At 46.8% G+C, this 57,671-nt stretch carries 53 protein-coding genes (2 of these 53 only partly in view); 45 read left to right on the top strand and 8 right to left on the bottom strand.

The window, feature by feature from the left end; genetic code table 11:
• On the top strand, positions 1-849 hold the 3' portion of the coding sequence (locus MKX74_RS27815) for an IS30 family transposase (protein ID WP_028591466.1). It extends 108 nt beyond the left edge of the window; only the last 849 of its 957 coding nucleotides appear in the window; its start codon lies beyond the left edge, outside the window; the stop codon is at positions 847-849.
• Positions 850-1,093: 244 nt separating this feature from the next.
• Here MKX74_RS27815 and MKX74_RS27810 read toward each other — a convergent pair whose 3' ends face one another.
• Together MKX74_RS27810 and MKX74_RS27805 are read right to left on the bottom strand one after the other, a co-directional pair.
• Positions 1,094-1,411 carry a hypothetical protein gene (locus MKX74_RS27810; RefSeq protein WP_018883684.1) on the bottom strand — a complete coding sequence of 106 codons (318 nt, stop codon included), beginning with the start codon at positions 1,409-1,411 and terminating at the stop codon, positions 1,094-1,096.
• A gap of 380 nt (positions 1,412-1,791) precedes the next feature.
• The gene (locus MKX74_RS27805) at positions 1,792-1,986 is read right to left on the bottom strand and encodes a YjzC family protein (protein WP_341180488.1); all 195 of its coding nucleotides are present in this window, start codon (positions 1,984-1,986) and stop codon (positions 1,792-1,794) included.
• Between the two features lie 380 nt (positions 1,987-2,366).
• Here MKX74_RS27805 and rpsF point away from each other — a divergent pair, with 380 nt between their 5' ends.
• From rpsF to MKX74_RS27710, 19 genes are all read left to right on the top strand, one after another.
• Positions 2,367-2,654: a 30S ribosomal protein S6 gene (gene rpsF / locus MKX74_RS27800; RefSeq protein WP_018883686.1), complete on the top strand. Its 288-nt coding sequence runs from the start codon at positions 2,367-2,369 to the stop codon at positions 2,652-2,654.
• A gap of 50 nt (positions 2,655-2,704) precedes the next feature.
• Entirely contained in the window at positions 2,705-3,184 is a 480-nt protein-coding gene (gene ssb / locus MKX74_RS27795; RefSeq protein ID WP_018883687.1) for a single-stranded DNA-binding protein, read from the top strand.
• A gap of 21 nt (positions 3,185-3,205) precedes the next feature.
• Positions 3,206-3,475, top strand: a complete 270-nt coding sequence (rpsR, locus tag MKX74_RS27790) for a 30S ribosomal protein S18 (protein ID WP_018883688.1) — start codon at positions 3,206-3,208, stop codon at positions 3,473-3,475.
• Positions 3,476-4,117: 642 nt separating this feature from the next.
• Positions 4,118-5,857 (top strand): ABC transporter substrate-binding protein, encoded by a 1,740-nt coding sequence (locus tag MKX74_RS27785; RefSeq protein WP_341180487.1) that lies wholly within the window; start codon positions 4,118-4,120, stop codon positions 5,855-5,857.
• 68 nt (positions 5,858-5,925) lie between these two features.
• Positions 5,926-6,888 (top strand): ABC transporter permease, encoded by a 963-nt coding sequence (locus tag MKX74_RS27780; protein WP_028591491.1) that lies wholly within the window; start codon positions 5,926-5,928, stop codon positions 6,886-6,888.
• Positions 6,889-6,932: 44 nt separating this feature from the next.
• Entirely contained in the window at positions 6,933-7,859 is a 927-nt protein-coding gene (gene opp4C / locus MKX74_RS27775; protein WP_341180486.1) for an oligopeptide ABC transporter permease, read from the top strand.
• Positions 7,860-7,873: 14 nt separating this feature from the next.
• Positions 7,874-8,857, top strand: a complete 984-nt coding sequence (locus tag MKX74_RS27770; protein ID WP_341180485.1) for an ABC transporter ATP-binding protein — start codon at positions 7,874-7,876, stop codon at positions 8,855-8,857.
• A complete protein-coding gene (locus tag MKX74_RS27765; protein WP_018883693.1) occupies positions 8,854-9,822 on the top strand; it encodes an ABC transporter ATP-binding protein in 969 nt (322 codons plus the stop codon). The genes MKX74_RS27770 and MKX74_RS27765 overlap by 4 nt, the downstream gene beginning before the upstream one ends.
• 259 nt (positions 9,823-10,081) lie before the next feature.
• Positions 10,082-11,044, top strand: a complete 963-nt coding sequence (locus MKX74_RS27760; protein ID WP_018883694.1) for a D-alanyl-D-alanine carboxypeptidase family protein — start codon at positions 10,082-10,084, stop codon at positions 11,042-11,044.
• Positions 11,045-11,364: 320 nt separating this feature from the next.
• Complete coding sequence (locus tag MKX74_RS27755) at positions 11,365-12,447, top strand: LCP family protein (protein ID WP_025681300.1); 1,083 nt, start codon at positions 11,365-11,367, stop codon at positions 12,445-12,447.
• Between the two features lie 118 nt (positions 12,448-12,565).
• Positions 12,566-12,991: a CBS domain-containing protein gene (locus MKX74_RS27750; RefSeq protein ID WP_018883696.1), complete on the top strand. Its 426-nt coding sequence runs from the start codon at positions 12,566-12,568 to the stop codon at positions 12,989-12,991.
• Positions 12,992-13,216: 225 nt separating this feature from the next.
• The gene (locus tag MKX74_RS27745; RefSeq protein ID WP_018883697.1) at positions 13,217-13,519 is read left to right on the top strand and encodes a MazG-like family protein; all 303 of its coding nucleotides are present in this window, start codon (positions 13,217-13,219) and stop codon (positions 13,517-13,519) included.
• A gap of 6 nt (positions 13,520-13,525) precedes the next feature.
• Entirely contained in the window at positions 13,526-14,440 is a 915-nt protein-coding gene (locus MKX74_RS27740; RefSeq protein WP_341180484.1) for a DUF2232 domain-containing protein, read from the top strand.
• Positions 14,441-14,451: 11 nt separating this feature from the next.
• Entirely contained in the window at positions 14,452-16,443 is a 1,992-nt protein-coding gene (locus MKX74_RS27735) for a DHH family phosphoesterase (RefSeq protein ID WP_341180483.1), read from the top strand.
• Positions 16,440-16,883, top strand: a complete 444-nt coding sequence (rplI, locus tag MKX74_RS27730) for a 50S ribosomal protein L9 (protein ID WP_341180482.1) — start codon at positions 16,440-16,442, stop codon at positions 16,881-16,883. The genes MKX74_RS27735 and rplI overlap by 4 nt, the downstream gene beginning before the upstream one ends.
• Complete coding sequence (gene dnaB / locus MKX74_RS27725; protein ID WP_341180481.1) at positions 16,884-18,242, top strand: replicative DNA helicase; 1,359 nt, start codon at positions 16,884-16,886, stop codon at positions 18,240-18,242.
• Between the two features lie 599 nt (positions 18,243-18,841).
• Positions 18,842-20,128, top strand: a complete 1,287-nt coding sequence (locus tag MKX74_RS27720; protein WP_018883702.1) for an adenylosuccinate synthase — start codon at positions 18,842-18,844, stop codon at positions 20,126-20,128.
• Positions 20,129-20,642: 514 nt separating this feature from the next.
• Positions 20,643-21,422 carry a hypothetical protein gene (locus MKX74_RS27715; protein WP_341180480.1) on the top strand — a complete coding sequence of 260 codons (780 nt, stop codon included), beginning with the start codon at positions 20,643-20,645 and terminating at the stop codon, positions 21,420-21,422.
• 544 nt (positions 21,423-21,966) lie between these two features.
• Positions 21,967-23,517, top strand: coding sequence for a M23 family metallopeptidase (locus MKX74_RS27710; protein WP_341180479.1), 1,551 nt, complete (start codon positions 21,967-21,969; stop codon positions 23,515-23,517).
• Positions 23,518-23,819: 302 nt separating this feature from the next.
• On the opposite strand, the gene MKX74_RS27705 is transcribed toward MKX74_RS27710, so the two are convergent.
• A complete protein-coding gene (locus tag MKX74_RS27705) occupies positions 23,820-24,248 on the bottom strand; it encodes an organic hydroperoxide resistance protein (RefSeq protein ID WP_018883706.1) in 429 nt (142 codons plus the stop codon).
• Positions 24,249-24,666: 418 nt separating this feature from the next.
• Here MKX74_RS27705 and yycF point away from each other — a divergent pair, with 418 nt between their 5' ends.
• The 5 genes from yycF (at position 24,667) to MKX74_RS27680 (ending at position 30,189) form a co-directional block, all read left to right on the top strand.
• The gene (gene yycF, locus MKX74_RS27700) at positions 24,667-25,398 is read left to right on the top strand and encodes a response regulator YycF (RefSeq protein WP_018883707.1); all 732 of its coding nucleotides are present in this window, start codon (positions 24,667-24,669) and stop codon (positions 25,396-25,398) included.
• Positions 25,395-27,221, top strand: a complete 1,827-nt coding sequence (gene walK / locus MKX74_RS27695) for a cell wall metabolism sensor histidine kinase WalK (RefSeq protein ID WP_341180478.1) — start codon at positions 25,395-25,397, stop codon at positions 27,219-27,221. Before yycF ends, walK begins: the two co-directional genes overlap by 4 nt.
• Positions 27,218-28,555 carry a YycH family regulatory protein gene (locus MKX74_RS27690; protein WP_341180477.1) on the top strand — a complete coding sequence of 446 codons (1,338 nt, stop codon included), beginning with the start codon at positions 27,218-27,220 and terminating at the stop codon, positions 28,553-28,555. The genes walK and MKX74_RS27690 overlap by 4 nt, the downstream gene beginning before the upstream one ends.
• Before the next feature lie 70 nt (positions 28,556-28,625).
• The gene (gene yycI, locus MKX74_RS27685) at positions 28,626-29,378 is read left to right on the top strand and encodes a two-component system regulatory protein YycI (RefSeq protein WP_018883710.1); all 753 of its coding nucleotides are present in this window, start codon (positions 28,626-28,628) and stop codon (positions 29,376-29,378) included.
• 4 nt (positions 29,379-29,382) lie between these two features.
• Positions 29,383-30,189, top strand: a complete 807-nt coding sequence (locus tag MKX74_RS27680; protein WP_018883711.1) for an MBL fold metallo-hydrolase — start codon at positions 29,383-29,385, stop codon at positions 30,187-30,189.
• On the opposite strand, the gene MKX74_RS27675 is transcribed toward MKX74_RS27680, so the two are convergent.
• Complete coding sequence (locus MKX74_RS27675) at positions 30,158-30,364, bottom strand: hypothetical protein (RefSeq protein ID WP_028591475.1); 207 nt, start codon at positions 30,362-30,364, stop codon at positions 30,158-30,160. The genes MKX74_RS27680 and MKX74_RS27675 overlap by 32 nt on opposite strands.
• Before the next feature lie 510 nt (positions 30,365-30,874).
• Here MKX74_RS27675 and MKX74_RS27670 point away from each other — a divergent pair.
• Both MKX74_RS27670 and MKX74_RS27665 read left to right on the top strand, forming a co-directional pair.
• A complete protein-coding gene (locus tag MKX74_RS27670) occupies positions 30,875-31,984 on the top strand; it encodes a hypothetical protein (protein WP_341180476.1) in 1,110 nt (369 codons plus the stop codon).
• A gap of 494 nt (positions 31,985-32,478) precedes the next feature.
• Positions 32,479-33,717: a S1C family serine protease gene (locus MKX74_RS27665; protein WP_341180475.1), complete on the top strand. Its 1,239-nt coding sequence runs from the start codon at positions 32,479-32,481 to the stop codon at positions 33,715-33,717.
• Positions 33,718-33,818: 101 nt separating this feature from the next.
• Here the strand turns inward: MKX74_RS27665 and MKX74_RS27660 are convergent, their stop codons facing one another.
• Positions 33,819-34,661: a DegV family protein gene (locus MKX74_RS27660; RefSeq protein WP_341180474.1), complete on the bottom strand. Its 843-nt coding sequence runs from the start codon at positions 34,659-34,661 to the stop codon at positions 33,819-33,821.
• 632 nt (positions 34,662-35,293) lie between these two features.
• On the opposite strand from MKX74_RS27660, the gene MKX74_RS27655 reads away from it, so the two are divergent.
• From MKX74_RS27655 to MKX74_RS27625, 7 genes are all read left to right on the top strand, one after another.
• Positions 35,294-36,160, top strand: a complete 867-nt coding sequence (locus tag MKX74_RS27655) for a hypothetical protein (protein WP_341180473.1) — start codon at positions 35,294-35,296, stop codon at positions 36,158-36,160.
• Positions 36,161-36,324: 164 nt separating this feature from the next.
• Entirely contained in the window at positions 36,325-36,492 is a 168-nt protein-coding gene (locus MKX74_RS27650; RefSeq protein WP_081750228.1) for a CxxH/CxxC protein, read from the top strand.
• Positions 36,493-36,815: 323 nt separating this feature from the next.
• The gene (locus tag MKX74_RS27645) at positions 36,816-37,442 is read left to right on the top strand and encodes a GNAT family N-acetyltransferase (protein ID WP_341180472.1); all 627 of its coding nucleotides are present in this window, start codon (positions 36,816-36,818) and stop codon (positions 37,440-37,442) included.
• Positions 37,443-37,798: 356 nt separating this feature from the next.
• Entirely contained in the window at positions 37,799-38,821 is a 1,023-nt protein-coding gene (locus MKX74_RS27640) for an AraC family transcriptional regulator (protein WP_341180471.1), read from the top strand.
• Positions 38,822-38,884: 63 nt separating this feature from the next.
• On the top strand, positions 38,885-39,373 hold the full coding sequence (locus MKX74_RS27635) for a DinB family protein (protein ID WP_341180470.1): 489 nt from the start codon (positions 38,885-38,887) through the stop codon (positions 39,371-39,373).
• A gap of 372 nt (positions 39,374-39,745) precedes the next feature.
• Positions 39,746-40,225, top strand: a complete 480-nt coding sequence (gene rlmH, locus MKX74_RS27630) for a 23S rRNA (pseudouridine(1915)-N(3))-methyltransferase RlmH (RefSeq protein ID WP_018883721.1) — start codon at positions 39,746-39,748, stop codon at positions 40,223-40,225.
• A 571-nt stretch (positions 40,226-40,796) separates the two neighbouring features.
• Entirely contained in the window at positions 40,797-41,171 is a 375-nt protein-coding gene (locus MKX74_RS27625; protein ID WP_025679396.1) for a hypothetical protein, read from the top strand.
• Positions 41,172-41,481: 310 nt separating this feature from the next.
• Here MKX74_RS27625 and MKX74_RS27620 read toward each other — a convergent pair whose 3' ends face one another.
• On the bottom strand, positions 41,482-42,438 hold the full coding sequence (locus MKX74_RS27620; protein ID WP_341180469.1) for a YndJ family transporter: 957 nt from the start codon (positions 42,436-42,438) through the stop codon (positions 41,482-41,484).
• A gap of 271 nt (positions 42,439-42,709) precedes the next feature.
• Between MKX74_RS27620 and MKX74_RS27615 the strand changes: the two genes are divergently transcribed.
• The 3 genes from MKX74_RS27615 to MKX74_RS27605 all read left to right on the top strand — a co-directional run bounded on the left by MKX74_RS27615 (position 42,710) and on the right by MKX74_RS27605 (position 46,860).
• Positions 42,710-43,375: a DNA alkylation repair protein gene (locus MKX74_RS27615; protein WP_341180468.1), complete on the top strand. Its 666-nt coding sequence runs from the start codon at positions 42,710-42,712 to the stop codon at positions 43,373-43,375.
• A 65-nt stretch (positions 43,376-43,440) separates the two neighbouring features.
• Positions 43,441-44,997: an SAM-dependent methyltransferase gene (locus MKX74_RS27610; protein WP_341180467.1), complete on the top strand. Its 1,557-nt coding sequence runs from the start codon at positions 43,441-43,443 to the stop codon at positions 44,995-44,997.
• Between the two features lie 123 nt (positions 44,998-45,120).
• Positions 45,121-46,860, top strand: a complete 1,740-nt coding sequence (locus tag MKX74_RS27605; RefSeq protein WP_341180466.1) for an ABC-F family ATP-binding cassette domain-containing protein — start codon at positions 45,121-45,123, stop codon at positions 46,858-46,860.
• Between the two features lie 212 nt (positions 46,861-47,072).
• Here MKX74_RS27605 and infC read toward each other — a convergent pair whose 3' ends face one another.
• Positions 47,073-47,591, bottom strand: a complete 519-nt coding sequence (gene infC, locus MKX74_RS27600; RefSeq protein WP_341180465.1) for a translation initiation factor IF-3 — start codon at positions 47,589-47,591, stop codon at positions 47,073-47,075.
• Positions 47,592-48,170: 579 nt separating this feature from the next.
• On the opposite strand from infC, the gene MKX74_RS27595 reads away from it, so the two are divergent.
• The 8 genes from MKX74_RS27595 to MKX74_RS27560 all read left to right on the top strand — a co-directional run bounded on the left by MKX74_RS27595 (position 48,171) and on the right by MKX74_RS27560 (position 57,458).
• On the top strand, positions 48,171-48,797 hold the full coding sequence (locus MKX74_RS27595; protein ID WP_341180464.1) for a hypothetical protein: 627 nt from the start codon (positions 48,171-48,173) through the stop codon (positions 48,795-48,797).
• A 350-nt stretch (positions 48,798-49,147) separates the two neighbouring features.
• Complete coding sequence (locus MKX74_RS27590; protein WP_341180463.1) at positions 49,148-49,831, top strand: response regulator transcription factor; 684 nt, start codon at positions 49,148-49,150, stop codon at positions 49,829-49,831.
• Complete coding sequence (locus tag MKX74_RS27585; RefSeq protein ID WP_341180462.1) at positions 49,832-50,833, top strand: sensor histidine kinase; 1,002 nt, start codon at positions 49,832-49,834, stop codon at positions 50,831-50,833.
• Between the two features lie 101 nt (positions 50,834-50,934).
• Entirely contained in the window at positions 50,935-51,873 is a 939-nt protein-coding gene (locus tag MKX74_RS27580; protein ID WP_341180461.1) for a VanZ family protein, read from the top strand.
• Positions 51,874-51,962: 89 nt separating this feature from the next.
• Positions 51,963-52,646, top strand: coding sequence for an ABC transporter ATP-binding protein (locus tag MKX74_RS27575; RefSeq protein ID WP_341180460.1), 684 nt, complete (start codon positions 51,963-51,965; stop codon positions 52,644-52,646).
• On the top strand, positions 52,643-55,234 hold the full coding sequence (locus tag MKX74_RS27570; RefSeq protein WP_341180459.1) for an ABC transporter permease: 2,592 nt from the start codon (positions 52,643-52,645) through the stop codon (positions 55,232-55,234). The genes MKX74_RS27575 and MKX74_RS27570 overlap by 4 nt, the downstream gene beginning before the upstream one ends.
• A gap of 185 nt (positions 55,235-55,419) precedes the next feature.
• Positions 55,420-57,201: an ABC transporter ATP-binding protein gene (locus tag MKX74_RS27565; protein WP_341180458.1), complete on the top strand. Its 1,782-nt coding sequence runs from the start codon at positions 55,420-55,422 to the stop codon at positions 57,199-57,201.
• A gap of 59 nt (positions 57,202-57,260) precedes the next feature.
• Entirely contained in the window at positions 57,261-57,458 is a 198-nt protein-coding gene (locus MKX74_RS27560) for a hypothetical protein (protein ID WP_341180457.1), read from the top strand.
• Positions 57,459-57,576: 118 nt separating this feature from the next.
• Here MKX74_RS27560 and MKX74_RS27555 read toward each other — a convergent pair whose 3' ends face one another.
• Positions 57,577-57,671, bottom strand: partial view of a DMT family transporter gene (locus MKX74_RS27555; RefSeq protein WP_445667296.1) — the 3' portion only. The gene runs 805 nt beyond the window's last position; 95 of the gene's 900 nt are visible here — the last part of the coding sequence; its start codon lies off the right edge, out of view; its stop codon occupies positions 57,577-57,579.

The raw sequence follows: 57,671 nt of genomic DNA, 5'->3' as shown, positions 1-57,671 counted from the left end.
ACCATTGGCCGTGAACTCCGCCGAAATGCAGCAGAACACCCGTACTGCGCGGAGAACTCGCAAGAGGGCTATGTCCAGCGCCGTAAGGCGTCAGTTTCCGGAGGTAAGTGGAATCTAGAACTGGCGAGTCGCATCGAAGAAAAGCTTCAGGCGACCTGGTCTCCGGAGCAAACCGTAGAGCGATTGCGTCAGGAGGGTCAAGCGATGGTATGTTTTAAAACGATCTATCGCTGGCTGTATACAGGCCGTTTGGTAAAAGGCGTGCTTACGGTTTTACGGCACAAAGGTAAACGGCAGAGACCTGCAGAGACACGCGGCAAGTTCGCTGTGGGTAAGGCCATCTCTCAGCGTCCGAAAGTGGTTCGTTCCCGGGAGACCTTCGGCCATTGGGAGCTCGATACAGTCGTCTCAGGCCGTGGGAAAAGCAAGGGCTGCTTGGCCACGTTTATCGAACGCAAAACCCGCTTGTACACCGCCATTCGGATGCCAGACCGTACCGCGTTGTCCATGGAGATTGCCTTTGGTGTAGCGGCCTCACAGTATCCTACCCATGCATTTCAAACCGCTACCGCAGACCGTGGCAAGGAGTTTGCCTGTTACGCCAGCTTGGAAGCTACTCATGGCGTACAGGTGTATTTCGCAGATCCGTATTCCTCCTGGCAACGCGGCTCGAATGAGAATGCCAACGGCCTCTTGCGAGAGTTTTTCCCCAAGGGGACCGATTTCGCGCAAATCACGGATGAAGCTCTGGAAAACGCTCTGCACTTGATCAACCAAAGACCACGTAAATGTCTGGACTGGAGGACCGCTCACGAATCCTTTTCAGAGGAACTGTCGCACTTGGCTTGACAATCCGTCATATATATTCATTGTTTTAGTCTTACGTGCAGCAAGTAGATATAGAAGCAAATTATACAAGGTGGCCGCATATATAAGTAATGAGATCCTGTCGGAATCTCGGCAACTAAAAACCCCTTGCTCGGCTTTGAGGCTGAACAAGGGGTTTTGGTATTTATCTATGAATACATAAATGAAAGGATCTCTTCAGGTGAGATAAGGCTCTCTAAGCTACGTAAAAGACCACTCTACCTATTTAGAATGGGTTAGGTGGGTAAGAGTAGCGCTCCGTTCGCTTAGCCCCGGTAATCATGCACAGAATGGCTGTAATAAGGTGCAATAGCCAGCCGAGAACAGGAATCCATGCGATTGCAGAGGTAATTATACCGAATACAGAGCCATAGATGGGCTCCTGGTTGCGAAGTGAGAGAATGACTGTAATCAGATGAAGGACGAACATGAAGCCGAGAGCCGAGTAAGAAGTACCAATTACAATGGACCCGCCAATGATGGGGATGGCAAGAATCAGCTCCAGAACGCCTGAGATCCATTTTAATACTCGGGACACGCTCATAGCATTTACCTCCAATGGAATAGGATCATTAGTTCAACAGGTATAGTCTATCAGAACTAACCAGAACAATCCAGATAACTGGTGTGAGGGAAAAAAAGAAAAAGGAGAAACCCTAAGGCTTCTCCTCTTCGGCAGTGCATTAATGGATTGATCTTTCCTTATCATCACGAACCCAGTGTATTGCTAGGCAATACTTGCGCTTACAGAACCAATGTCCTCGGCACAATCTGTTGCTCTCTAATGTCCGGGGCTGATCTCCCAACAGTCTGTCCGGCTACGTCATCCAACGGAACCACACCTCTCTGCTGCACTGCCTAATAATAATATGCACGCGCTTGCGATGTTTTATACATTACTCTAAAAAAATGTTTTGAGTGGACTTAGTGAACACGTGCCTTGGTCTGCTTTTTCCATTTTCGATTATGGTTAGTGGTCTCAGGGAAGGTATCTCCCTTGAGAAGATGCACATGTTGTGGGTTCTGAATCTCGGTATGGAAGCTCTTCTCACCAACCTCCATATAATATCCGTCATTTGGTGCTTTGTCGCCAGGCTCAAACTCGGTTTTTTCACCCATGGTTGCAATCCTCCTTCGTCAAATAGGCTTCTTGCTGGACAGATAATGTCCGAGCGAATATATTGTGTGCTACTGTCCCGGGAAACATGTGCCTGCGTCTACAGGAGAGTCAGTATGGGGAAAAGAGGGGAGCCGACGTAAGCAAGTGCAGCAATCATCTAAAGATGAAAGCATCAAATTAGAAAATAAGTAAAAGAAATTAGAAAGTAAGGACAAGAAATTAGAAGGCAAGCATAAGGAAATAAAGCAGAGACAAGGAAATTAGGAGTTTTCCTTGCAATAGCAGTATCCTTTTGATATAATATTTCAGTGCGAGTTTGTGCTCGTTCCTTGCTCTCAACTGAGATTGAGGGCCTTAAGTCCATAAGGAGGTGTAAAGAATGCGCAAATACGAAGTGATGTACATTATTCGCCCTGACATTGAACAAGAAGCTGTTCAAGCGGCAGTCGAAAAATTCCAAGGCATCATCTCCAACGGCGGTGGCGAAATTACCAAGCATGATGTGATCGGTAAGCGCCGTCTTGCGTATGAGATCAAGAAGTTTCGTGATGGTTCCTTTGTTCTTGTTAACTTCACAGCTGAACCAGCTGTAGTTACTGAGATGGAGCGTCAAATGAAAATTTCTGACGATGTAATTCGTTATCTCATTACGAACGACGTAGCTTAATTCACATTCTGTGATGTAATTATGCACAACGTACAAAGGAGGGGATTGGATTGTTGAATCGTGTTATTCTGATCGGTCGGTTAACCAAAGATCCAGAGCTGAGATATACACCGGCAGGTGTCGCTGTTACTCAATTCACTTTGGCTGTAGACCGTCCGTTTACAAGTCAAGGCGGGGAACGGGAAGCGGATTTTATTCCGGTTGTCACCTGGCGCCAGCTTGCGGAGACCTGCGCTAACTATCTTCGTAAAGGTCGACTAACGGCTGTTGAAGGCCGAATTCAGGTAAGAAATTATGAGAATAATGAAGGTAAACGTGTATACGTGACTGAAATTATTGCTGATAATGTTCGCTTCCTGGAGTCGAACCGTGACGGTGGAAATGGTGAAGGCGGTCGTCAAGAGTCCTCATCTTCATATGGGGGCGGCGGCAACCAACGTGGGAACTATAACAACGCTCGCAGCAATCAGGATCCTTTTTCCGATGACGGAAAGCCGATTGATATATCGGACGATGATCTGCCATTTTAAAACGGAAAGGACTGACAAAGAATGGGCTTCAGACAAAGAGAAGGCGGAGACGACAACAAAAGACCAGCTCGTCGCGGTCGCAACAAACGTCGTAAAGTATGTTTCTTCACTGTGAACAAAATTACTCACATTGACTATAAAGATACAGATCTGCTCAAAAAATTCATCAGCGAGCGCGGCAAAATTTTGCCACGTCGTGTGACTGGAACTAGCGCGAAATATCAGCGTATGCTGACAATCGCTGTTAAGCGTTCCCGTCAAATCGCTCTGCTTCCTTACACTACTGAGTAGTAATTAGGGGCTACAGAAAAGGGACATTCTCTTCGGAGAGTGTCCTTTTTTTGTTAGGTAAATACTTTGGAAAAAATAACAGTCTAAAGGAAAAGCTTGACAACTCTAGCATTGCGATGTAACGTGTTACTAACACATTTTTATTCCATTACTATCCAACTTCTCTGTATCATCCAGAAATAGCTTTGTTATTCAATTTTTTTTGTTGATGAAATTCAAAGCCTTCAAATGTGATTCCCCACAACATGATGCAATTCCTACAGTAGCAGATCCAATATTATCAGACCATATACCTGATCAAGTATAGCATCCATTTACCAGATCACAATGATACGTCAATAGCATGTTATAATAGTTGACTTTACATAGCTATATTGTGGCATTTATTTGTTGCTGAGTATGCTTTTTCGTTACTAACTCTTGATAAACAAATGAAAACATAACATTAATATTTCATTATAATGAATTAAAGTTAATTAATGAGAGAAATAAAATATATTGACGTAATGTTAAGTGACATTGTAATATGGTTGATAATTCATTGGAATAATTTGTGAGCGAGAATAACAATTTATTGACCAATGGTTTATTTCTAAGACATTACTATCAAGTCCAAAGCTAGGTAAAGAGGGGGATGAATCTGTGGTAAAAGTAAAGAGCTGGTATGGAACATGCATATTGATTCTGGTGTTAGGTCTGGTATTAGGTGCTTGTGGGGGAGGAAGCGGAACAGATACGACTGATCCAGCTGCGGAATCACCGCCTGCCGAGACGCAGACGTCTACAGAGGAAGCTAGTGAAGGGATATTTGAAGCTGAAGATATGTCATTGAACCCAGCTGCCGCACAACAGCGTACAGATACAATTATTGTTGGAATGACGGCTCCTAAGGGAGTGTTCAACTGGTTATTCTATCAGACCTCCTATGATAACTATGTGAACCGTCTCATCTTCGATACGCTTCTGGAAGTAGATGTAGATGGTACGTTCAAGGAAAGCCTGGCTGAGAAGGTAGATGTATCTGAGGATGGGCTCAAGTATACATTCCACCTCAAGCCAGGTGTGAAGTATAGCGACGGTACGCCCGTGACGATGAATGACTATCTTTTCGTCATGAAGGTTTTGCATGACCCTGCATATGATGGAGAGCATGACATGCTGTCGATTAATATTGCAGGTGGTAAAGAATACTTCGAGGGGAATGCACAGGATATCTCAGGCATCAAGATTATTGATGAACTGACGGCTGAGGTGACTGTAACCGAGCCAAATGCGGCTACACGCGATGTATTGGGTGATGTAGTACTCATCCCTGAATCCTACTACGGCAAGGACTACAAGAAAGGAAGTCTTGATAGCATCAAAGCACTAAGTGACAAGCCAATTGGCTCTGGTCAATATATTCTTAAGCAATATGTGCCTGGACAACAGGTTGTGTTGGAAGCGAATCCGGATTACTTCAGGGGAGCTCCAAAAACAAAGAATGTCATCTATAAGACAACTACAGACGGAACAAATCTGTCCATGCTTCAGACGGGTGAGACAGATATGGATAATGTCACGGTGACCGAGGACAATGTAGAAGAACTGAAGAGTTTTGGTTTCTTGAATGTGCATATCATGCCGACGAACGGCTATGGATATATAGCTTTTAACCACAAGGATGAGAAATTCCAGGATTTGAAGGTACGCCAAGCACTGACAATTGGCCTGAATCGGGAGGAGATCGTGCAAGGCGTATACGGGCCTTATGCAAATGTCATTAACATTCCTCAATCCACCGAATCTTGGGCTTATACAACTGAGGGTATTGAAAAGTATGAGTTCGACATGGAGAAGGCTAAGCAACTACTGGATGAGGCTGGCTGGACGGTCGGAGCTGACGGTATCCGTGAGAAGGGTGGCAAGAAGTTCAAGATCAACTTCTCTGCAACAGCGGATAATCCAGTAGTAGATTCGCTGCTACCGATCATGACGAACAATTACAAGGAACTGGGCATTGATCTGGTCGCAGAAACGTTAGACTTCAATGCCATTATGGATAAAAAGGACACGGGGAACTTCGAAATGTTCTTCGCAGCATGGAGCTTGGAGCCCGATCCGGATGCAACCGTCTATATTACGAATGGGGCGCAAAATGATATTGGATATTCCAATGCAAAGGTTGATGAGCTGACGCTGGCAGCGAAGAAGGAACTGGATCATGAGAAGCGCAAGGCTCTGTATGCTGAGCTGTACCAAGAGATTAACAAGGATGTACCAGTAATCTTCATGTACCAGCGCCGGGATATGTGGCCAATCAACGGCAGATTGTCTGGTTTCGAGCTGTCGCCGTTCAAGGATTTTATGTACAGCATGTATAGCGTATCGACTGCACAATAAGTGACGTTCATATATGCTCAGCTCTATTCAGGGCTGGGCATATCATTTATCTTCCAGGAGGAATCCGCATGAAGCAGTATATCGCTCGAAGGCTGCTGCAAATGATCCCCACGCTCCTTGGCATATCCATTATCATTTTTGCTATCTCAGCCCTGGTACCTGGTGACTACATCACAGGAAAAGGCAACCCGAACATGACCGCTGAGAAAGAAGCGCAGCTTCGTCATATTTACGGGCTGGATAAGCCTGACTATCAGCGCTATTTCATCTGGGCTGGCAATATGCTGAAGGGGAACTTCGGGGAATCCATGCAGCATAAGCAGCCGGTCACCAAGGTCATTAACAATTATGTCTGGAACTCCTTCCTGATCGCCTTCTTCAGTCTGATCTTCAGTTGGATTATTGCGGTCTTCATAGGTGTGTTCTCAGCCAAGTTCCAGTACTCCTTATTTGATAAACTGGCTACACTCTTTATCTTCTTATGTATGTCTCTTCCCTCCTTCTTTATTGGACTATTATTTATCAAAATATTCGCGCTGGATCTAGGAATGTTCCCGGTAGGCGGGATGACGACGGCGGGAATCACCAACAATACATGGGAGCATATCGTCGATATTATGAATCATATGTTCCTGCCTGTACTCATTTTGACGATGCTCAGCACAGGAAGCCTTACCCGCTACTTCCGTACAGGAATGCTAGAGGTCATTCGCCAGGACTACATCCGAACTGCTCGTGCGAAGGGGCTGAAGGAACGGACGGTCATCTTCAAGCATGCGCTTCGTAATGCACTGATTCCGGCAATCACCTTGCTCGGCTTCGAGCTGCCGGCTCTATTCAGCGGTGCGATTATATTGGAAAAGGTATTCGTATGGCCCGGGATTGGTCAGGTCTACCTCGAATCCATCAATATGAGGGACTACCCCTTTATGCTCGGATTCACCGTCTTCTTGGCTGTGCTAACACTGCTGGGGAATCTGTTGTCGGACGTATTATATGGGGTTGCAGATCCACGCATTCGTCTGAAATAGAGGACGACGTATACCTAATCATGAATTAGCAGGAGGGATTCATTTTGTCAGTTGAGACGGTTACCTCAGAAATGAATCAGCAGGTCCCTGTGCGTCGTTCAGAGCTCTCGCCTTGGCGCATCGCATGGAGTCGATTTGCTCGTAATAAACTGGCTGTCATCGGCGCTATTGTTATTATGCTGATGGCTGGAATAAGTATCTTTGGACCCATGATCTCCCCCTATACGGTGAATGACTATGATCTATCGCAGAAAAATCTGTCTCCTAACTCAAAATATTGGCTGGGAACCGATAAGCTAGGCCGTGATATTCTGCTGCGTACAATGCTTGCAGGGCGAATCTCGTTAATGGTCGGACTTGTAGCCACCGTCATTTCGGTAGTTATTGGCTCAACCTTGGGCGCTTTGGCAGGCTTTTATCGCAAGAACGTCGATACGATCATCATGCGGATTGCCGATATCTTCATGTCCTTACCGACGCTACCACTCCTCATTATCCTAGGAGCCGTGCTTTCTGACCTCAAAATTGACCCATCCAAACGCATTTATTTCTTAATGTTTATTATAGGCGCTCTAAGTTGGACTACGCTTTCTAGGTTGGTAAGAGGGCAAATACTTACACTTCGAGAGCAGGAATTCATGCAAGCGACAGAGGCACTTGGTCTTCGAGATCGGCGTAAAATTTTTCGTCATCTGCTACCGAACACGATTCCTACCATTATCGTTACGGCGACACTAGGCGTAGCAGGAGCAATTATTACCGAATCAGCCCTAAGCTTCTTGGGGCTTGGCGTTGTTCAGCCGACACCCTCGTGGGGCAACATGATCTCGGCTGCGAATAATCTGATTGATTTCCGCAAGCGTCCGTGGCTCTGGATTCCTCCGGGCATGTGCATTCTCATCACGGTAGTTGCTATTAATCTGATGGGGGACGGACTTCGGGATGCCCTTGACCCCAAAATGAAGAGATAGACCGGGAGGCCATTATGGAAAATACACTAGTCGAATTTCGAAATCTCAAAACCCACTTTCATACCTCGAGCGGTACGGTCAAAGCCGTGAATGATGTTAGCTTCAAGATCAGAGAGGGGGAGACACTATGTGTGGTCGGGGAGTCCGGCTGTGGTAAAAGCGTAACCGCGATGAGCATGATGAGGCTTATTGATTCCCCCCATGTATCGGAGGGCGAGATCTGGTTCGAGGGACGTGAGCTCCTTTCTCTTCATAAGCGGGACATGCAACGGATTCGCGGGAATGATATCTCAATGATCTTCCAGGAGCCGATGTCTTCTCTGAATCCAGTGCTGACGATCGGCGAGCAGATTATGGAGCCATTGCTCATGCATACACTTATGAGCAATAAGGAGGCCAAGGTACGTGCGATTGAGCTGATCAAGCTGGTTGGTATCTCAAGGCCTGACGAAATCTTCCGTTCCTACCCACACGAACTGAGTGGTGGTATGCGTCAGCGCATCATGATTGCGATTGCTCTCTGCTGCAATCCTAAGCTACTCATTGCGGATGAGCCTACCACGGCGCTGGATGTTACGATACAAGCGCAGATTCTTGACCTGATGCGTAATCTGAAGCAGGAGATTAAGACCTCCATTATGCTGATCACGCATGATCTGGGCGTAGTCGCTGAAATGGCAGATTATGTAGTGGTCATGTATGCAGGAAGAGTTATCGAGGAGGCCTCCGTGTATGAGCTGTTCAAAAACCCCAAGCACCCGTATACCCAAGGGCTACTAAAAGCCAAGCCTGTCATCAATCAGAGGAAGGAACGGCTGTATTCTATTCCCGGACAGGTACCGAATCCGATTGATCTGCTGGATAATTGCCATTTTCATGAACGATGTGAGGCTTGCATGCAAATATGCAGGGAAACGACCCCGCCGCTGCGTACGAAGGAACAGGGACATAAGGTAGCCTGCTGGCTGTACGAGGAGGAAGGGGGAAGCAGACCATGAGTGCAGAAGTCTTGGTTGAAGTGAATCGCCTCAAAAAGTATTTCCCGATTACAGGTGGTGTGTTCCAACGTAAGGTCGGGGATGTGAAGGCTGTAGATGATGTGTCCTTTCAGATATATAAAGGTGAATCCTTTGGACTTGTTGGTGAGTCGGGCTGTGGCAAGAGCACCATCGGACGAACGATATTACGTCTGCTCGACAAGACGGGGGGTGAGGTGCGCTTCAATGGGACAGATATTCATACCTTGCCCAGTGATCAGATTCGCAAGCTGCGCCCACGTATGCAGATTGTATTTCAGGACCCGTTCAGCTCGCTAAATCCACGAATCAAGATTGGTGAAGCTATCGGAGAAGCGCTGCTGGATCATGGATTAATTGACCGCAAGGAGCTGAAGGACAGAGTTATCGAGACGCTCAAAATATGCGGCCTGGCCGAGTATCATTACGACCGTTACCCGCATGAATTCTCAGGTGGTCAGCGTCAGCGGATTGGTATTGCTCGCGCTCTGATCCTGAATCCCGACTTCATCGTAGCCGACGAGCCAGTATCGGCTCTGGATGTGTCGATTCAGGCCCAAATCATTAACTTGCTTAGTGATTTACAGGAGAAGCGCCAGCTGACGTATCTATTTATTTCTCATGATCTGAGTGTGGTAGAGCATCTATGCTCAAGGATAGGAGTCATGTATCTCGGCTCCATGGTGGAAATGGCTACGACAGATGAGTTGTTCAGCAATCCGTTACATCCGTATACGAAAGCACTACTGTCAGCGGTTCCGATCCCTGATCCTACAATTAAAAGGGAACGGATCGTGCTGCAGGGAGACATCCCAAGCCCGGCGAATCCTCCAACCGGCTGCAAATTTCACACCCGCTGTCCGTTGGCGGCCGACAAGTGCAGGCAGGTTGTGCCCGATTACAGGGATATGGGTGGCCAGCATTACGTAGCCTGCCATTTCGCATAATCATGTGCCGGGCAGATGCCCCTCTACAGCATCTACAGTAATTTATAGCATTCTCGACATCCGCCAGAACGGCGGATGTTTTTGCTTTTGGAAGGACACGGCTCAAGCGAGTTTCTATAAATATTTCGTTATTGTCACCAGATTATGACCGATTTTCAAGGAAAAATTCCCTTGTCCGAAAAAAAAATTAAATTTTTTTTACAAAATTGCAGACCAAAACCCTCTTTAGTTCGTCTAATATATATATGGGGGTTGTGCGATGATGAATAAACGATGGTTCCGCTGGGCTCTGGTGCCCACGCTTATTATATGTGTGTGTATAATCGCTTCACCAGTCATGCTGGTTGGCAAGCCTGATGTAAACGCAAATGCAGCTGTAGTCATGGATATGGAATCCGGCAATATTCTGGTGGATGTGAATGGAGGACAAGCCCTGCCTTCTGCCAGTATGTCCAAGCTTATGACGGAGCTATTGGTGCTGGATGACATCGCTGCAGGCAAATTGAATTGGAATGATGAGGTTCGAATCAGCCGATATGCAAGTACAGTTGGGGGCGTTAACCTGTCATTGCGTTATGGTGAGTATATGACGGTAAGCGAGCTCTTCCAGAGCATGGTAGTCTACTCTGCCAATGATGCTGCTGTTGCGATCGCTGAGCATATTGCTGGTTCGGAGGCATCATTCGTACAACGTATGAACGAGCGTGCTAAGGAGATCGGACTGAGTTCACACACCTTATTTGTGAATTCTTCAGGAGCAAGCGCACAGGAGCTCGGAGTGAATCATCCGGTAGATATTCATGGCGAGACGCTGATGACAGCCGCAGATACGGCGAGATTGGCCTCCTATCTGATTCAGACACATCCCGAAATTCTGACGACCTCAAGTCGCACACAGCTGGAGTTGAAAGGCAAAGGCTTGTATCTTAGCAATACGAATTGGCTGCTCGCTGCACTTGGGGGGCCCTATTCCTACCAAGGTGCAGATGGACTGAAAGCAGGCTACACGGCAGATGCCGGGTATTGTATTACGGGGACGGCGGAGAAGCATGGCAAACGTCTTGTAGTCGTCATTCTGGGTGCTGCAACCCGGGAGGAGCGATTCGAGGAGACGCGCAAGCTGTTCAATTATGGGTTTGGAGAGAAGGTCTCATTGAAGGATCGATTCCAGAATTGGGCTCACCTAGCCCCGAACTGGCTGGTTGACCTGCAAAGATCGTGAAGAGCAATGATCTGAGCTGAGTATAGATCGTCAGTGGGCCAATATGGCAAATGAATAAAAGTAGCCAAGAAGGCTCTGTCATCGACAGAGTCTTTTATTTTTGAACGATTCATCTGAATGGAGAAGACAACGGTGAATAAGCTATAATACAGGAGGTTGTTTGCGAGTTTTGACAAGTGACCATTTCAACTCTTATGCTGAGGTAGACAAGTGGCGCTTCATCCTGTGGTTAGTGCGGTTAAATGAAGATAGTAGCCGTAGTCATGCGCTATTAGGCAATTATTGTTATTGAAAACTAACGGTAAAGAAGGAATCATGATATGGATAAAAAGCCTGCCGAATCCGGCAAGACAAAGGTGAAGACAACTGCTAAGAAAAAGAAGGGAAAGAAAAGCGCGAGGCGAACATTCGGAATCGTGCTCATTGTGGTGCTGCTGATGGCTGGCGCCGGCTTCCTCTTCCGGAAGCCGTTGACGGCACTGGCCTTTGATTTGTTCGTTGCTCCGACGCTCGAGAATAAGCTGCAGGAGTCCTATCAGCCTCGAGGTGGCGGCGAGGACAACATGAAGCCTACAAGGGTCCAGAATGAGCCATTCTCGGTCCTGCTGCTGGGGTCAGACCGCAGATCGTATGAGAAGACGCGTGGACGTTCAGACACGGTTATGTTCGCAGCGGTAAGACCCAAGGAGTCCCGAGTTCTGCTGGTGTCGGTACCACGTGATACCTATGTGCAGATTGTAGGTCGGGATGCCAATAAGGATGGTCAGTATGATTTTGACAAGCTGGCACATGCATATGCTTTTGGTGGAGAGCAGATGTCGATAGACACCGTAGAGCAGCTGTTGAGTCATACGATTGACTATTACGCCACGATTAATTTTCAAGGAATACAGGATGTCGTGAATGCAGTGGGCGGCGTGTCATTGCCCATTACAGAGGATATAGAGAATAAGAATCCCAATCACGTAAAATTCAAAATTGAAGCTGGCAAACCCGTGTATAATGGGGAAGAGGCTATGTATTATGTACGCTATCGGGAGGACAGCGACTTCAATCGCACCAAGCGGCAGCAAATTTTCCTGAAAGCCTTGTCTGATAAAGTTCTGAATCTGAGCGGAATTACCAAGGTTCCGGAGCTGTTGGATATTATGGGAGATAATTTCCAGACAGATATGCCACCCGGCTCGATCACAGATCTGGGCAAGCAGGTATTGATGCAGGATACAAGTCCACAGATCTCCAGCTTCACCATTATGGGTACAGGACAGAAGGTGAATGGCATCTATTATGATCAGGCTAATGAAGAGGATCTAGAGTATGCCAAGTCACTGATCCAGAACTGGATGGACCCCAGTACAACACCAGCTACCTTGAAGCTACCAGATCGACAGGATCTGGATTAATGGAGTGAAAGACACAGTCAGATTATTAGCATCAGCAGTCGGAAGGTTCCGTCTGCTGATTTTGTTCCCTGTATAGAACAGGGTACAAACCTACAATATAGGAGGATACACAGTTCTCATGAATATTGCATTTTTCTTGTTGCCTAAGCAGGAGGTTGCTTGTGTGACGTCTGATTCAACCTTAAGACAGACCCTGGAGCGGATGGAATATCATCGCTTCACCGCTGTTCCAATTCTCGATAAGGATGGCAAGTATATTGGAACCGTTACCGAGGGAGATCTACTGTGGCATATGAAGGACTCGGGCGGGAAGATAACCTTCGAGAATTCTTCAAAATTTCTACTGAAGGATGTTCCTCTGCGAGTGCACAACAAGCCCGTGTCTATTGAGGCCAAGATGGAAGACCTTATCAATCTGGCTAAGGTTCAGAATTTCGTACCTGTCGTGGATGATATGGACCGCTTCATTGGTATTGTGCGGCGTAGTCAGATTATTGAGTATTGTATGCAGCTGGTGTCGAAGGAATCGCTGAATTCCGGATAATCCAGCTGTCTGGCCTGCATGAGTGCAGGCTTTTTTCAAGAATTATCTTAGGACATTCTATATCTGCTTGTTGTTGCACCTCTAGATTAGGCTGGGAGTGAAAGCAGTGTCATTATGCCTTGGCAGAGTGGCTATGTATAAGGTGGTAAGTCATCTTCGTATTCATGCAGGGTTATGCTATAATGGAGAATAAAGCTTTTTCAGAAGGGGTGGCTCTTCAGAATTATGGCTAAGGAACTGGATGTGGCCAAGCGGGCCAAGGTCATTGAATGGCTAAAAACAGAGGTACTGGATCAGGTGTCTCGCCTGTTCAAGGCCATATGGGAAGGAAGTACAGCGCGAATAGGAGATTGCCTGGCAAGTCTCATTATGAGCGGATACATCTTGGGACGACGCCTGGGAATATCGTATCGTGAGTTGGATGACCAATTGCTTGACAAGCTAAAGAAGCACAGACAGGAAGGCCATCAACTGGAAGATTGGTATCAGGATATTTCCGCTCTGGAAGAACATATGCGTAAGAGGTGAATACATTTGAAATCCCGTATGACTTCAGCGGTGTGGGTCGTTATATACGTACTACTGCTGTTGTCCTTGCTTACACCGTTGAGATTGATAACCTCCTTTTTCTTGATTGTACCAGCTGCGGTTCTATACGCATTGCTGCCTATTAGACAATTTCTGCTGTATATTGTGGGTGTGGCAGTTGTAGCTTTGATCGCTTCACCAGTGCTGTTGCTGTCGATGTTATATTTCCTGATTCCAGGATTGTTGATGGGGATGGCCTACAAGAAGAAGGCACCAGCACTGCAGGCCTTGATGACCGGAACGGGTGTCATGGTAGCGATGCTACTGTTGCTCTTGTTAATTAGCACGACACTGTTCCAGTTCGATCTGTCCGGGTATATCCGGGAGATAGTCAATCAAATGGTTGCTCCGCTTCAGGATATGACGAATAACAATCCGTTAACCAGCATTAACTGGACGGATCAGGATACGAAGGAAGTGGCGGATGCTACAGTTGCGATGGTACCGTATGCGCTAATCCTGACTTCTTTCTTGATGGCGTTAATTACGCACGTGGTTACAAGACCGCTCCTGACAGCTGCTGGTATGGATGTTCCCAAAATGAAGCCTGCTCGGGAGTGGCGTATGCCACGAGCATTAATCTGGTATTATCTGCTGGCTGTACTCATTGAATGGATTGCGTACGGCTCCAGCGGGGGCTGGGCTACGATTATCGCTGCGAATCTGATTCCACTGATTAACATTTGTTTTGTGATTCAAACGATCGGGTTCTTCTTTTTCCTGACACATGTCCGACGTTGGAATCCGGCGATCTCATTCCTGTTATCCGCCTTGGTGCTGCTCATTCATCCACTTCGGATTATAGGAATCATTGATCTGGCCTTCCCGCTTCGTGAAGCTATTACGAAATCCAAACGATAGGGAGAACAGTCATGCCTAAATTCCTACAGAAACGCTGGCACGGCTATTACACCGTCTGGGCGTTTCTACTGTTGCTATTGCTGGTCATTGCTATTAGCTGGTACAACTGGGCGCTTGGTGTTATTGGTCTGGTCATCTCCTTTGCTCTAAGCGGAATGCTTTTGCGCGCTGAAATGAATTTTCGGGAAGGGTTGTCCGAGTATATAAGTGGACTGTCCTTCCGCATCAAGCGTGTTGAAGCGGAGACGGTGAATAAGCTTCCTTTTGGAATTATTCTCTACAGCGAGGATCGCACTGTGGAGTGGAACAACCGTTATGTAGCGGGAATGTTCGAGGATGAGCATAACCTGATTGGCGCTTCGCTTCAACAGGTATTCCCGCAGCTAACGGCGTTGCTGCAGAACAAGAAAGAACTTAAAGAGACGGCTAAGGTTCATCAGTTGGAGATTCAACATGACAGTCGCTACTACCGAATGACAGTCATTCTGGACGAACGTCTCATCTATTTACATGAGGTTACTGAGCTTGCCGTGTTGCGTGAGCAATATGAGAATGAGCGTCTAGCGATCGGAATCGTGCTGCTCGACAATCTGGATGAAGCTTCACAGGGCATGGATGATCAGCAGCGCACAGCCTTGATTGCCAAGGTGTCCAGCGAGATTACCGCTTGGGCGAAGCAGTTCAATGTATACCTGCGGAGACTCTCCTCCGAGCGCTACCTGATGATGCTTAACCAAAAGTCTCTACAGGAGCTAGAGCAGAGCCGATTCGTTATTCTGGATACCGTACGGGAAATGACAGCTGATCTGAAGGTGCCACTCACGCTGAGCATTGGCCTGTCCTTCGGCGCAGGCACGATTAGTGAGCTGGGCGAGCTGGCACAATCCAGTCTGGATATGGCGCTTGGTCGTGGTGGAGATCAGGCTGCAGTCAAGGCAGGGCAGCGCTTGTCCTTCTATGGCGGCAAGACGAATGCCGTCGAGAAGCGGACACGAGTGCGTGCGAGAGTCATCGCCCATGCGCTTCGTGATCTGATGCAGGAGAGCGACCGTGTGATCATCCTCGGCCATCGGGCGCCGGATATGGATGCGATTGGAGCAGCCATCGGCGTGCGGAAGGCGGCGTCGCTCTTCAAGGTCGAATCGAGCATTGTCCTGGATAAGCCGAACCCGTCGATTGATCGACTGCTTGAGCAGGTAGCCAAGGATGATCAGCTGACATCAGCGTTCGTTACACCAGAGCAAGCCATGCAGATGATGACGGAGCATACATTGCTCGTCGTGGTAGATACGCACAAGGCTTCCATGACGATGGAGCCCAAGCTGGTACAGGCGGCCCGGCGCGTGGTTGTAGTAGATCATCACCGTCGGGGTGAGGAGTTCATTAACGATGCCGTGCTGATCTATCTGGAGCCTTACGCCTCCTCTGCGTGCGAGCTGGTTACGGAGCTGTTGCAATATATCCATGATCGAGTGCAGTTCACGCCACTGGAGGCAACGGCGCTGCTATCTGGAATTACGGTAGATACGAAGCACTTCTCCCTGCATACAGGCTCGCGGACCTTTGAGGCCGCAGGGTTCCTGAGACGCAGTGGAGCGGACACAGTCATGATCCAGCGTCTACTGAAAGAAGATCTTGATGAATATATTGCTAAGGCAGAAATCATTAAGCATGCTAAAATGATGTATGGGCATATCGCGCTTGCGGTCACTGAGCCAGGGAATAAAATTCCTCAGCTATTGATCGCGCAAGCGGCCGATACACTCTTGAATATGACGGATGTGATTGCATCATTCGTCATAAGTGAACGCCCGGATGGTCTGCTGGGCATCAGCGCCCGTTCATTCGGACGCATGAATGTACAAGTCGTGATGGAGCGGCTGGGCGGCGGGGGACATCTAACGAATGCGGCCGTGCAGCTGGAATGTACGCTGGCCGAGGCAGAGCAACGCTTGCTCGCCGTGCTGGCTGAAATAGAAGAGGAAGAGGGGTTGTTTGAATGAAGGTCATTTTTTTGCAAGACGTAAAAGGGCAAGGTAAGAAGGGGCAAGTGAAGGAAGTATCCGACGGTTATGCAACGAACTTTTTGCTGCCGAAAGGCCTGGTTCGCCCAGCAACCGATGGCAATATGAAGGTGCTGGAAAATCAGGCGGCTGCAGAAGACAGACGTAAGCAAGAGGAGAAGGAAGAAGCCCAAGCTCTCGCTAAGAAGCTTGAGGCGACTGCCATCGAACTGAAAGCCAAAGCCGGTGAGGGTGGCCGACTGTTTGGAGCCATCACCTCCAAACAGATCGCAGAGGTGCTGTCCAAGCAAGGACTGAAGATTGATAAGCGTAAAATTGAGCTGGATGAGCCGATTCGTCACCTGGGTGTGACTCAAATGACAGTTAAGCTGCATCCGGAAGTGAAGGCGACCCTGAAGGTTCAGGTGACCGAAGAGTAAATGGGCGGCGAATTCTTTGACCGGATTCCTCCGCAGAATCTTGAAGCGGAGCAGGCTGTAATTGGCTCAATTCTGCTTCAGGCAGAAGCTCTGATTACCGCAATGGAGCGGGTTCAGAGTGAGGATTTCTATGATAAAGCGCACCAGATGATCTACGAATCTATGATTGAGCTGGGGGAGCAAGGCCAGCCTATCGATCTCGTAACATTGACTGCGAAGCTGCAGGATAAAGGCCAACTGGAGGAGATCGGTGGTGTCAGCTATCTATCGAAGCTGGCTCACGGTGTACCTACAGCAGCCAACGTAGACTACTATGCCCAGATTATCGAAGAGAAGTCGATGCTTCGTCGTCTGATTCGGGCAGCCACCCAGATTGTAAGCGAGGGCTATACGGGCGGGGAAGATGTACCTGCCATGCTCAGTGATGCTGAGCGGCGGATTCTGGAGATATCCAACAGCCGCTCCGGTAGCGGATTTATAGCGATCCGTGATGTCGTCATGGAGGTCTTCGACCGTGTGGAGGGGCTGTACCAGAATCGGGGCAATACGACGGGAATCCCATCCGGCTTCGTCGATCTGGATAAGATGACCGCGGGCTTCCAGCGTAACGATCTGATTATCGTAGCAGCGCGTCCTTCCGTGGGTAAGACAGCCTTTGCACTGAATATCGCCCAGAATGTAGCGGTACGGGCCAAAGAGACTGTAGCCATCTTCAGTCTGGAGATGTCCGCGGCGCAGCTCGTACAACGTATGATCTGTGCCGAGGCCAATCTGGATGCGAACGTTATGCGTACAGGTGAATTCAAGGGTGATGACGATTGGGCCAAGCTGACGATGGGGATCGCAGCTCTGGCTGAGGCAGAGATCTACATTGATGATACCCCTGGTGTGACGGTAGCGGATATTCGTGCCAAGTGTCGTCGCTTGAAGACCGAGAAGGGGCTAGGAATGATCGTTATCGATTACCTCCAGCTCATTCATGGTCGCGGTAAAGCAGGCGAGAACCGGCAGCAGGAGGTATCGGAAATCTCACGTACGCTCAAGCAGATTGCCCGTGAGCTGGAAGTGCCCGTCATTGCTCTGTCTCAGCTTAGCCGTGGGGTTGAGCAGCGGCAGGACAAGCGTCCAATGATGAGTGACCTTCGGGAATCCGGCTCCATCGAGCAGGACGCTGACATCGTCGCGTTCCTGTACCGGGATGATTATTACAATCAGGAGACGGAGAAAAAGAACATCATTGAGATCATTATTGCCAAGCAGCGTAATGGTCCGGTAGGCACGGTAGAGCTTGTATTTCTCAAGAATTATAATAAGTTCGCCAATTACGAACGTGCTCATACCGACGCATTTGCCGGATAGCGGCTGGATGGCGCATTTCATCCAAATGTACTCATGTTAAACTATGAAATAGTCGTCTTCGCTTGAGGTATCAAGCGAGGACGGCTTTATTTTCGTAAAATGCTCATAATATGAATAGATATCAGGTTCGAACCGTGCCATTTTGTTACGTTACTTGGGAATGCTATAATATAACTGTAATTTACATTCGCGTACGGTCATACATATTTTAGCGATAAACCATCATCCTAGAAGGAATGCTGGGCATACAGAATTTCCGTGTCATCGGAACTATAAGGTCTTAGGCTGTATCGCTTATAGGTAAGCTTGTCATTTGCAGGCTTGGTTAATTCACGAACATTTATAATTTTGTACAACTAATTGTTCGCTTTTAATTTGACTTTAAAATTTGAGGCTGGTACACTTAAAGTGCTGCGTTAAAGCAGTGGGCTGCTTATGCGCCCGGGGATTTCCGCGCCCGCGGAAGAGCATCTCCGGACGTTTTTTCCTGCTGCTTGTCATTCCGTTGTCCTGTCACTGGTGTTATTGGACGGGATGCAGTGAACGGAAGCTCAGCTCAAAATCAGAGTGTCTGCGAGCACTCCACGGAGGAATGAAACATGTCAACTGTAGTCGTTGTGGGAACACAATGGGGAGACGAGGGTAAGGGTAAAATTACGGATTTTCTGGCCGAGAAGGCAGATGTCGTAGCCCGGTACCAAGGCGGCAACAATGCAGGCCATACCATTCTGATTGAAGGAAAGAAATATAAGCTTAGCTTGATTCCATCCGGTATCTTTTATGAAGATAAGACATGCGTCATCGGGAATGGTATGGTAGTGAACCCGACCGCATTGATTGAAGAAATTAATTACATTCATGATAATGGATTTAAGACCGATAATCTGGTCATTAGCGATCGTGCACACGTGATTATGCCTTATCATATGACGTTAGATGCGTTGGAAGAAGATCGTAAGGGTCCGAACAAAATCGGCACGACCCGTAAGGGAATTGGTCCGGCATATATGGATAAGGCTGCACGGAACGGTATCCGTATCGCGGACCTGATGGACGCGGAGGAGTTCGAGCTGAAGCTGCGTCACCTGATGAAGGAGAAGAATCAGATCATTACGCAGATGTATGGGGCAGAGCCGCTGGATGTGGAAGAAATTCTGAAGCAGTATCTGGAGTATGCAGAAATCCTGCGTCCGTATGTTACCGATACCTCTGTTGTATTGAATGACGCTATTGATACGGAGCGCAAGGTGCTGTTCGAGGGCGCTCAAGGAGTCATGCTGGATATCGATCAGGGTACTTATCCATTTGTAACGTCCTCTAACCCGTCAGCGGGGGGAGTATGTATCGGTTCTGGCGTAGGACCTTCCAAGATCAAGGAGGTCATCGGTGTAGCGAAGGCATACACTACGCGTGTCGGTGATGGTCCGTTCCCTACGGAGCTGAACAATGAGGTCGGTGATTTCATCCGTGAGAAAGGCCATGAGTACGGTACTGTAACTGGTCGCCCACGTCGTGTAGGCTGGTTCGATAGCGTAGTCGTTCGTCATGCACGTCGCGTGAGTGGAATTACAGGGCTGTCCCTGAATTCTCTGGACGTTATGACAGGTCTGGATACGGTCAAGATCTGCACAGGCTACAAATACCGTGGTGAGATTATCACCCATTACCCGGCAAGCCTGAAAATGCTGGCTGAGTGTGAAGCGGTCTACGAAGAGCTGCCAGGCTGGCATGAGGACATCACTGGCGTGAAGACGCTGGAGGAGCTGCCAGAGAATACTCGCCGTTATGTACAGCGTGTATCTGAACTGACAGGTATTCCGATCGCGATCTTCTCTGTAGGACGCAATCGTGAGCAGACGAATCAGGTACTTCCGATCTACGTTTAATCCCTTTCGGAAATGAGAGCAAGCCACCACCCGACGTTCGTGTAACGGAGGTAGGGCTGCTGCGGAGATAAATAAGGGCTATAAGTGCCGTAAGTGTTATAAGGAAGCATAAGTAAGCAATATATAAGCAATATATAAGCAATATATAAGCAGTATATAAGCGCTACGAATAAGCGTGCCCATCCGATGCTATTGGCTGTCGGAGGGTACGCTTTTTTTGTTGGGGTGGGAGAGTGCACTAGGTATATCTTGTCGAGATGATTTAGATGCAGCTTGTGAAGAGGAGGAGACTCATAGTGGCTGTGGGCTAATTTCGGTGCTGGCAAGGTTAACTCTACTTTCTTTGGTCAATAATGGGAACAGACGGACTTACCGTTAACTTGGCGTCATTCGAGGATGAATGTCAGTGAGGAGCTTTGGACGGTTCTTGTCAAATTCGAAGCCTTCATAACGAGGTCCCCCATTCAGATAGCGTTATTCCTGGATGGCTGAAGCGGAAGAAGGAGGTACACCGATGAAGTGGATTAGCTGGATGGTACGCAAGACCTTATCTATCGTGATGATTGTAGCACTGACACTACTGACGACTGGATATGTCGTGAATGCTTATGTGCAGTCTCTGTTAGGCATGTTCAATATTAAGCTGGAGGGAACCTCTGTGCTGGGCCTGAACATTGGGCAGGGCCTCTTTGGGTCCAAGCAGCCCTCTACGGGTGAAGGTGGAGTGGGGACGAATGGCACATCGAACAGCACACTGAACGGCACTGTGGGCGGCACACAAGGCGAACGCAAGCCAACAGATAGCTCGCGTGAAGGATTGCCTAACGGGAGTGCGGCTTCCTCAAGCACAAGCAATTCCCCAGCACATGGACAGGAATCAGAGGGAGGCATCCCGGGAAGCGTGACTGGCAACCCGACGTCTGAGGAGGAGTCTACACCCGAGGGAGCATTACCTGTGATGGGGACAGCAGACGATGAGGACACCCCGACAGCAGCATCCCCTGGATCTGCTACACCACCAGTAGTAGAGGAGCGATCTCTGGAGGAAGAGGAACTGGTAATGACCCCAGGAGACCTGGTAGACCGGAAGGATGAGCTGAATACACAGCAGAAACAAGAGATTCTCAGCATGCTGATGAACAAGCTTCCAGCCGAGGACATGCAGATGATCTCAACAGCTATGGAAGGCGGATTGACGGAGAAGGAGCTGCAGGATATACAACAGGTCATTGCCAAGCGACTTACGAATGAGGAGTATACGAAGCTAATGGACATGCTAAAGGTAAGCAGATAAGTATTCTCTCTATGTAAAATTACCAATAAATATATGTTATACAATATTAGTGGAATAGATATCCATTAACTGTATAATCCTCCCCGAAGCCGCGTCCAGTGCGGCTTTTTGCTGTGGAGCGATGAAGTTGAAATTCATCCAGCAGCTATGATAAAGTAAACAAGTGTTTATAAAAGGTTAAATTTTTGACACCTTTTATAGCAATTTTAAATAAAACTAGTATAATTATTGGTTCTTCAGCTTGTCTTAAGGATTATCGTGTAAAGTAGTGGCTATGACTTTCCTGTGGATAGGAAGCTTATGCCAGCAGAATGGATTTTGTATTCTATGGAACGTCACATAAAAGAAGGCCTAAGGCATGATCATCGAGCATCTTGAGGCTATCATTTTGAACACTGAACATGCCCATGCCCACTCTACTAACAAATGTACTATTCAACGCACTACACAGCCATGGATGCGTCCAGGCGATATGAAGCCCTGGTGACGAAGGTATGTCCATACTTAAGGAGTACAAAGGAGTACAGATGAAAGGAAGAGAAGTATGAAAGGTTTCAAAGGGAAGCGCCCGAACGGGAAGCAGCTAAAGACGAAGACGTCCAAGGCGCCACAGAGCAGTAAACTCCCTGTCGAGCGTGTGAATGAGCTCTCTGCCAGAATGCTGGATTGGAGTCGTCAGCACATTTGGACGGGACAGCGACGCTGGCTGACATTGGCCGCGAGTGGAATTATTTTGGCCGGAGGATTGGGATTCGTTAGTAATCAGTATGTTGCAGCCAACACGGTTCCTTATTACAAGGTATATGTAAAGGGGCAGGAGGTTGGAGCCATCCAAAGCGAGGATCAGCTAGCTGCGCTGTATGAGAACAAGAGCAAGGCTTATACGGAGAAGTATCCCGACGCGGAAATGGTATTGAATACCGAAGCCATCACTACGAAGATTGAGAAGGCGTATAAGGCCGATGTGGATAGCAAGGCTACCTTGACGAAGCTGGACGGAATGCTGACAGCATACGCAAAGGGTGTCAAGGTGATGGTGGATGGTGAAGAGGTCGGTGTAGTCAAGGACGAGGACACAGCTAAGGCTGCGATCAAGGCGTTGCAGAAAGAGTACATACCGGAAGGACAAGGACAGCCTGCCGGATGGACCTCCTCTGTGAAGAAGACTTCAGCTTCATCAGCTAGTAATACCTCCAAAGCGTGGTTGATGTCGGTCGGAGTGAACGAGGACATTACCTATGAGGAAGTAAAGGCTGACCCGAATAAGCTGTTGTCCGAGGAGGGAGCCTTGCAGGCTTTGAAGGAAAGCAAGGAACAGCCCATTACGTACACGGTTCGTGAGGGGGATACGTTGTCTTCCATTGCAAGCCAATTCGGAATGACAGCTTGGGAGATCAAGCAGAACAATCCGGGGACCCGGGAGAAATATTTGCAAATTGGGGATACTCTGCAGGTGACTGCACCTAAGGCTCCCTTAACTGTAACTACTGTGGAGAAGATCGTGGAGCAGGTCACGATTGAGCCGACGATCGTCACTCGTGAGAGTGATGAGCTCAAGGCCGGTACCTCCAAGGTCGTGCGCCCAGGCCAAAGTGGGCTGAAGCAGATGGACTTCCAGATTACGAAGGAAAATGGCCAGGTTATTAAGGAAGAATGGCTCGGTCAAAAGGTGATCAAGGAATCGGTCCCTGAGGTCGTACTCAAAGGAACCAAGGTTGTAGGTGAAGGAACAGGACAATTTGTATGGCCTGTATCCGGTGCAGTCCTGACGAGCAGCTATGGCAGCCGCTGGGGTCGAATGCATGAGGGAATCGACATGGGAGGAGGCCGTGATATTAAAGCCTCGGATGAAGGTGTTGTGACCTTTGCAGGTCAGCAGAACGGCTATGGCAATGTAATTATCATTGATCATGGCAATGGCTATCAGACCTTGTACGGGCATTTGAACAGTATTGGGGTTCGCTCAGGCCAAGTCGTTCGACAAGGAGAGTCGATAGGTGTCATGGGTAACACAGGACGCTCTACTGGCACGCATCTTCACTTTGAAGTCCGTAAAAACAACGTTCCTCAAAATCCGATGACTTATCTTCGATAGGGAGCAATGGGTCCATTTCACGATATGAGGAATTGGCATGAATCACACAAATCACACAAATCACACAAATTACCCTAGTTAGTCGGACCATGTGTTGTATTCGAACGATACGTATCCAGCGATCCTACTCATGATCAGTTACGAAATTATACATTATAGCGTACACAATAAGACAAGCCTCTGAACGATTCCGTTCGGAGGCTTGTTTCTCGTTTATATTTAACGCGCCAATTCGATTCCCATTCGATATGCGTAGACCTGATCTCGTCTTTAGGCAATACAGGCTGTGTCCGGATTGGGCCTTACAATACATTAATTGTTACTTCGATGTTGCCACGTGTAGCACGGGAGTATGGACATTGCTCATGTGCTCCTTCAGCCAGCTTAATGGCAGTCTCGCGATCTACACCTTTGACGAGTACATCCAGATGTGCAGCGATGCCAAAGCCGCCGTCTTCTACTTTGCCGATGCTGACAGTTGCAGTAATCTCAGTACCCTCATGCTTAATACGTTGCATACGTGCTACCATGTTCAGTGCGCTATCGAAGCAAGCAGAGTATCCTGCTGCGAAGAGTTGCTCCGGGTTCGTACCTTCACCGCCAGCACCGCCCAGTTGTTTAGGTGTATCGATATCAAGACGCAATGCTGGAGATTCGGATTCTACGAAGCCATCACGGCCTCCTACAGCTTTTACAGTGGTATCATAAAGTTTTTGTTGAATTTTCATCATGGTGAAAACATCACCTTTCCAATTTATATTTTATACAATTTAATTTAGCACAACTTAATTTAAAAAGAAAGTCTTTTTTTGTTATAGGGAAAAATTTAGTTCATCCGTTGGCATGAATTGATCTCCGTGAGCATGTTGAACATTATTGAACATCAAGGAACATCAAGGAACATCACTGAACCTCGATGGACCTCAATGGACCTCAATGAACCTAGATGAATTAGCCTATAGCAGAAATCACCAGCGTTCAGCTAGAGTCTGTACTGGATGTATCCGCGGGTGCACTATGTTAAAATGGGATGAGATATACTGAGCGGCTTACCGCTCTTCGAATCGGATAAGAGTCTCGCACAGGGATAGCTATATCTCGTACTGGGGCAGCCATATAAAGTGGATTATAAGAATGAGGTGAACACAGGTGAAGCAGGGAACCATTCTCGTAGTGGATGACGAACAACCAATTGCCGATATACTGAAGTTCAATCTGGAGAAGGAGGGCTACACGGTTCTCTGCGCCTTTGACGGCAATACAGCTGTGGATGTGGCCTTAAGCCAGCATCCTGATTTGATTTTGCTGGACTTGATGCTACCAGGCATGGATGGGATGGATGTATGCCGTGAGGTGCGCAGCCAACAGCTTCAGATGCCGATCATTATGCTGACAGCCAAGGATGATGAGATCGACAAGGTGCTCGGTCTGGAGCTCGGGGCAGATGACTACGTGACCAAGCCCTTCAGCACAAGGGAATTGCTCGCAAGAGTGAAGGCACACATGCGGCGACAGCGTGGTAGTGCGATATCACAGGATAACAAACCGCCTGAAGAGCGACAGGGCTTGCGGATAGCCAATCTGTTCTTCGACACGGATATGTATACGGCTTACAAGAACGGAGTGCAACTGGATCTGACCCATCGGGAGTATGAACTGCTCTACTATATGGCCAAAAATGCCGACAAGGTCATGACTCGTGAGCATCTGCTGCAGGCTGTATGGGGATTCGAGTATTACGGAGATGTACGCACGGTCGATGTGACGATTCGGCGGCTGCGTGAGAAGATTGAGGAGAATCCCAGTAAGCCAGAGACAATCTACACAAGGCGTGGGCTTGGATATGTCATCCATAGCGGCAAGGGTGGAGGCTACGGATGAGCTGGCTGTCCTTCTTTCGGACGATTCAGGCTCGTCTCATTATCATCTACGTACTGCTGATTCTGGTCGCTATGCAGTTGATTGGCGTGTACTTTGTCAGCTCCATGAAGAATTCGTTAACGAGTAACTTCACACAGGATCTGCAGGCACGTGCGGAGATGCTGGCTGTATTGGCGGAGCAGGATTTGGCTGGTGGAGATGGCCAGACGGAGGAAGACAGTGTGGAGAGCTTGCGTGCACGGGTCGATAATCTCTTTGATTTCAGCGGAGCCGAGATTCAGGTGCTGGATTCCAGTGGCAGAGTCTTGATCACGTCACAGAACTCGCATGCAGATTATGTCGGGCGCAAGAACACGCAGACCGTAGTTAGCAGAGCTCTACAGGGTATACGCAATAATGAAGAATATATGATTGACGAGGATAATGTACGGAAAAAGGTCGTGGCCAAGCCAGTAATCAGCAGTGGCAAGATTGTTGGTGCAGTGTATATCGCTGCCTCCATGGCGGATCTGTACGATACGATGAAGCGAATCAACAGCGTGTTCATCTCAGGGATGCTGATTGCGCTGGGACTGACGGCTGTACTGGGTGTGGTGCTGGCGCATACCATTACTTATCCGATCAAGGTCATGACACGTCATGCTACTGCTGTTGCCGAGGGCAGCTTCGACCGGAAGATGCCTGTATTCGGAAGCGATGAGATCGGGCAATTGAGTCACGCCTTCAATTATATGACCAGTCGTCTGAGGGACGCTCTGTCGCAAAATGAGGAAGAGAAGGAGAAGCTTGCCTCGATTCTCACCAATATGAGCGATGGTGTGGTGGCAACCGACGAGAATGGCCGGGTCATCCTGGTGAACCGCCGTGCCAGCACGATGCTGGGTATCAGTGATCGCGAGATTAGCGGCAGGCATATTGCCTTACTACTGGGGCTGGACCCGGAGGAGACAGAAGCGCTGATTACAGGCATGCCGGCCTCTACGCTGCTTCAATTGGAGCCTGCAGGTCAGGGCGATCCACTGGTCATTCGAGTGACATTCTCACCTATTCATCGTCGAGAGATTGGGATTACGGGGACGATTGCGGTACTGCAGGATGTAACGGAGCAAGAGGAGATGGAGGCATCACGGCGGGAGTTCGTGGCGAACGTATCGCATGAATTGCGCACACCACTGACGACCATCAAGAGTTATGCCGAAGCACTGGATGATGGAGCCATGACGGAGCCTCAGCTAGGCGAGCGGTTCATTGGGGTCATTCGTAACGAGACTGAGCGCATGATTCGACTGGTGACAGACCTGCTGCATCTGTCTCGGCTTGATTCCAATGAGGCGCCACTCCGTATGCAGACAGTGGATGTCGTAGAGATGCTGGAGGACGTAGCAGACCGCTTCTCCTTCCAGATGCAGCAGAAGCATATTGAGTATCAGGTACAGGTCGAAGACAGCATCACTCAGGTCGTGGTGGACCGGGATCAGATGGATCAGGTGCTCGATAATCTGGTATCCAATGCACTCAAGTATACACCAGAAGGTGGAAGCATCCGTATGGAGGGCGTCAAGAGAGAGGGGCTGCTCTCGATCTCGGTACAAGATACGGGTATGGGGATTCCGAAGAAGGATTTGGATCGTATTTTTGAGCGGTTCTATCGTGTAGACAAGGCCAGATCACGTAATATGGGAGGGACTGGACTAGGCTTATCCATTGCCCGGGAAATTGTAAAAGCCCATGGTGGCGATATCTACCTGGAGTCTGAACTCGATCAAGGTACCCGTGCGACCTTTACTCTGCCGATGCCTGGCGAAGGGAGGGAGTCCTCATGAAGGAGCAGCTTAAGTCTATGGTTCTGTTCCTGCTGGTCCTCAGCAGTCTGATTCAGAGCTACTTCCTGATCTATCGCCTCCCTGGCGGAGATTCGATCATCAGCTCAGAGACCAATTATGTCAAGACAGACAGTATGGGGCAGGAGCAGCGTATTGAGCAGTTGATCTTCCCCAACAAAATTATCGTTCATATGGGCGAGGATAAGCACACAGTCTTCTATCCTGAGACGACCTTCTACAAGCTAATCTTCACCCGGCTAGAGAGCCGGAGCTTCCAAAGCTTCGAGCGTCGAAGTATTCAGTCGGCTAACTGGAGTGAGGTTCGTCGCAAGTATGAAGGGATCGAGATGGTGTTCAGCGGAGGCGTACCCGTCACCCTGTTGGAGCGAATGATGCGTCTGACGGCAGACCCCGTATTCCAGGCCGAGACGATTAACCGAATCTGGGTGTACACCGATGAGAAGGCGACAAGGACGCATGCGCTTTTCTTCAGTGCGAGGGGAGACGTAGTGTACGAGGCTAATGAGGTTGATCTGACCGTACAGGATGTACAGCAGCATGTGAGCTTCGGACAGAATGCGACTCCGTATGAGCTGATATCGGGACAATATTATATTCCAATGGACAATATAGAGATGCAGGAGCCGATCGTGAATTCGGGGTTGTTTACGACAGAGCAAATGCAGCGGAATCTCTTCTTCGATCCGGGAATTACTCGTAATATTCAGGAAAAAGACGGCTCCGAGATCTATACGGACAGCAAGCGTAGTCTACAGGTGAAGCAGAGCCAGCGGTGGATGGGCTATACCGATCCAGCGGCACCTTCTTCAGAACCTGGTAACCCGGTGAGGGATATTCTGGCTGCTGTAGACTTCGTCAATCAGCATGGGGGCTGGGATGGCGCCTATCGGCTCATCATGAATAACGCAAGTGATGTCTCGGGTGAAGAGTATCGAACGAATGTCTCTTTTCAGCAGTATTACGGTTCCTATCCTGTGTTGGACAGGCCATCATTCAGGTTCGGTACGATCCGGCTAGAGGTGCAGCAAGAGACAGCATCAGTTTATGAGAGGTCTCTGCTCTATCTGAAGGGCGGAGAACAATCGAGTTCATCCATGCTGCTGCCGGGTGGAGAGGAGCTACGTGTCAAGCTGAAGCAGCTCGCTGGCAACAAGACTATTCTGGATGTCACACCTTCGTATTCACCTGAGCTGACAGAGGACGGCAGTCTGAAGCTGGTTCCTGTATGGCGTATTCAGCTGCTGAACGGTGGAATACAGACGATCCAGGCTATGCCTGCACCACAGCCGCCGGTGAGTGGTACGATCCCTTAAGCGAGAGATCGGTGTAGTGAAGGCTCGTAAATGAAGTACACACGAGGGACTGGAAAGGGAGGTAACGGGAATGGATTGGAGCCGCGCCAAGAATGTATTGATCTTCACCTTTTTCCTGCTGAATCTGGTATTAGCCAATCAGCTATGGAATGATGCGCGGGAGACGGTCGGTCCGAATCTGGATTTCACTTCACTGGATATAGGCACACAGCAGCTGATGGAGCAGAAGAGCATCCAGGTACTGGCGCCCATTCCTGGTGATACCCCCGAGCTGTCCAAGCTGTCCTATACGTATCTGAATGGAGAGGCGGGCAAACGTACAGAGCTGGCAACGCCTGTCGATAGCCGACTCATGTTCAACCGCCCAGAGCTGATTCAGGAGCTAGAGGATGAGATTCAAGATATTCGCGATTACGAATATGATCCATTGGCAGAGCTGGAATTGGATGTGCAGTACGGCGTATTCGTGCTTCATCCACTCGTGGAGAACCGCTATCCTCTGTTCAATGTGAATCTGGAGCTGTATTATAGCAATCAGAAGATACGAGCATATCGTCAGACACCCGTAGAGATGCAGTCCTCGGGAGAAGCAGAGAAGGTGCTTCCGGCCTCAAAGGCCTTGGGAAGGTTAATTGATAATTTTCTGCCAGCTGGTGCAACAGTCAAGGATATTAAGCTTGGCTATTATGGTAGTGTATTTAATTCGGACAACCAGGTGGCGGCACCCGTATGGCGCTTCACGCTAGAAGACGGCAAGGTCTATTACGTTCAGATGAACGGGGATGTCATTAGTCCGAAGACAGAACAAACGGAGGGGTTATAGTTACATGGGCATGTCATTTACGGTCCTGTCGAGTGGATCGACAGGCAATGCCACCGTCATCAAGAATGAGGATACTGCGCTAATGATTGATGCAGGACTCAGTGCGAAGCGTATTGAGGAGCTGCTAAAGGAGCGGGAGCTAACCGGTGAAGATCTGAACGGCATTCTGGTGACCCATGAGCATTCAGATCATATTAAGGGTTTGGGGGCGATTGCCCGCAAGTACAAGCTTCCCATCTATGCTAATGAGAAGACCTGGGCGGCGATGAGCAAGCATGTAGGCACACTTGAGGATATTCAGCGCGTCATGCTGGAGACTGGAGCTACGCGTGAGTTCGGCTCCTTGCGTGTCGAATCCTTCGCGATCTCGCATGATGCGGCCGAGCCCGTCGGATATAACTTCTATGACGGGGAGTCAAAGCTGAGCGTGGCGACCGATCTCGGCTATGTGAGCGATAAGGTGAAGGAGGCCATCTCAGACGCAGATGTGATGGTGCTGGAAGCGAATCATGATGTGAATATGCTGCGGATGGGGCGCTATCCATGGAATATCAAGCGTCGAATTCTTAGCGATATCGGGCATTTGTCCAATGAGATGGCCGGAGCGATCCTGAGTGAGCTGTTAACTGGAGTTACCAAGCGCACATACCTGGCTCACCTAAGCCTGGATCACAATATGATGGATCTGGCAAAAATGTCGGTCCGTAGTGCCATGGAGGACCGTGGATGCTTTTATAAGGACACGGAATTCCAGCTACGTGATACGTATTATGACCGACCTACACCGTGGGATAAGGTGAGTGAGTCATGAAGCTGTCGAGCTCGGCAGCTTTTTGCTCTAGCTCCTCGCGGGTAATCAATCCCTTGTCGGCAAGCAGCTCGATCAAGGTGCTGAGCGCAAGGGTATTACGGTAATGCTCGTCCTTCAGATCGGCTAGCTTGGCGATCATGTCCACCTCTTGTATGGCTGAATAATGGGATTTCATCAGCTTCCTCCTTTTTGAAAAATCCTCTTCCAACGGCAGGGCTTGTCCAGGAAAAAAACAAGGTCTGTCCTGCTCGAAGAGCTCTGCTCTTTTGACCTATCGTATGTTACAATACAGGTACTTCACATAGATACACGAAATGATACGCGAGCTACGGAGCATTCAACAGTTCGAAATTCATGGATATAAGGCTTGGGTTGCTCAGAAAGTACCCTCCCCACCCCTGTATCATGTGCTGTGCGAGCTACATCATTCAACAAGACAATAACAAGCTGACAGGAGGAACTGTGAAGATAGGCTATGTATGGAGTTATCCTAGCCAGTCCTTGTGTCTTATTTATATTCTAGTCCACATGGGTTGAAATCATTCCTCTTATATCTACTTCTATGCGATATTCTATTCCCAAAAAGATTGAAAGGATAGCCGTGGATGAAGAGAACATCGCAACTCTATGTAATCGTATGTAACCCTATGTAACCCTATGTAACCCATTCAAGGGAGGTTTTGTAATGAAGGAGCTTGCCGAAGCAGGAAGCCCGTTCACACTACATACGCAGCAGCTTCCTACTGGCACGCTGTTCACGATTCGACCGATAGCCGATGAGGTACCGAAGTTATCCCTGCATCGCAGTTCATCTGACCCGAGCAGAAGAGAGGTCCAGCTATGTATATACGAGTATACGCCGGATGGACTTTACCATGTACAGTATGTGACCATCGACCGAATGGGTCAGCTTGTGCAGGTCCGACGTGAGCAGGAAGGAGTACTGCCAGCCTTCTTTACTGCGCCCGACGGTACTCGTTGGGTCTCTCTCTCAGACACGCAGTCGGAAGGGTCTAAGGAAATCGTATTGCCGCTGGACGGACGTGAACGCATTACCAAGCGAGTGACGAGTAGAGAATTCCCGGTCGATGCAGATTTATCCGTGCCTGGCAGCGTGTTGCTCTATAACTATGATATGTTCAATAGCAAGAAACCTCCTAGACTGTGCAGTCTGGAGTTCAATGGTGAGGGGCTCTATCAGAAGCGAAAGATTCACAAGATACCATTGCCTTCCACGGATCTGGTCCTTCGAAATGAAGAAGGAATTCACCTGCTCTATGAGCAGGAAGGACAACTGCAGCATAGCATTGTGAACGAGACAGGTGAGGTACTCCATACGAGAAAGCTGATGACAGATGAATTCGTAGCCTATCCATTGAGCATCAGCATGCAGGGTGATTCGATACTGCTATCCTATGAGGATGAGCGCGTGCGACTTATGGTGGCAGATGTGACGGGAGCGATCATCCGCTACCAAGAGCTACTTAAGCTTGAGGAGGGGCAGGTAATATACTCGTTATTTCGTCCGGTCATGCTTGATGATCAGACATGGGTGGTCCGCTTCACCTCCGAGCAGGGAAATGGCTGGTTCGTGATCCATGGGGAGGAGCTTAAAGCTTGTTATGTACGCTCTCGGGAGCGGCACGCTTATGTGGAGCTTCTCAGTCAGGGAGAGCTACCGATGCCGGCAAAGGATATGATCGTTCATGACGTCGTGCGCTGGGATGCGTCTACCTATGGAATGGTTATGTACTCTAAAGTGAATCCGAGAGAAGCATATGTGCTGATCCCTTGACATGCAACTATAGCGAGGCTCCAATAGAATGCAGGGTAGAAGTTATCTAATAGCTCTGTCTTGATAGCTCTATCATGATGGATACCTCCTCTTTTTTCCTCTACCCAGTGCTTAATTCGGCGTGTATGCTGATACGTATAAGTCTGATATAACCGCTGAATGACATCTGTTCTGTCTGAACACTTATGAGCTTGCAGACTATGAGCATAGTGATGATGTTAAGAAAAAAGTCTGGTGGCTTATTTTCACAGAAAACAGCCTGTGTTTAGCTGATGTTTCTCGCAATAATTGTATTATTCAGCTTGGCTGAATACTTATACACTCTGTTATCCTAAAAAATGATAGACAACGGGCCGCTTGGGTGACCTGTTTTGTGGTGATTAATATAGTAGGTTGTTGGTTTGGTTAAGAGCATGTAGCTCATAAATGTAGCTCATAAATTGTGGGAGAACAGGCGGGGCTCTGGTGTGTGAAATGAAGGGAAGTGGATCAGCATGGGGTTGTTTGACGATGATTTCTATTCGACAAAGGTATCGAGTCGCACGACAGATATCACTCCGAGCCAAGGACAGGAACGGCAACAAAGCAGATTCACGAGAAGGCGCCGTCCACTGCCCACCGCGTATGTGGCCATCATTAGTGGTCTAGTGGGAGCTGTAGTGGCTGTGTTGCTATTTAGCTTCATTACAAGCGTGCCTGGCAGTACAGCCTCCAGAGCAGCGAAAGATTCGAGCTCCAGTCTGATGTCTGGTGATCCGTATGAGAGAATTGTGCAGGCTGCAGCCAAGATTCGACCATCGGTAGTCAGCATTGTGAATCACCGCTCAGAAGGTGATCTGTTCGCGATGCAGGAGTCCGCACTGGGTTCAGGTGTCATCTTCCGCCTACAGGGCGGAAAGGCATATATTATGACGAACAATCATGTTGTCGAGGGCTCCAATCAGCTGGAGGTAGTCACCGTGGATGGTGAGACCAAGAAGGCGAAGGTCATCGGCAAGGATCGTATTACCGATATTGCCGTCTTGTCGGTGGATGATAAAAATATTCGCACGGTAGCCGAGATTGGGGATTCCAATAGGCTACGGCTTGGAGAGACTGTCATAGCCATTGGTAATCCGCTGGGACTGGGAGATACTCTTACCTCGGGTATAATCAGCTATACGAACCGTATTATTCCGGTCTCCATCAATCAGGATGGAGTCTACGATTGGGAGCAGCGCGTCATTCAGACGGATGCAGCTATTAACGAAGGGAATAGCGGTGGAGCACTGGTGGACCTGAATGGGCGTGTCATCGGGATGAACACGATGAAGATTGCGGATATGGGCGTCGAGGGATTGGGCTTCGCTATTCCGGCCAACGAGCTCATGATCACGGTCGATGATCTGATTGATGATGGCAAGATTGAGCGTCCTTACCTGGGGGTCTACACCGTTGATCTTGAGAATCCTTATGCTCCGCTGGATGAACAGCAGCGTAAGGAGCTGGAGCTGCCGGATCACGTGGAGAAGGGGGTTGTCGTTCTGGAGTCGCATGGTCCTGCGAAGGAAGCAGGGCTCAAGCTCAATGATGTCATCGTCGCCTTCGACGGTGAGCCGATTGACTCTACGCTGGCACTGCGCAGATATCTGTATAACGAGAAGAAGATTGGTGATTCACTGGACGTCACCTTTTACCGGGCAGGCAAAGAGCAGAAGGTGACACTTCAGCTGAGCGATAAGCCGGAGGAATAAGTGCAGTGATCAAGTATCACCACGAATCATCAGGATACACAGGAAGAGGCCTATACCGGTCGCCCGGATAGACCTCTTTTTTTGTGTAAGGATGTGTACCTCTATGCAAAGTAGTATGAAAAGCCAATAGCTCCTGCTCCGGTATGTGTGCTGATAATCGGAGATGTGTAGTTAATGATCGTATCCGTGTAACCGCTGGCCTCGGCGATGGTGTGGTGCAGCGACTCTGCCAGCCGCAGCCCCTCGGCATGAGCGATGCCTACGCCTTTGACTGTCTTGCCCTTGGTGTCCTCCAGCCATTGCTTGGTCAGGTATTTGACGACCTGAATGTGACTTCTCATATTGGTGGCAGGCACAAGCTCGCCTTCACGCAAAGCTGCGATCGGTTTAATTTTCAGCAGGGTGCCGATTAAGGACTTGGCCTTACCAATTCGCCCGCCTTTGACGAGATTCTCCAGTGTATCCACCATGACGAACAAGCGAGTATTACGACGAATCTCGTTCAAGCGGTGAATAATCTCCTCAATCGCTATCCCCTGACGCGCCATCATGCTGGCCTCTACGACCTGGAAGCCCAAGGCATGGGATATGAATCTGGAATCGACAACTGTAACATCCGTGTCAGTCATGGCTGCAGCCATCTCGGCTGCTCGGACAGTACCACTCATGTTGCCGGTCATATGAATGGATAAGACCGTATAGCCTTCGCTCCCCAAGCGATCATACAATTCTACAAATCGGCCAACAGCCGGCTGTGAACTGGTTGGTAGCGTAATCGCTTTCTTCATTTGTTGGATGAATTGGGCAGGTGTAAGGTCTACGCCATCCAGGTAATCGGTTCCGTCGATGTTGAACGATAGAGGAATAATCTCGATGCCATACTCCCGGATCAGCTCTGCGTCTAAGTCCACGGTTGAATCGGTTACCACTTTAATTTTGGTCATTCTACACTCTCCTACTTCACTTCGTGAGCCAGTGCTATGCTTATATACTGTCCATAAGTCCAATCTATGAAGCTCGCATGGGATCTCCCGCAAGTCACTTGTTGGGCTATGTCTGAGCCGTCTAATTTCTACTATATATTGCACTACCAGCGGTACTAATCAGATTATGAAAAAGTGCTAAAATATATGGTTATAAATGTCTGGAATGGCTTCTATATCAGCAAGACAGAACATGTGCAGCAGCATGAATAATTGGCTTTCGTCTAGTATAAACGCTGGGGAATACGCATTCAAATAAGCTCCCTCTCTGGATGTGAACAGCGTGTGACAATGTTAGGATTTGACGACAGGTAAAATTTGTTATAACATTCACTTAATATAATTAATGGAAACATGATGATGGTGTTTGTTGAAGTAACCAAGGGATGTTCCGGGGAAGTCTATTCACTGGATTAGGTAGCATTAGCTCTGCACCGTCCTAGCTGCATCATGAAGTATCTCTCTATTAAGCATAGGATCAAGAATCGCTGTGTTCGCTGCTGTATCTGGCTCAACTATCATTCATCCTATAGGTAACAGGTGTTCATCTGGCAGCTGACTAGGATGGTAGTGGAGAAAGGGTGGATGGAGACATGATGGGATTGAACTTAAGTGAGCTCAGAGAGTTAGATGGATTCGAGAAACTGCTAATGATGGCCTATTCCTTGAAGAATTGGGAAGAGGTCGTGGAGATTGCAGATCAGATGTTCAAGGCTGTCCATGAGACGCTGGGAGATTTGCGTACAGGGTATGATCTGGGCAAGTCTCGCACACTTCCGCGTACGAAGCGATCACTGGTCTACTATTATGGCTATAGCCTGATGATCAAAGGGATGGCTCTACGTCGACTGGGTCGTGTCGAGGAGGAACGAGTATGCATTCAGCATTATCAGGATCTGGGGTGGCTGGTAGCTCTGGTCTCTGAGGGCCAGAAGGATGCAGACGAGCTTAGAATTCTGGCAGAGGGCAATCGGTATGCGCTGGATATTCTTCAGAATCAGTGGCACATCCTGCCTCAATACGTCAGGTACATGGAGGACAATCCTCAAGAGACGGTGCCTGTGATCCGTACCATACTGGAGGCAGCTATCAAGCATGAATATAATGTAGATGCTGTGTTAATCCGCTTCGAGGATCATCTTCATCAGATTGACCTTATGGATACTTCGCTCAAGATGTCCCAGTACACGACTGTGCTGAATCTGCTCATGCTGTACTATTTCCACAATGAGAATTACGGCAGAGCGATTGATTATACATTGCATACGCTAGAGCTATTCATTCGCTATAATGAGTCCATTGGCTTCCGGAAATGTGTAGCCTTCATGGAGTCATTCCGTACACATGCTTCACCAGTACAGCTTGAACGATATGCTCATCTGTTGACATCACTATTGTCACGGGAGCTTGATGAAGACGACGGTGTTGTCTTCGACGGCCAAAGGCTGCGAGCATTATAAAGTCATTAAAGCAAGCTGGGATTCGGCACCAAATTGGTGCCGGGTCTTTTCTTTCTGGAGCAGGTATGGTAGAAATGAGAGGTAGCAGGTTGGCATGGCTGCCACATATCTGTCATGATGTGCTGCTATGAAATGAGGTATGGAATACAGAAAGGGATGCTAATATGTACGTCGTATGTAAAGAACACTTGGAGCAGGCACTGGATGACTTTGTGGATGAATATGAGGATGCCCCGGACGTGGTCGATCTCAAGGAGACGGAATTCTCCGATTGGGACCCTCCTGTTCAATGTGCACATTGTCAGAACAAGGGCGAGTATCTGGTAGTATGACGGGCCGTAGCTGACGGCGTAATGGGATGGTTACAGGCATTAGATCTATGAATGAGGAACGGTTCATATAGATAGAAGAAGATATAAGCCAGACGTGTGGAATGACGAAGAGGAGCGTAAGCAATTACGCTCTTTTTGTTCCATTGGGTCCAGTTGTTTCATAAGAGTCAACTAGTACCCTAACCAGCACATATAGGGGTGCAGAATCACTTCAAGCGGGGAGTTCTGTTGCATAAGCGCAGGCCTGCTCGATATGCATGATGTTATAATTCAAACATACATAACAAGTTAAAGATAAATCCACAAAAGCGGGGGAGAAGCAAATGGAAGCAGGAGCACTGGAGTGGCGGGAGTTCCCGGAGCTGGAGACACCTCGTCTGCGGCTACGTCCAATCACGGCGCAGGATGCGGAGCCCTTGTTCGGCATATTTGGATCGGAGCAGGTCATGCGTTATTACGGACGCCATCCCATGATCGAACTGATGGAGGCCGAGGAGATGATTGAGCGTTTTCGGCTGCTGTACCTTGAGCTACGGGGCATTCGGTGGGGGATTGAATTGAAACAAGAGCGACGGCTGCTCGGGACTGTGGGCTTTCACTCGTGGGTGCATGGCTACCAACGGGCAGAGCTTGGCTATGAGCTGGAGACGGTGGCACAGGGACAGGGCTACGCGACAGAGGCGTTAGAGGCTGCGATCTCCTATGGCTTCGGGCCGATGGGACTGAATCGAATCAGCGCCCTCGTCTACCCAGATAATGAGGCTTCGGCCCGCTTGCTACAGCGAATGGGATTTCGGCTGGAGGGGCTACTGGAGCAGTATGCCTTATTTTGCGAGCGCTATGAGGACCTGCATATGTTCGGATTGGTGAAGCAGCGGTGGATGGCGGAGTGTGAGACAAGCGGATTGGTTGAAGGAGAAGTAGAGCGCTCAAGAGAGCGAAGGAAATGAAGAAGAAGTATAAGAAATTATTAAGAGAGAAAGTAAACTTAAAGAGAGATAAAGAGAGATAAAGAGAGATAAAGAGCGGTAAAAAGCGATGAAAAGCGATAAAAAGAACTCAAGAGCGATAGTGAGAATTCAAGAGCGATAAAGAAAACTCAAAAGAGTTTATAAGAATAAAGGGAAATAAAAAGAATTAAGAAAGAATTAAGAAATAATTGAGAAAGAAGTAAAAAGAAGTAAAAAGAAGTAAAAAGAAGTAAAAAGAAGTAAAAAGAAGTAAAAAGAAGTAAAAAGAAGTAAAAGGATTAGGGCACGAGGTGCATATAATGGGCGTTTGATCATGATTTTGGGAGGGTGAGCTCATGGACTACAGGCTGCATTCGTTATATCGCCCCTTACAGATCAACGGCATGACTACGGGCAGTGGGTATGCTGAATGCCACCCTTCCGCTTCATTACTCCCTTATGTGGCTTGCTACTGGGAATCAGGCGCTCATGAGCAGCTTATGAATGAATTCGAGCAGTTCGCTGAATGGATTCATGGTAGTCCGCAAATGCAATCGGCTCCAGGTGAAGTTTACCAACGAAATCAACAGGAAGGCTTGGCTGTATCCGCGAGGGTCCTGCCTGACGGCTGTTCGGATATTCTGTTGACCTACGACCCAGTCAGGAAAGAGCTGGACATGTCGTATTGCGGGAATTACACCAAGCCGTTTGTGTTTCATGAAGAGCCTGCTACAGAGGTGAGTACAAGCAATAGAGGAGCAGGTTATACGTTCGGGGTACGTTTTTTTCCAGGAGGGGCTAGGGTCTTCCATGGTATGTCTCTGGATGAATTCACGGATCAACGGATACCACTGGAGCAGTGCTGGCCAAGAAGTGCAACGGAGCTACGTGAATTGGGTGAGCGGATGCTGGAGACAACAAGCTTCCGGGAACGTGCTCGGCTCATGGACACTTACCTGAATAGCTGGATCAGCAGTACACTTCTGCATGGGCATATGGCTGAAGGTGATCTCATGAAGAACGTGCTGTATCGTATATTTACGAGTGGTGGACAGATTAGCATTCAGGAGCTGGCTGCGCTGGAGACGGTCAGTGAACGGCAGCTGCACCGTTACTTCAAGCCGTGGATTGGCATTAGTCCGAAGCGCTTCAGTGAGGTTGTGCGCTGCCAACAAGTGTTGGCCTCTATACAGCAGGGACATATCCAAGACTGGGCAGAGCTGGCTGTGGCACATGGCTTCTTCGATCAGGCGCATCTGATTCGGCATTTTCGTGCTTGGTATGGGGCCACCCCTGGTGTAGCTGCTGCTGAGCATAAGCAAAAATTGTCCGTTATGTACAATACGTCCCGTGCTTATTCGGGTACACTACAAGTATAGATTGTTAGACAAGCTGTACAATACGATCCTTGGAGGATCGCGATAACAAAGGAGATATGATAGATGAGTGGAACTTTCCAAATGCGAGATCATTTGCTGCAGGAGCTAGAGACGGGAGTGCGTACAGGAGTGGAGCTGATTCGTCGTATCCGTCCTGAGGATTGGGCCTATCGACCGCAGGATAATATGAGGTCCTTACAGGAGCTAGTGCATCACTTCGTACAGATTACGGCTTCTGATCTGGTCATTATGCAGGAAAAAGGTGAAGCAGAGGTTGGCGAGGTGGAGAATCGCTTGTCGGGGCAAGATGATCCTGAGCAATTGGCGACAATTTTGCGGAGCAACTTTGAGGGCTACAAGGATTATATCGTGTCGCTGAGCGAGGAGGATCTGCTGAACCGTTCGACCAAGGCGTTCTATGCAGAGCATGGTCATCTACAGGCACAGTGGCAGATCGAGACGTTGACGCATGTATTCCACCACCGTTCGCAGCTGTACAACTATCTGAAGCAGTTGGGGCATGAGCTACATTTCTCGATGCTGTATATGTAATCTATGTAGATTGAACTGAAGATGTTAAGAGTTCGGGTTTGGGCAACTGCGGTGAATGGTAGAACCCCCGTTGCTCATTCCTTTTCTCAATTTTTACAGGTTCAATCTATATAGAGGGATTAGCTCGTATTTGAGTTATGTGGCATATTACAGTGCATGATAAGTAATGTATTTATGTGTGTATGTAATATGTAATGGATCGCAGTGTATAATCGCAGACTATTATGAAAGGGCGCCTGTTGGTGCTCTTTTTGCTGTGTGATGAGGCCTGCGGTTAGAGTAGGAGCCTTGAGGCTTGGATACACTTGGACAAGGTAGACAGCAGACGGTATAGTATACGTATCTTACGTGAACGGATTCAAGGAGGAAGCTATGCTGGTTGAAATTATTGGAGTAGGTAAGCTGAAGGAAAAATATCTGGTCGATGGCATCAATGAATATGCCAAGCGGCTGAAGCCATATATCAAGTTCCAGATCATTGAGGTACCGGATGAGAAGGCTCCTGACCATCTAAGCGATGCCGAGGTGCAGATTGTGAAGGATAAAGAGGGCGAGCGTATCCTCGCCCAGATCAAGCCGGATGCCCATGTGGTGGCTCTGACGTTGGACGGGAAGCTCTGGAGCTCCGAGGATCTGGCCTCCGAGCTGGACAAGCTTGGTACCTACGGTACGAGCCATGTGGTGTTCGTCATCGGAGGGAGTCATGGTATTGCAGACGCGGTCCTGCGGCGGGCTCAGCAAAAGCTTTGTTTTGGACGCATGACCCTGCCCCATCAACTCATGAGGCTGGTGCTGGTGGAGCAGGTGTATCGGGCGGTGAAGATTAATCGGGGTGAACCGTATCATAAGTGACGGCGAAAAATTGGAGTGTGGCTTATCCGCTAAGAAGCACAGTAAGGATTTTGTTACGCTAACGGGAAATTTACGTTAACGAATTGGACTTTGTTGTGTTGCTATGGTAGATTGTCTGTTTTTAATTTTGGATGAAGGCGAACGAAGGAGTTTCAGTTGTGAATTCCTACGGATCCTTCATAGACGTTGGAGGAACAACTGCCAACTGTACTTACATCGAACCATGAAGGGGTGTAGAGATTGGGTGAACAATTCAGCTTCTCTCTAAAAGTTTTAGATGAGTGGAAACAAACATGGACCTCTGAAACAATCGAGTATTTAAAAACTGCACAGGAAAAGGTGTGTTTTTCTATCATGGATTTAAATTCATATTATTATGTCCAAAACGAACTAAATCATAAAAATAGAATGTGGCGAAAGGAATTCGAGGAGGGAAAGCCATTTGAGATTCCTTCGAGTGTATTAAAATAGATTACTATTATACGGAACTACCAGCGGAGTTATTCATGAGTAAAATAACTTTAAATTTCTATGGTACGGTTCACAGTTTGAGTAGAAAGGGGACAGACAAATGAGGTTATATAGTAATAGAGCTGTTCAGATATTCATCACACTTCTCTATCCAATTATTGCGTTTGTGATATTAAGTAATGGTCGTATGATAGGTTCGTGGATTATTCCAGCAATCATTGCCTTTTTATTTTGTCTCCTATGGAGAAATATTGGTTATTTAATGATTTCTAATGTTCTATTATGGATTATTACAATACCTTTGTGGTGGTTGCTAGTTGAGCGCTCCAGAGAAAGCCAGGGAGCTGATATTTTTATTGCTTCCTTACCATTCATTGTGTTGGCATATGTATTTTTTGTTTTATTACCTGAAATTATAATTGTTTCTCTTAGGAATTCTATTTTAAGTACTTTTGCAAGACGTGGTGACAAGTGAATTTTCCATTGTTATGCTTACATAGTAAGTTGGGACTTTTAGCGATGTATTGATTATAGATATGGTGCATACTGAGAGACTTCTCAGTCTTTTCTCGTTGCCGAAGCAACAAACAAGGTGAACCATACCACAAGTGATAGTAACGGCAAGAACAGAGTTAATGGTGGGGGAGAAGTGATGCATTTGCAAAATGAACTGAACTGCCCAGTCAAGTAAACAGTGCAAAAAATAGATCGTAAAGCGGCCTTCGTCCTATCGAATTCAGGACGAAGGCCGTTTAGTTTTGTATGTAATCAATCACACAAGTGGATCACGCATCTGTTCTCGTAGACAAGCTTTTTTTCTTAATAGAGTCTACCATGTGCACCCAACCAATCAGTCCACATAAGACAAAACCAAATGCATGCAGAGACCCGTAAATGGGAATGAAATCAAGTATGGTTAAGGAAAACATGCTTCTCAGTAGCGGATAGAAAATGGAAAGGACGATAACCGTGTAAAAGGCCAAGCAGGAAAGGCCTAAAAAGAAGGTTGCCTTATTGCGTAAAGAGTGTCTCCTCAAGTAAGCAAGGAGATAAGTGGTGTAAACCACAATATTACAGGCGAACAAAGTGACACCAATGTACTCTATTGGCTTGGAGAAAATCATACCAAAAGCAATCAATATGGGTCCGATGATATCGATGGCAACGACCCAGGGGTACCAGCTTTTCTTCGACATGATCCGTCCCAGTGCACCAATAAAAATCGGAACGATAGCCGATGAAAAATGAAAGTGGACGGAGCTTAACGCATGCGTTGCAGGATTAGCTTGGAAGAGGTTCAATTGATATTGATATAAGGTAAACCAAATGCCCCCGATAAAAAAATAAACGAGTCCCGCGCCAATCGCTATTTCCGCTGATTTTTCCTTGTGAATTACAATATTTATAAATCCATAGATACCAAGTAGGAGTGTGAACAGTAGCCACCCAAGGGAGAGAATCCCCGGTATTGCCGTGCTTTCTAATCCCCACATCTTACTGCTCATCACGGAAGTTAGGGCAAGAAGCGCTGCGGGAAATTGAAGCCATGTAATAGAGGCATAAAGCATTCGTTGATGTTTATTCTTTTCGTCAGAGTTCAAAAGTAAGATTACAAGCGGTACAATGACGAAAGCCGCAAACAGTAGAAATTTGTCAACAAGTTCGAATTGGAAGTAATCAAAATAAAATATAAGAATAGTAATGATTCCACCGGGGATCGCTGGTACTAATAATGACTTCATCAGTTGCTTCAGAGAACGATTCATGGCAACCCTTTCTACCTATTTTTGGCGTATAATCTGCCTACATCTGGTTATGTAGCATTCTTTAGTATAGAGTAGGTAATTTTCGTTTTAGTTTAACATGGTGAACCGTACATAAGTAGGGGGAAATGAAGCACTCCGTTATGGTACATTTGTATGCGATAAGACTTATAACGAAATTAAGTTATTGATATATCGCACCAAGGACATATTATGACACAGTGTTTTCATAAAGGAGTTGTGGTGTCCAATGAATAAGAATGAAAGTTCAGAAATGGAACGTTCTTCAAAGGCAGAAAACATCCTAGCACAGATCAATAGTACAACTAAGCTAGGGGACTTACGAAAAATCGCGAAGGACATTAAAAAAGATCACGAATTAGCTATGGAACTTTGGTCAAGCGAGGATTTTTTGCCTAGACTATTGGCAATCTTGATTATGGACAAGAAACTTCTTTCAGAAGATGTGCTAAATAGGCTTGTCAAGGATATGCAGATGCACACCTTCGATGAGCGAAATCACTTAATGGATTGGTTACTGGCTAATCAGCTCACGAAAGACAAGAAGACAATTGCAATGATGGAGTCATGGGACAATAGCCCTTCTGCTCTTCAAAGAAGAACTTTCTGGTATTATCAAGCGCGATTGAGATGGACTGGACAAACACCGCCTGACAACACCGAAGGCTTACTAGCAGCAATTGAAGCTAATATTATGCAGGAAGAACCGGAGGTTCAATGGGCGATGAATTTCATTGCAGGGTGGATCGGTGTTTATGATCAAATGTATCGAGCACGGTGTATTGAACTTGGTGAGAAAACGGGTCTTTATAAAGATGAAATGGTCTCAAAGGGCTGTACTCCCAATTATTTGCCGGAATTCATTGCGATTGAAGTTAACAAACGAAATTCGTAAGAAAGATTTTTAATGAAATAAGATAATAGGTATCTCAAAACTTTCAGAGAGCAGGATAAGTCGTAATGACCAATAAAAACAAACAACGCTACCGCTTTAGTGAAGCACCTATATGGAATATTCAGCGGAAGTACTATGAAGATGAAGGAACAAGAGCTTGGAACAATGACCAAGTACCTCAATATATAACGAGTAATCCGATGATCGCTGCTTCCTATGCCGAAATGATATTCGGATTTCTTCAAGATCGGGCGAATAAGGGATATAGTTCGGAACCTGTTGTGATTGTGGAACTCGGAGCAGGAGCGGGGCGTCTTGCATTCCATGTGTTAAGTGAGCTGTGTCAGCTAAGAGATTATGCTGGGATTTCATTACCTTCCTTCCGGTATATTATGACGGATTTGGCGATAAACAATGTTCTAGCCTGGAGGGAGCATCCTGCTTTTCAATCTTTTATTACCGAAGGGTTACTCGATTTTGCGCAATTCGATGCTGTTCATGATACGGTTCTGAACCTTGTTGTATCGGGCACAACGATTAGGGAGGTGGATGTAAAGCAGCCCTTAATCATTATTGCCAACTATTTTTTTGATAGCATTCCTCAAGAGTTGATTTATGTAGGAGATGGTCAAATTTATGAAGCTGATGTTTTTGTTGAGTATCCTGAGCAGCATGCTCCACTTAAACCGTCTGATTTATTAAACCAAATATCTTTGCGTTATGAGCATAGGCGGGCGCCCGAGTATGAGCAAGAAACCTTTCCATATCGTGATGTCATAGCGGTCTATCAGGAACAACTAGAGGATTCTCATATTTTGTTTCCTGTCGCTGGACTCAATTGTTTGGAACGCTTGAATCGGTTATCTCAAGCAGGCTTCTTATTAATAACGGCAGACAAGGGGGATCACCTGCTTGATAACTGGAAATTTGCAGAACCGCCAGAGTTGATCCTGCACGGAAGTTTTTCTTTAACGGCAAACTACCATGCGATTCAGCATGTTTTTGAACAAAGGGGGGCCATGGCGTTATTTCCTCCACATCATTATAAAGATATAAATGTGGGCTGTATTCTCAATGTGGATACACCGCTGGACTATTTCAATACAAGATTAGCTTATCGTCGAAGTATTATACGCTTTGGCCCAGATGAGTTTTTCAGTTTGAAAATGGGGATAGATCGCAATCTAGATAACATGGGACTACAACAAATTTTAAGTTTTTGGCGTTTGGGTGGATATGATGTTGAATTTTTCATTCAAAGTACGAAGCGAATCTCGAGTCTGTTGCAGGATGCAGACGATGGAGAGAAGCAGGATATTTTGAGCGGTATACAGCGTATGTGGTCCTCGCACTACGTAATGGAGCAGCGCTATGATTTGGCATTGGATGCTGGATTAATTCTGTTTGAGTCGGACATGTACGAGGAGGCCAAACGGTTTTTGGAAATTTCAATAGATGAAGAACAGGGTGAGATCGTATCGACCGTATTTTATTGTCTGGCGATTTGTTGCTTTGAGTTAGAGTTAGACGAAGATGCTCTGGGATACTTGCGGAAATTAATAGAGCTTGAGCCGGATCATGAAGAGGCATTGGCTTTGTTAAGCAATTTTGAGTTGAATTAGATCAATAACTGAATTGAACTTGGTGGTAAACAGTGTTACTCTGAACAACGGCAAACTCAACATTCATGTTCCGCCATACCGCCAATAATAGCCACCATTTTAGCTATAAAGAAAGGTAACACTATGATAAAAGTTGATAACCTATCCTTCTCGTTTCCGCAAAAGGAACTATATAGAGACATTTCATTTACGCTTGAAGAGGGACAGCATTGTGCTTTTATAGGAACAAGCGGCAGTGGGAAAAGTACACTGATCGATATCCTGATCGATCCGGAAAGATATTTGTTCGATGGCAAATTAGAGATAGACCCCAATTGCAGAATCGGGTATGTCAGTCAGTTCTCACAAGTAGACAACGCGAAGGAAACAACTGTTTTTGAATATATAGGAGAAGAGTTTATTAGGATACAAGATGAAATAACAGCGATTTGTACGGAAATGGAAACGTCAACGGATATGGACTCGCTTCTGGAAAAGTATCAATTAGCTTTAGATGCATTCGAATCCATGGGTGGCGATGATTTTGAAAGCAACATGAATAAGAAGCTAAATCTAGCTAACCTCATGAAGCTAAAAGATCTCAGGGTATCCGATCTGAGTGGTGGGGAGTTCAAGCTTATTCAAGTGATGAAGGAGATGCTGAGTAGTCCAGACTTAATGATTATGGACGAACCAGATGTATTTTTAGATTTTGAGAACCTGAATGCGCTGAAAAAACTCATTAACTCCCACAAGGGAATGCTGCTGGTTGTTACGCACAACCGATATCTATTGAATCATTGCTTCAACAAAATTATACACCTGGAAAACATGGAGCTCCAAGAGTTTGATGGGCGATATATAGAGTATAACTTCTCTTTACTTCAGACTAAAATTGAGTCGCAGGAGCTTGCAGTCGCTGAACAGGAAGAGATTGAGCGAAACGATACGATCATTGATAATCTTAGAGCAATCGCAACTTATAATTCAGAAGCATCCAGAGGTAGAGCGTTAAAGGCCAGAGTCAAGTTTCAAGAAAGATTGGAAGCGCGTAGAATTAAAGCACCGTTTGTTGATATTAAGCAGCCGAATATTCATTTTGGTATAGATCATGAAATGGAAGACACCGTGGTTGTACGTGTCAATAATTATAGTGCTGCCTTTGATGAGTTGCTTCTACACCATGTTAGCTTTGAAATAAAATCTACAGATAAAGTAGCCATTATCGGTGCAAACGGTACCGGCAAAACGACGTTACTCCGAGAAATCTTCAAAAATAATCATGATTCCATTGAAATACATGCTGATGCGAAAGTGGCTTATTTATCTCAACACCAAGGCGAAACGCTTAAGGATTCGAACACCATACTGGATGAATTCATTGATGCTGGATTTACAACTTATGATGAGATTAGATCGTATCTTTCAAGCTACGGCTTTGAAGGAGAAATCCTTAATCAGAAGATCGAGTCTTTATCCGGTGGAGAAAAAAACATGCTTCAATTGGCTAAAGTGTCTGCCAGTCAAGCAAACGTACTGCTTCTCGATGAACCGACAAGCCATTTAGACATCTATTCACAGCTCGCACTGGAGAAAGCTATTGAAGACTACAAAGGTGCGGTTCTGATGATTTCTCATGATTTCTATTCTGTGGTAAACGGTATGGATTATGTGTTAATCATTGACGACAAGACGATTAGAAAAATGAGTATGCGGAAATTCAGACAGAAGATTTATGCTAGTCATTTTAATAAAGACTATTTAGCAACGGAACAGCAGAAAAAGTCGATTGAAATGAAAATTGAATTGGCTTTAAAAGATACTGATTTTGAACTTGCAAAAGTATTGGTTGATGAGCTGGAGGAACTGATTAAGCTGCTTTAATAACAAAGCTCTGATTGGAATGATGCCCTAGGATCAGCTCGCAGTCATGAAGGTGCATTATACGTAGAAGGTGTGGATACCGTAGTTTCAATCTATCTCGCGAAGAAGTCATTCCAATTGTGCGAAAGGAAAGTGCACGTTTGGGAATTCGAGAACCAAGAAAAGGAGTAGGCCCTGAGCATATTAAGCTAAGGGATCTGCTCCTTTTTGGCTCAGCGTGGTATGAGCTTCACCTGAGAGCCTTTTCCACTTGTCTGAATGCCCGTTTCCTTACTTCCGACTTCCTTAAGTTCACTCAATAGAAGCTCCAGCACTTTCTTGGCTGCTGCTCCCTCCTTCGCACCGGAGGCCTTAACTACAAGCTGCACTGGCTTGCCGGAGCGCAGATGTTTATCCGCTTGCCGCAGCTTCGTGTCGTAATCATGCTGTTCGATGTGAGCGCTGAAGCGCAATTCCTTGACTTTCTCTTGTCTGCCATTACCGCCAGCTTGCTGACTTTTACCTTTGCGTGCAGTCGCTGACTCTTTCTGTGGCGTTGCCTTAGCTTTGCCCTTAGCCATCAGGCTGCAGGGCGGGGGACTGCTCATCAGTGAGGTGCAGACCAGATCGACTTTTTTGGACTTGGCCATAGCAAGCGCCTCCTCTCTGGTGACAATGCCGATTGCTTCACCATTCAGTCCGGTAAGCAAGACCTCGGACGCTCTAATTTGTTCATTAATTAAGACTGCCACGGTAACTCAACCTCCTGCCGTATCAGGTGAACGCAAAAATGACAACGCCATCCTGATGTTCAGCCTGTATAATTCCTCATATGGTTAATCATATACGGAAGCTGCTGGGGGTTCAAATTATGGCACAATCGTTTCCGGGAATGCACCTGCAGGTCGTAAGCCTTCAATGGCAATCTGTGGGTGGTAAAGACAAGCTTGCTGCTCATTTGTAGCCACCTTTAATAGTTAATTTATACTTCGTAGTGTACTCCCGTTAACCTTTCGGATCATAGCCAAAGATTCTCCGCAAGCTGCGTGTCCAATGCCTTTCTGGGGAAATCTATACACTTCCAATAACCAATAAAGAATGCTAACCAGAAGATCGGTTGACCTAAAATAAAGTCGCCAAAAAGCGAGTAAAAGAACATGCTGATATATAATTTGCCTTGCTTAGGGAAGTTTTAGGGGACATACTTACTTCAGAGGCAAAATTGGCCGTCACAGTGATTTGCTGAAGCTAACTCTACAATCTGTTGTCTTCATGGATTTGTATCTAAATGTAGCATTCATGTTGAATAAGTTTATAAAGGGGCATGCACTATGTCTTTAAATAATCAAGAGCTTCACAAGGAAACGATTAAGTACCTCACAACTGCGCCGATTCGCGAAAATGATCCTAGGATAATGAGCGCATTAGATGATGTAGTCTATGAGTTTTTAACAAAAGAAGAGGCAGACTTAATAGAAATCTTGTATTTTAAATCTAAGAATGCCGCATGGCGAAATAAAATTCTGAGAGGTCTCATCCAATGCAAGGAATTAGGGTTGAAAGATTTTTTTCAGAAAGCTTATAAAAAAGAACGATACTTAGATATGAGACTACTGACGATCCATGGACTGGCCCAATATGCTACCGAACAAGAGATCGACAACGTCATCAATCATTTCTTAGAGCTCTTAATAAAAAGAGCAGAGACAACTCCTTATAACTACTATGAATATGAGTTTCTAAGATCTGCTTTCGGGTTTCCTCTTCTAATTGAAAAATACGGGTATTCCTGTTTTAAAAAGATATATCAACAAGTCGAGAAACAATATCAGGATATGCCGGAAGCATTTAAGGGGCATTTGACCTTTGATGAAGATGGGAAGCAAGTTTCGTTGAGAACGCCGATGAAAATAAAGCAAATGATAGATCGTTTTTATGAATCTCAAAATCTTCGATAAGCTGAGTCCAAGAAGTTGAAAAGCAGCGACGACTATGACTGTATCGCAAAGGTACCTCTTTTCAACTGTACCATTTAAATCGCAACCCTGCTCTTACTGAACACAAAGAATTGTTGGTTATCGATGAATCAGGGATTGCACCAGAGAGTATGTTTAAAAGCGTTACAGAATTTTGCGAAAAAATTATTCCTTATTTATTGAGTAGGAAAAAGGAGTCCTTATTCTTATTTGGGGAGTACTATGATGCGGAGAAAGGTAAGATGATAGACATGGATGATATTGAGCTTCCCTGTTTCATAGGCGGGACAGCCGACTTGAACCTACTTACTCTAACGTGAGGATGATCTGCATTGAAAATTTTATTAGTCGAAGATGATAAGACGATCGCGTCGGGACTGGAATATTCGCTGCAGCAAGATGGTTATCTAACCTTCCTCTGCCATGATGCCGCTTCAGCCAAAAAGGTGCTCGCCGAAGACATCGATCAGTTCACTTTATGCCTGTTCGATTTGCAGCTTCCGGACGGAAACGGTTATGAATTGTGCAAGATGGTGAAGGAGCAACGAGACATTCCGGTCATCTTCTTAACGGTGATCGACGATGAGGTCAATGTCGTGATGGGACTCGACATGGGAGCCGATGATTACATTACCAAACCTTTTCGGGTCCGTGAGCTTCTCTCCCGGATCAAGTCCGTCTTGCGAAGATACCAAAAGCCGTCCCACGCCGGAGCGATCATCGATATCGACAATGTTCGAATCCATACGCTGGAAGGCAAAGTACATAAAAACGGTTCCGAGATTCCGCTAACCGCCTTGGAATATCGCTTATTGCTTATCTTTGGCAACCACGTTGGACAGGTCCTCACCAGGAACCAGCTCTTGGAGCAAATCTGGGACGTGGCCGGCGATTTCGTGAATGACAATACGTTAACGGTCTATATCAAAAGGCTGAGGGAAAAGCTGGAGGACAATCCAGAGCAGCCAACTTTGATCAAAACGGTACGCGGTTTAGGCTATAAGGTCGGTGATTAGATGCTGCGCAATCGGGAGATACAAATGTTATTGCTCGTCATGGGCTCGATCAGCATAACGGCAATCGTCGTCGCTGCTTTCATTTCGTCCATCGCCGCGGCATTCGTTTTTATTGTATCCATGCTGCTTATTGGCACGAGTGTGTTATTCACGAGATGGAGATATCACGAGTTAGCGAAGCTCTCCGTCTATTTGCGGGAAATAAGCAACGGCAATGAGTCCCTTGACGTTCGCGATAACCAAGAAGGCGAGTTAAGTATTTTAAAGAATGATATTTACAAAGTAACGCTCATGCTATCGGAGCACCGGTCACTATTGCAGCGGGACAAAATTCAACTGACGGATGCCATATCCGACATTTCACATCAGCTCAAAACACCGCTCACCTCCATGACGGTAATGGCTGATTTGTTAAGCGCCCCTGACCTGCCTCCGTCCAAAAGAACGGAGTTCACCTATCATATTCGCATCCAGCTTGAACGCATCGACTGGCTTGTTTCCTCCTTATTAAGGTTATCAAAAATGGATGCGAAGACCATCCAATTCAAAAAAGATCGAATACCCATAAAGAACCTTATCCAAAAGGCATTAGAGCCGGTTATGATTCCGATGGATATTAAGGGACAGACAGTTTACATCGCGGGCGATGACCATGTCGCTTTTGTCGGAGATTTCAATTGGACTGCTGAAGCGGTCATCAATATTTTGAAAAACGGCGTGGAGCATACGCCTGAAGGCGGAGCGATCGCCATCACATTTTCCGAAAACGCGCTATTTACGGAAATCGTCATTGCTGACAACGGAAAAGGCATTCCGAAAGAGGATTTGCCTTATATTTTCAAACGTTTTTACAAAGGAAAGAACGCTAGCGAAGGGAGCATCGGTATAGGGCTTGCGATGACTCACAGCATCATTTCCAGCCAGAACGGTGTGATCGATGTGACGAGCGACAGCGAGAAGGGTACGCAGTTTCGAATTAAATTTTATAAGCACGTGATTTAACGGCACTCTGTAAGTGACTGAATTGTCACCTCCATCGTCACTGGAAAGTCATTTTAGACCGTTAAAATGATATTCATCAGATGAACGATGGAGGTAAGACCATGCATTTGAAGCAACAGCGCAAGATTATTTTTGCAATTACTATATTCTATACTCTTTTGATTCTTTATTTTTTGTTTTTTGCCTTCGGTAGAGCGGGTAAGGTGGATCAAATCACGGAGTACACCTTTATTTTTTTACCGAACAGTTTTTTTAGGCTGCCAGGTCTATCCGATCTGTTACATCCTACGCTGATGGATGTTGTGGATTTCGGGAACATCGCAGCCTTCATCCCCTTTGGCATATTAATTCCGTTGTTATATCGAACCAGCTTTGCTCGTTTCATGACCTTGTTCATCTTGTCCATTCTCGTGTTGGAGACCATTCAGGCACTAACTTTCCTTGGTAGCTTTGACATGAACGACGTCATACAGAACTCATTGGGTGCAGCCGTCGGATTCGGGGCGTACAAACTTGGCTTTCGCACAAAAAGCAACTGGAGAAATATTGCCTCTACGGGCATTTATGGCATTGTTTTGATGCTCGGCGTGTGGGGGGTCTTCGGGACGCTTGACCAAGTGTTCACCAAAGAAATTGGCCCCTTTGTGGCGATAAATGAATTGATGGATAGTACCGGAAATCCATTAACGGGAACCAAACCGTCCAGTCTTAAGATTGGCGGTCAAGACGTGGAACCCCAATATAATGTGTATAGCATCGAAGGTAAAGAGAAGGAAACGTACACGTATACGTTCGGCAATAAGGGGGAGTTGTATCTTAGCTTGAATTATGGAATTCCCGATCAGAAGGATTTCCAGGGCAGCATCAAGGTTACCGTCGACGGGCAGGAGTTCCTGTCCGTATCCGCAGAAGATCAACTCCATGAGCCGGATATGAGGATCATTTATCTCCCCCAGGCAAATGAGCTTACGATAACTATGGAGGGGAATGAAACCCTTTGGGATGTTGGATATAGAGCGATGGTATATACCTGGAATTAAGTATTTAGGAGAGCCCATGCTTCCGAAGTGAGTTTTGTACGAGGTTGATTCAAGAAGTAACGCTCACAAAACTTTTAGGGGGTATAACAATGGAAATTTTAAAAATTGAGCATCTGTCTAAAATATACGGCACAGGCGAATCGGCGGTGAAGGCGCTTGATGATGTTTCCTTTTCAGTCCCAAAAGGCGAATTCGTCGCGATTATCGGCCCGTCCGGATCGGGGAAATCGACGCTCCTTCATATGCTGGGCGGCGTGGATCGGCCGACTGGCGGGAAAGTATATGTGCAGGATACGGACATGTATGCCTTGAACGAAACGCAGCTGGCCATCTTCAGGCGCAGGCAAATCGGCCTGATCTACCAGTTCTTCAATCTGATTCCCGTCCTGACGGTGGAAGAGAATATTACGCTACCTCTCTTGCTGGATCAACAAAAGGTAGATCAAAAGCAATTAGATAGCCTTGTGAATACGTTGAATTTGCAGCATCGATTAAACCATCTGCCGAATCAGCTATCCGGCGGACAGCAACAACGTGTCTCGATCGGCAGAGCGCTCATCGGCAATCCTGCGATCATGCTGGCCGATGAACCGACCGGGAATCTGGATAGCAAGAATAGCAGCGAGATCATCGACTTATTAAAAATGCTGAATAAGACCTATCATCAGACGCTGATCGTGATCACGCATGACGAACGGATCGCCTTGCAAGCCGACAGGATCATTTCGATTGAAGACGGGAGGGTTGCCAAGGACGAGGTGATCAGGCGATGAATATTGTCAATACATTAACCATCCGGCATCTGAAGCAGAACAAGAGACGAACGCTTGTAACCATCCTCGGCGTCATCATTTCAGTTGCCATGGTGACCGCTGTCGCTACGCTTGTTTTTTCCTTTTCGGATTTAATGATCAGACAAACCACCGCGGATACAGGGGAGTGGCATGTCCAATATCAAGATGTAACTAAAGAACAGCTTGCGGCGATACAGGGCGATGACGCAACCAAAACCGTTGCGATCACAAGAGACCTTGGCTATGCCCTATTAGAAGGGGGGCAAAATCCCAATAAGCCGTACTTGTTCATCAAGGAATATGATGCGTTAGGTTTCGCACAATTTCAGATTGAACTAAGCAAGGGGCGTCTTCCGCATACGGACAAGGAAGTTGTTATCTCCGAGCCTCTTGCAACGAACGCCAAAGTGAAGTATGAAATCGGCGATCATCTAACCCTTCGCGTCGGCGAACGATTCGAACAAGGGGGCGATCATCCCCTGGATCAGACCGAACCGCTGCGGAGGGAAGATGGCACTTTGACCGAAACGTTGCAGCATATCAAGGTAAGGGATTATACGGTGGTAGGCTTCATCAAGCGTCCCGTATGGGAAACGGCTTGGGCCCCGGGTTATACGGTCATTAGCTATGTCGATGATCATATCATTGGGGGAAACGATCGAGTCGATGCGTCGGTGGTTTTGCAGCGAGTCAATCCGTTCTTGTTCGCGCATGCGGAGGAGCTGGCTGAGAAAAACCAAATTGAAACCGTCCAATACAATAATGATTTGCTTCATTATTATGGCTTGTCCAGCAGCGGAGCTTCATCCAGCATGATGTTTTCATTATCGGCGATCATTATGGCGGTTATTATGATTGGCTCAGTTTCGCTCATCTATAACGCTTTTGCGATATCTGTCTCGGAACGTTCCCGGCATTTAGGGATGCTCGCGAGCGTGGGGGCAACGAAAAGGCAGAAGCGAAATTCAGTACTTTTTGAAGGGTTCGTCATTGGCTTGATCAGCATTCCCATTGGCATCCTATGTAGCCTTGCCGGAATTGGGATCACCTTTTGGTTCATGAACACGATGATTGAAGGGTCATTATGGACCAGTGAAAAGCTGAGGCTCATCGTCACGCCGCTTTCACTCTTGATAGCTTGTCTTGTTTCAATGCTGACGATTTTCGTTTCGACGTATCTCCCAGCAATCAAGGCATCCAAGGTATCTGCTATGGACGCGATTCGCCAAACTACCGACGTAAAGCTTACAGCAAAAGCTGTGAGAACGTCGAAGATCATTCGTAGGCTCTTTGGGATCGAAGCAGAAATCGGACTGAAAAACTTAAAAAGGAACAAACGGAGATATCATGCTATTCTTTTTTCGCTTGTCATCAGCATCGTTTTATTTTTGACAGTATCGTTTTTTACGGCAGGCATGACACAATCCCTGGAATTGTCGCGGGAAGGCGTCGATTACGATATTGAGGTGTCGTACAGCAATGGAAAAAGAATAGATGACCGGTTGATGCAATCGATTGTATCTCTGGATGGCGTCACGGAATACAACGTGATTCACGAGTTAAATAAGAACGCTTGGGTCGATGCAGCGAGCATCGCTGATGAATTGCAAGAGACGGTTAAGCAGGATAAGAGTATGCTGCAAGACGGGAAATACCCTTACGATATTAAAATTCATGCATTGAACGATTCGAGTTTGCAAGCCTATGCCAAAGTGGTTGGCGTAGATTACGAACAGCTTACGGATCCGGATCATCCCGCCGTGATCGTGATGGATACGATTCATTACAAAGATATGGGCACGGGGAAATATATTCAGACGAAGGCCATATATACGAATGTCGGCCAAAGTATCGAGCTAACGAACTTCTATAAAGAGAATGGGGAAGAAACAAAGGCAGACAAAGTGATATTTGCCGCATTGACGGATCAAGCCCCTATGGGGATGAACCAGATAGGTGTAGGCGGGTTAAATATGATCGTGTCGGAACGCGTCATGAATCGACTGGCAGGCGACGAGGACCTAGCTAACGCCTCGACGTACCTCCATTTGAAAAGCATGGAACCGATGAGAACGCAGCAGGAAATTGAAGAGATGCATGAGACCCATCTGAATGTCTATAATGTATATCAATCCAGAAAAAGCGAAGAACAACAGGTTTTATTGATGACCGTCTTTTCTTACGGTTTTATCGTATTAATTTCTGCGATTTCCATTGCGAACATTTTTAATACGATCTCGACGGGGTTGGCTCTTCGCAAACGAGAGTTTGCGATGCTGAAATCCGTAGGCATGACGCCAAAAGGCTTTGCGAAAATGATGAACTATGAAAGTATTTTTTATGGAATCAAGTCGCTGTTGTTCGGGCTTCCTGTTAGTTTCGCCGCGATGGTTCTGATCTATAGAGCATTTGGGAACAAATTTAGCTACGGGTTCAACCTCCCTTGGATGAGTATTCTGTTTGTCATTGTCGCCGTATTTGTCATTGTCAGTTCCGCGATTGTTTATTCCGGCGCGAAAGTAAAAAAGGAAAATATTATTGATGCATTAAAGCAAGAGAATATATGATACGGAGACGGAGAAAGGGACTGGTTGTGCCAGCCCCTTTTTCAATTCTTTTTCTCTAACTCCGTCATCAGCAACGAGTATATTCTTTTATGATTCATCCATCCTCCTCTTCTGATGCTAATCGTGCCTCTTTCCTTTTAATGGTATCAAGTGTAAAATTTAAGAAAATATAATAAGGAGTCGTTATGAGCATACATGACGGATACACCAATAACAGTGAGGGTGACAGACCTGTAAATAAAACCGGGCTACAGTATTTGGCCAAGGTGTTATTTTCCACTGGGGTTCCTAAGGTGTTTTTAGGTATAGCCCTTATTCTAAGCATTGTCAGTTCATTGTCAGGATTAGTTGTTCCGATCGTTACCGGAAATATGATTGATCAATTTCGTTTGGAATTATTAGATGCCACTATGATTATACAGCTTGTTTTAATCTTTATTTTGCAAGCCGTATCGAGTGGATTTTCGTATTATCTATTGGCGTATGTCGGAAGTAGAATGGTCAATCAATTGCGTAAACAGCTTTGGGAAAAGATGCTTTATTTGCCGATGCGTTTCTTCGATCGCAACCGTTCTGCAGATCTTATGAGTCGTGTGGCAAACGATACAAATGAGATTAAATCGCTCATTACCAATCATTTAATCCAATTTATATCCAACTCCATTACATTTATTGGAGCATTGGCGATGTTGTTTTATTTGGATTGGCAAATGACGTTAATCATATTGCTGGTTCTACCTGTTAGCTTAGCCGTATTGATGCCCATGGGCAATAAGATATACAAGATCTCGATGCAACTACAAGCGCATTTGGCAGCACTGTCCTCGACACTGTCTCAAGTCATTGGAGAAATGAGGCTGGTTAAGGCCTCTAATTCCGAGCGAAAGGAATGGAGAAATGGCGCAGCTAACATGGACGATTTATATCAATCAGAAATGAAAGAAGCTCGGATCAATGCTGTGCTGATGCCATTGATGACGTTGATCATGATTGTGCTGCTGGTCGTCATTATTGGTTACGGCGGGGTGCGTGTTTCCTCTGGTGCTCTTAGTGCAGGGAAGCTTGTATCGTATATTTTGCTTTTGTTTCAAATAATGATTCCTTTTGAACAGTTTGGAACATTTTTTTCGAATTTGAAAAAGGTAATGGGCTCAACGGAGAGACTAAGACTCATCCTGGAGCAGCCTCAAGAAACGGATAACAAAGAGTATGTGGTACCAGACAAGCATAGCATCTTGGAATTCCGCGAGGTTCGTTTTGGTTATGAAGAGGATAAACCCATTTTGCTGAATGCCACTTTTACTATACCGGATCGTAAAGTAACGGCCTTTGTGGGTCCTAGCGGAAGTGGGAAGACAACGATCTTTTCACTGATCGAGAGATTTTACGAACCAGATACCGGCAGAATACATTGGGGCGGTGCGGCGATTGATTCCTTTGCTCTTCATGATTGGCGTAAGAAAATTGGTTATGTGTCACAAGATAACTCCCTCATAGCAGGTACCATTCGAGATAATATTATCTATGGGCGGGAACACGAAGTAAGTGAAGAGGAGATCATGAATGTAGCACGACTTGCCTATGCCCATGATTTCATTGAGGCCTTGCCAAGAAAGTATGAAACAGAAGTAGGAGAGAGAGGAATTCAGCTATCAGGCGGGCAGCGCCAGCGTATAGCAATTGCTCGTGCTTTGCTGCGAGAACCGGATATTTTGCTGTTAGATGAAGCAACTGCTAGCTTGGACAGTGACTCGGAGCATGAGGTCCAAAAGGCGCTTCAATTTTTGATGCAGGATCGTACAACCATTGTCATCGCACATAGATTATCGACCGTTGTTCATGCAGATCAAATTATAGTTTTTGAGTATGGTCAAGTTACAGGAACTGGAACACATGAAGAATTGCTCCAGACACATCCTTCTTATACGGCTTGGGCACACAAGCAGTTTCAAGGTATGAGGGCTTAACTCGAACATATCCTTCAGCTGGACCTTAACCAACAGAGGATATTTGGCTGAGCAGCGTGATGATGATTCGTAGGTTAGGGTTCGAGATTCCGAAGAGAAGCGACCCTACTAAAGAAGCGATCGCACGCAACAGTCCTGCGTTTGAAGCGAAGCTGAAGAATCGTCGAACAGTCAAGAAGGACCAGAGATCCCGTGCGAACCAGGAGGTTCTGAAGCTATATTTTAACGGGGGAAGAAAAAGAAGATCAGAGCAGTAGACTTCGTCGTTCCATCATTGCTATTATAAAACCCAAAGGAGCCATGATCAAAAGCGCTCCTTTGGTTTGGTCGTACATCCTCAATCTTCTACTTTAGCCTCGATTGCCACGTAGGCCATTATCTCTCCACAGGGGAGAATTGGTGTGTTTTCCTTGCTCGCTGTCCCTGCACGGTGGCTAGAACTACGCCGCAAATGATGAGAACAGAGCCTG

The sequence above is a fragment of the Paenibacillus sp. FSL K6-1230 genome (genome assembly GCF_038002385.1).
In the GTDB taxonomy this organism is placed as follows: Bacteria; Bacillota; Bacilli; order Paenibacillales; family Paenibacillaceae; genus Paenibacillus; species Paenibacillus massiliensis.
This window is presented reverse-complemented; position numbering and strand designations above follow the sequence as displayed.

Coding starts and splice junctions, on each gene's coding strand:
- MKX74_RS27570 (WP_341180459.1), top strand. CDS start 52,643: ATGAATATTGTCAATACATTAACCATCCGGCATCTGAAGCAGAACAAG.
- MKX74_RS27735 (WP_341180483.1), top strand. CDS start 14,452: ATGCCTAAATTCCTACAGAAACGCTGGCACGGCTATTACACCGTCTGG.
- MKX74_RS27655 (WP_341180473.1), top strand. CDS start 35,294: ATGATGGGATTGAACTTAAGTGAGCTCAGAGAGTTAGATGGATTCGAG.
- MKX74_RS27675 (WP_028591475.1), bottom strand. CDS start 30,364: ATGAAATCCCATTATTCAGCCATACAAGAGGTGGACATGATCGCCAAG.
- MKX74_RS27640 (WP_341180471.1), top strand. CDS start 37,799: ATGGACTACAGGCTGCATTCGTTATATCGCCCCTTACAGATCAACGGC.
- MKX74_RS27645 (WP_341180472.1), top strand. CDS start 36,816: ATGGAAGCAGGAGCACTGGAGTGGCGGGAGTTCCCGGAGCTGGAGACA.
- MKX74_RS27720 (WP_018883702.1), top strand. CDS start 18,842: ATGTCAACTGTAGTCGTTGTGGGAACACAATGGGGAGACGAGGGTAAG.
- rlmH (WP_018883721.1), top strand. CDS start 39,746: ATGCTGGTTGAAATTATTGGAGTAGGTAAGCTGAAGGAAAAATATCTG.
- MKX74_RS27765 (WP_018883693.1), top strand. CDS start 8,854: ATGAGTGCAGAAGTCTTGGTTGAAGTGAATCGCCTCAAAAAGTATTTC.
- MKX74_RS27805 (WP_341180488.1), bottom strand. CDS start 1,986: ATGGGTGAAAAAACCGAGTTTGAGCCTGGCGACAAAGCACCAAATGAC.
- MKX74_RS27610 (WP_341180467.1), top strand. CDS start 43,441: ATGACCAATAAAAACAAACAACGCTACCGCTTTAGTGAAGCACCTATA.
- MKX74_RS27780 (WP_028591491.1), top strand. CDS start 5,926: ATGAAGCAGTATATCGCTCGAAGGCTGCTGCAAATGATCCCCACGCTC.
- MKX74_RS27585 (WP_341180462.1), top strand. CDS start 49,832: ATGCTGCGCAATCGGGAGATACAAATGTTATTGCTCGTCATGGGCTCG.
- MKX74_RS27620 (WP_341180469.1), bottom strand. CDS start 42,438: ATGAAGTCATTATTAGTACCAGCGATCCCCGGTGGAATCATTACTATT.
- MKX74_RS27660 (WP_341180474.1), bottom strand. CDS start 34,661: ATGACCAAAATTAAAGTGGTAACCGATTCAACCGTGGACTTAGACGCA.
- rpsF (WP_018883686.1), top strand. CDS start 2,367: ATGCGCAAATACGAAGTGATGTACATTATTCGCCCTGACATTGAACAA.
- MKX74_RS27680 (WP_018883711.1), top strand. CDS start 29,383: ATGGGCATGTCATTTACGGTCCTGTCGAGTGGATCGACAGGCAATGCC.
- MKX74_RS27580 (WP_341180461.1), top strand. CDS start 50,935: ATGCATTTGAAGCAACAGCGCAAGATTATTTTTGCAATTACTATATTC.
- MKX74_RS27690 (WP_341180477.1), top strand. CDS start 27,218: ATGAAGGAGCAGCTTAAGTCTATGGTTCTGTTCCTGCTGGTCCTCAGC.
- MKX74_RS27575 (WP_341180460.1), top strand. CDS start 51,963: ATGGAAATTTTAAAAATTGAGCATCTGTCTAAAATATACGGCACAGGC.
- MKX74_RS27670 (WP_341180476.1), top strand. CDS start 30,875: ATGAAGGAGCTTGCCGAAGCAGGAAGCCCGTTCACACTACATACGCAG.
- MKX74_RS27665 (WP_341180475.1), top strand. CDS start 32,479: ATGGGGTTGTTTGACGATGATTTCTATTCGACAAAGGTATCGAGTCGC.
- MKX74_RS27710 (WP_341180479.1), top strand. CDS start 21,967: ATGAAAGGTTTCAAAGGGAAGCGCCCGAACGGGAAGCAGCTAAAGACG.
- MKX74_RS27560 (WP_341180457.1), top strand. CDS start 57,261: ATGATGATTCGTAGGTTAGGGTTCGAGATTCCGAAGAGAAGCGACCCT.
- MKX74_RS27810 (WP_018883684.1), bottom strand. CDS start 1,411: ATGAGCGTGTCCCGAGTATTAAAATGGATCTCAGGCGTTCTGGAGCTG.
- MKX74_RS27615 (WP_341180468.1), top strand. CDS start 42,710: ATGAATAAGAATGAAAGTTCAGAAATGGAACGTTCTTCAAAGGCAGAA.
- MKX74_RS27760 (WP_018883694.1), top strand. CDS start 10,082: ATGATGAATAAACGATGGTTCCGCTGGGCTCTGGTGCCCACGCTTATT.
- MKX74_RS27625 (WP_025679396.1), top strand. CDS start 40,797: ATGAGGTTATATAGTAATAGAGCTGTTCAGATATTCATCACACTTCTC.
- MKX74_RS27770 (WP_341180485.1), top strand. CDS start 7,874: ATGGAAAATACACTAGTCGAATTTCGAAATCTCAAAACCCACTTTCAT.
- MKX74_RS27745 (WP_018883697.1), top strand. CDS start 13,217: ATGGCTAAGGAACTGGATGTGGCCAAGCGGGCCAAGGTCATTGAATGG.
- MKX74_RS27750 (WP_018883696.1), top strand. CDS start 12,566: ATGAATATTGCATTTTTCTTGTTGCCTAAGCAGGAGGTTGCTTGTGTG.
- MKX74_RS27595 (WP_341180464.1), top strand. CDS start 48,171: ATGTCTTTAAATAATCAAGAGCTTCACAAGGAAACGATTAAGTACCTC.
- MKX74_RS27715 (WP_341180480.1), top strand. CDS start 20,643: ATGAAGTGGATTAGCTGGATGGTACGCAAGACCTTATCTATCGTGATG.
- MKX74_RS27635 (WP_341180470.1), top strand. CDS start 38,885: ATGAGTGGAACTTTCCAAATGCGAGATCATTTGCTGCAGGAGCTAGAG.
- MKX74_RS27755 (WP_025681300.1), top strand. CDS start 11,365: ATGGATAAAAAGCCTGCCGAATCCGGCAAGACAAAGGTGAAGACAACT.
- rplI (WP_341180482.1), top strand. CDS start 16,440: ATGAAGGTCATTTTTTTGCAAGACGTAAAAGGGCAAGGTAAGAAGGGG.
- walK (WP_341180478.1), top strand. CDS start 25,395: ATGAGCTGGCTGTCCTTCTTTCGGACGATTCAGGCTCGTCTCATTATC.
- yycI (WP_018883710.1), top strand. CDS start 28,626: ATGGATTGGAGCCGCGCCAAGAATGTATTGATCTTCACCTTTTTCCTG.
- dnaB (WP_341180481.1), top strand. CDS start 16,884: ATGGGCGGCGAATTCTTTGACCGGATTCCTCCGCAGAATCTTGAAGCG.
- MKX74_RS27650 (WP_081750228.1), top strand. CDS start 36,325: ATGTACGTCGTATGTAAAGAACACTTGGAGCAGGCACTGGATGACTTT.
- MKX74_RS27605 (WP_341180466.1), top strand. CDS start 45,121: ATGATAAAAGTTGATAACCTATCCTTCTCGTTTCCGCAAAAGGAACTA.
- MKX74_RS27565 (WP_341180458.1), top strand. CDS start 55,420: ATGAGCATACATGACGGATACACCAATAACAGTGAGGGTGACAGACCT.
- rpsR (WP_018883688.1), top strand. CDS start 3,206: ATGGGCTTCAGACAAAGAGAAGGCGGAGACGACAACAAAAGACCAGCT.
- MKX74_RS27705 (WP_018883706.1), bottom strand. CDS start 24,248: ATGATGAAAATTCAACAAAAACTTTATGATACCACTGTAAAAGCTGTA.